The organism is Rhodococcus sp. 3258 (assembly GCF_031456475.1).
Classification (GTDB): domain Bacteria; phylum Actinomycetota; class Actinomycetes; order Mycobacteriales; family Mycobacteriaceae; genus Rhodococcoides; species Rhodococcoides fascians.
The window spans coordinates 1-57,487 of sequence record NZ_JAVDUT010000004.1; the positions used below are offsets into that span (position 1 = coordinate 1).

At 63.0% G+C, this 57,487-nt stretch carries 54 protein-coding genes, 1 tRNA gene and 1 rRNA gene (1 of these 56 cut by a window edge); 34 read left to right on the forward strand and 22 right to left on the reverse strand.

The features are described 5' to 3' along the window. The 22 genes from rrf to J2X62_RS13900 form a co-directional block, all read left to right on the forward strand. Positions 1–93 (forward strand): 5S ribosomal RNA (rrf, locus tag J2X62_RS13795); the annotation flags it as partial. Between the two features lie 74 nt (positions 94–167). Further along, on the forward strand, positions 168–1,049 hold the full coding sequence (locus tag J2X62_RS13800) for a M48 family metallopeptidase (protein ID WP_080729252.1): 882 nt from the start codon (positions 168–170) through the stop codon (positions 1,047–1,049). Further along, positions 1,046–2,035, forward strand: a complete 990-nt coding sequence (locus tag J2X62_RS13805) for an HAD-IIA family hydrolase (protein WP_094622214.1) — start codon at positions 1,046–1,048, stop codon at positions 2,033–2,035. The genes J2X62_RS13800 and J2X62_RS13805 overlap by 4 nt, the downstream gene beginning before the upstream one ends. 64 nt (positions 2,036–2,099) lie before the next feature. After that, entirely contained in the window at positions 2,100–2,342 is a 243-nt protein-coding gene (locus J2X62_RS13810; protein WP_027497221.1) for a hypothetical protein, read from the forward strand. Position 2,343: 1 nt separating this feature from the next. Then, complete coding sequence (locus J2X62_RS13815) at positions 2,344–3,171, forward strand: TlyA family RNA methyltransferase (protein ID WP_032372367.1); 828 nt, start codon at positions 2,344–2,346, stop codon at positions 3,169–3,171. After that, the gene (locus J2X62_RS13820; protein WP_027497219.1) at positions 3,168–4,133 is read left to right on the forward strand and encodes an NAD kinase; all 966 of its coding nucleotides are present in this window, start codon (positions 3,168–3,170) and stop codon (positions 4,131–4,133) included. Before J2X62_RS13815 ends, J2X62_RS13820 begins: the two co-directional genes overlap by 4 nt. 2 nt (positions 4,134–4,135) lie before the next feature. Beyond that, on the forward strand, positions 4,136–5,905 hold the full coding sequence (gene recN, locus J2X62_RS13825; protein ID WP_032366202.1) for a DNA repair protein RecN: 1,770 nt from the start codon (positions 4,136–4,138) through the stop codon (positions 5,903–5,905). Between the two features lie 84 nt (positions 5,906–5,989). Beyond that, the gene (gene steA, locus J2X62_RS13830; protein WP_032366203.1) at positions 5,990–7,174 is read left to right on the forward strand and encodes a putative cytokinetic ring protein SteA; all 1,185 of its coding nucleotides are present in this window, start codon (positions 5,990–5,992) and stop codon (positions 7,172–7,174) included. Then, positions 7,171–8,118, forward strand: a complete 948-nt coding sequence (locus J2X62_RS13835) for a copper transporter (protein ID WP_032370606.1) — start codon at positions 7,171–7,173, stop codon at positions 8,116–8,118. The genes steA and J2X62_RS13835 overlap by 4 nt, the downstream gene beginning before the upstream one ends. Before the next feature lie 155 nt (positions 8,119–8,273). Beyond that, positions 8,274–10,007 (forward strand): CTP synthase, encoded by a 1,734-nt coding sequence (locus tag J2X62_RS13840; RefSeq protein WP_027497215.1) that lies wholly within the window; start codon positions 8,274–8,276, stop codon positions 10,005–10,007. Further along, positions 10,004–10,639 (forward strand): NUDIX hydrolase, encoded by a 636-nt coding sequence (locus tag J2X62_RS13845; protein WP_310181297.1) that lies wholly within the window; start codon positions 10,004–10,006, stop codon positions 10,637–10,639. The genes J2X62_RS13840 and J2X62_RS13845 overlap by 4 nt, the downstream gene beginning before the upstream one ends. A gap of 5 nt (positions 10,640–10,644) precedes the next feature. Next, complete coding sequence (xerD, locus tag J2X62_RS13850; protein WP_310181299.1) at positions 10,645–11,559, forward strand: site-specific tyrosine recombinase XerD; 915 nt, start codon at positions 10,645–10,647, stop codon at positions 11,557–11,559. Between the two features lie 164 nt (positions 11,560–11,723). Beyond that, complete coding sequence (locus J2X62_RS13855; RefSeq protein ID WP_048320374.1) at positions 11,724–12,689, forward strand: ParA family protein; 966 nt, start codon at positions 11,724–11,726, stop codon at positions 12,687–12,689. After that, a complete protein-coding gene (locus J2X62_RS13860; RefSeq protein ID WP_310181301.1) occupies positions 12,686–13,522 on the forward strand; it encodes a segregation/condensation protein A in 837 nt (278 codons plus the stop codon). The genes J2X62_RS13855 and J2X62_RS13860 overlap by 4 nt, the downstream gene beginning before the upstream one ends. Next, positions 13,519–14,202: an SMC-Scp complex subunit ScpB gene (gene scpB / locus J2X62_RS13865; protein ID WP_032384283.1), complete on the forward strand. Its 684-nt coding sequence runs from the start codon at positions 13,519–13,521 to the stop codon at positions 14,200–14,202. The genes J2X62_RS13860 and scpB overlap by 4 nt, the downstream gene beginning before the upstream one ends. Positions 14,203–14,214: 12 nt before the next feature. Further along, positions 14,215–15,396: a pseudouridine synthase gene (locus tag J2X62_RS13870; RefSeq protein WP_080729250.1), complete on the forward strand. Its 1,182-nt coding sequence runs from the start codon at positions 14,215–14,217 to the stop codon at positions 15,394–15,396. Further along, positions 15,396–16,079, forward strand: a complete 684-nt coding sequence (cmk, locus tag J2X62_RS13875) for a (d)CMP kinase (RefSeq protein ID WP_310181305.1) — start codon at positions 15,396–15,398, stop codon at positions 16,077–16,079. Before J2X62_RS13870 ends, cmk begins: the two co-directional genes overlap by 1 nt. Continuing rightward, positions 16,076–17,524: a ribosome biogenesis GTPase Der gene (gene der / locus J2X62_RS13880; protein WP_027497207.1), complete on the forward strand. Its 1,449-nt coding sequence runs from the start codon at positions 16,076–16,078 to the stop codon at positions 17,522–17,524. Before cmk ends, der begins: the two co-directional genes overlap by 4 nt. A gap of 85 nt (positions 17,525–17,609) precedes the next feature. After that, positions 17,610–17,683: transfer RNA gene (locus J2X62_RS13885), tRNA-Pro, on the forward strand. 1,872 nt (positions 17,684–19,555) lie between these two features. Next, a complete protein-coding gene (locus J2X62_RS13890) occupies positions 19,556–21,550 on the forward strand; it encodes a hypothetical protein (protein WP_310181308.1) in 1,995 nt (664 codons plus the stop codon). A 570-nt stretch (positions 21,551–22,120) separates the two neighbouring features. Then, positions 22,121–22,288, forward strand: coding sequence for a hypothetical protein (locus J2X62_RS13895; protein WP_310181310.1), 168 nt, complete (start codon positions 22,121–22,123; stop codon positions 22,286–22,288). Positions 22,289–22,474: 186 nt separating this feature from the next. After that, positions 22,475–22,891 (forward strand): phosphate acetyltransferase, encoded by a 417-nt coding sequence (locus J2X62_RS13900; RefSeq protein ID WP_094717513.1) that lies wholly within the window; start codon positions 22,475–22,477, stop codon positions 22,889–22,891. A gap of 56 nt (positions 22,892–22,947) precedes the next feature. On the opposite strand, the gene hydA is transcribed toward J2X62_RS13900, so the two are convergent. Genes hydA through J2X62_RS13920 form a run of 4 tightly spaced genes read right to left on the reverse strand, consistent with a single transcriptional unit; the run spans position 22,948 to position 26,833 of the window. After that, positions 22,948–24,363, reverse strand: a complete 1,416-nt coding sequence (hydA, locus tag J2X62_RS13905; protein ID WP_310181314.1) for a dihydropyrimidinase — start codon at positions 24,361–24,363, stop codon at positions 22,948–22,950. After that, on the reverse strand, positions 24,333–24,719 hold the full coding sequence (locus J2X62_RS13910; protein WP_032366135.1) for a gamma-glutamylcyclotransferase: 387 nt from the start codon (positions 24,717–24,719) through the stop codon (positions 24,333–24,335). Before J2X62_RS13910 ends, hydA begins: the two co-directional genes overlap by 31 nt. Before the next feature lie 13 nt (positions 24,720–24,732). Further along, positions 24,733–25,881, reverse strand: a complete 1,149-nt coding sequence (locus J2X62_RS13915; RefSeq protein ID WP_032366136.1) for an FAD-binding oxidoreductase — start codon at positions 25,879–25,881, stop codon at positions 24,733–24,735. Then, entirely contained in the window at positions 25,871–26,833 is a 963-nt protein-coding gene (locus J2X62_RS13920) for a dihydrodipicolinate synthase family protein (RefSeq protein WP_310181318.1), read from the reverse strand. Before J2X62_RS13920 ends, J2X62_RS13915 begins: the two co-directional genes overlap by 11 nt. Positions 26,834–27,004: 171 nt before the next feature. On the opposite strand from J2X62_RS13920, the gene J2X62_RS13925 reads away from it, so the two are divergent. The 4 genes from J2X62_RS13925 to J2X62_RS13940 all read left to right on the forward strand — a co-directional run bounded on the left by J2X62_RS13925 (position 27,005) and on the right by J2X62_RS13940 (position 30,654). After that, entirely contained in the window at positions 27,005–28,009 is a 1,005-nt protein-coding gene (locus J2X62_RS13925) for a LacI family DNA-binding transcriptional regulator (RefSeq protein WP_032366138.1), read from the forward strand. Between the two features lie 228 nt (positions 28,010–28,237). Then, positions 28,238–29,098, forward strand: coding sequence for an ABC transporter substrate-binding protein (locus J2X62_RS13930; protein ID WP_032366139.1), 861 nt, complete (start codon positions 28,238–28,240; stop codon positions 29,096–29,098). 30 nt (positions 29,099–29,128) lie between these two features. Further along, the gene (locus tag J2X62_RS13935; protein WP_032366140.1) at positions 29,129–29,869 is read left to right on the forward strand and encodes an amino acid ABC transporter permease; all 741 of its coding nucleotides are present in this window, start codon (positions 29,129–29,131) and stop codon (positions 29,867–29,869) included. A gap of 53 nt (positions 29,870–29,922) precedes the next feature. Continuing rightward, positions 29,923–30,654 (forward strand): amino acid ABC transporter ATP-binding protein, encoded by a 732-nt coding sequence (locus J2X62_RS13940; protein ID WP_277345186.1) that lies wholly within the window; start codon positions 29,923–29,925, stop codon positions 30,652–30,654. A 360-nt stretch (positions 30,655–31,014) separates the two neighbouring features. Here J2X62_RS13940 and J2X62_RS13945 read toward each other — a convergent pair whose 3' ends face one another. Next, the gene (locus tag J2X62_RS13945; RefSeq protein WP_310181322.1) at positions 31,015–31,941 is read right to left on the reverse strand and encodes an SMP-30/gluconolactonase/LRE family protein; all 927 of its coding nucleotides are present in this window, start codon (positions 31,939–31,941) and stop codon (positions 31,015–31,017) included. A gap of 218 nt (positions 31,942–32,159) precedes the next feature. On the opposite strand from J2X62_RS13945, the gene J2X62_RS13950 reads away from it, so the two are divergent. Further along, entirely contained in the window at positions 32,160–34,148 is a 1,989-nt protein-coding gene (locus J2X62_RS13950; protein WP_032366142.1) for a TerD family protein, read from the forward strand. A 27-nt stretch (positions 34,149–34,175) separates the two neighbouring features. Here J2X62_RS13950 and J2X62_RS13955 read toward each other — a convergent pair whose 3' ends face one another. Next, positions 34,176–34,583: a hypothetical protein gene (locus J2X62_RS13955; RefSeq protein ID WP_032366143.1), complete on the reverse strand. Its 408-nt coding sequence runs from the start codon at positions 34,581–34,583 to the stop codon at positions 34,176–34,178. A 478-nt stretch (positions 34,584–35,061) separates the two neighbouring features. Between J2X62_RS13955 and J2X62_RS13960 the strand changes: the two genes are divergently transcribed. Continuing rightward, positions 35,062–35,526, forward strand: coding sequence for an SRPBCC family protein (locus J2X62_RS13960; RefSeq protein ID WP_027497200.1), 465 nt, complete (start codon positions 35,062–35,064; stop codon positions 35,524–35,526). 16 nt (positions 35,527–35,542) lie between these two features. Here the strand turns inward: J2X62_RS13960 and J2X62_RS13965 are convergent, their stop codons facing one another. The 8 genes from J2X62_RS13965 to J2X62_RS14000 all read right to left on the reverse strand — a co-directional run bounded on the left by J2X62_RS13965 (position 35,543) and on the right by J2X62_RS14000 (position 44,615). Then, positions 35,543–36,115, reverse strand: coding sequence for a hypothetical protein (locus tag J2X62_RS13965; RefSeq protein ID WP_310181326.1), 573 nt, complete (start codon positions 36,113–36,115; stop codon positions 35,543–35,545). Continuing rightward, complete coding sequence (locus tag J2X62_RS13970; protein ID WP_310181328.1) at positions 36,115–37,968, reverse strand: DEAD/DEAH box helicase; 1,854 nt, start codon at positions 37,966–37,968, stop codon at positions 36,115–36,117. The genes J2X62_RS13965 and J2X62_RS13970 overlap by 1 nt, the downstream gene beginning before the upstream one ends. Before the next feature lie 153 nt (positions 37,969–38,121). Continuing rightward, positions 38,122–38,940, reverse strand: a complete 819-nt coding sequence (locus J2X62_RS13975) for a DNA-formamidopyrimidine glycosylase family protein (RefSeq protein ID WP_310181329.1) — start codon at positions 38,938–38,940, stop codon at positions 38,122–38,124. 45 nt (positions 38,941–38,985) lie between these two features. Beyond that, positions 38,986–39,366 (reverse strand): VOC family protein, encoded by a 381-nt coding sequence (locus tag J2X62_RS13980; protein ID WP_310181330.1) that lies wholly within the window; start codon positions 39,364–39,366, stop codon positions 38,986–38,988. Beyond that, the gene (locus J2X62_RS13985; RefSeq protein WP_310181332.1) at positions 39,366–40,985 is read right to left on the reverse strand and encodes an MFS transporter; all 1,620 of its coding nucleotides are present in this window, start codon (positions 40,983–40,985) and stop codon (positions 39,366–39,368) included. The genes J2X62_RS13980 and J2X62_RS13985 overlap by 1 nt, the downstream gene beginning before the upstream one ends. Next, positions 40,982–41,815, reverse strand: a complete 834-nt coding sequence (locus J2X62_RS13990) for an NmrA family NAD(P)-binding protein (protein ID WP_094694538.1) — start codon at positions 41,813–41,815, stop codon at positions 40,982–40,984. The genes J2X62_RS13985 and J2X62_RS13990 overlap by 4 nt, the downstream gene beginning before the upstream one ends. 40 nt (positions 41,816–41,855) lie before the next feature. Further along, positions 41,856–42,677 (reverse strand): alpha/beta fold hydrolase, encoded by an 822-nt coding sequence (locus tag J2X62_RS13995; RefSeq protein ID WP_032366147.1) that lies wholly within the window; start codon positions 42,675–42,677, stop codon positions 41,856–41,858. 117 nt (positions 42,678–42,794) lie between these two features. Continuing rightward, the gene (locus J2X62_RS14000; protein WP_310181337.1) at positions 42,795–44,615 is read right to left on the reverse strand and encodes an ATP-binding protein; all 1,821 of its coding nucleotides are present in this window, start codon (positions 44,613–44,615) and stop codon (positions 42,795–42,797) included. 72 nt (positions 44,616–44,687) lie between these two features. Here J2X62_RS14000 and J2X62_RS14005 point away from each other — a divergent pair, with 72 nt between their 5' ends. Then, positions 44,688–45,059 carry a LytTR family DNA-binding domain-containing protein gene (locus J2X62_RS14005; protein ID WP_155291198.1) on the forward strand — a complete coding sequence of 124 codons (372 nt, stop codon included), beginning with the start codon at positions 44,688–44,690 and terminating at the stop codon, positions 45,057–45,059. A gap of 7 nt (positions 45,060–45,066) precedes the next feature. Here the strand turns inward: J2X62_RS14005 and J2X62_RS14010 are convergent, their stop codons facing one another. The 4 genes from J2X62_RS14010 to J2X62_RS14025 form a co-directional block, all read right to left on the reverse strand. Then, positions 45,067–45,735, reverse strand: a complete 669-nt coding sequence (locus tag J2X62_RS14010) for a response regulator transcription factor (RefSeq protein WP_032370592.1) — start codon at positions 45,733–45,735, stop codon at positions 45,067–45,069. Positions 45,736–46,150: 415 nt separating this feature from the next. Next, on the reverse strand, positions 46,151–48,214 hold the full coding sequence (locus J2X62_RS14015) for an AMP-binding protein (RefSeq protein ID WP_032387390.1): 2,064 nt from the start codon (positions 48,212–48,214) through the stop codon (positions 46,151–46,153). A 157-nt stretch (positions 48,215–48,371) separates the two neighbouring features. Further along, positions 48,372–49,715, reverse strand: coding sequence for an NAD(P)/FAD-dependent oxidoreductase (locus J2X62_RS14020; RefSeq protein ID WP_310181338.1), 1,344 nt, complete (start codon positions 49,713–49,715; stop codon positions 48,372–48,374). 31 nt (positions 49,716–49,746) lie between these two features. Next, the gene (locus J2X62_RS14025) at positions 49,747–51,072 is read right to left on the reverse strand and encodes a serine/threonine-protein kinase (RefSeq protein ID WP_310181339.1); all 1,326 of its coding nucleotides are present in this window, start codon (positions 51,070–51,072) and stop codon (positions 49,747–49,749) included. 96 nt (positions 51,073–51,168) lie between these two features. Here J2X62_RS14025 and J2X62_RS14030 point away from each other — a divergent pair, with 96 nt between their 5' ends. From J2X62_RS14030 to J2X62_RS14045, 4 genes are all read left to right on the forward strand, one after another. Next, entirely contained in the window at positions 51,169–51,891 is a 723-nt protein-coding gene (locus J2X62_RS14030; protein WP_204856589.1) for a bifunctional 2-polyprenyl-6-hydroxyphenol methylase/3-demethylubiquinol 3-O-methyltransferase UbiG, read from the forward strand. Between the two features lie 122 nt (positions 51,892–52,013). Next, a complete protein-coding gene (locus J2X62_RS14035; protein WP_052053342.1) occupies positions 52,014–53,231 on the forward strand; it encodes an EAL domain-containing protein in 1,218 nt (405 codons plus the stop codon). Between the two features lie 119 nt (positions 53,232–53,350). After that, entirely contained in the window at positions 53,351–53,983 is a 633-nt protein-coding gene (locus J2X62_RS14040; RefSeq protein ID WP_032391386.1) for a GyrI-like domain-containing protein, read from the forward strand. Between the two features lie 13 nt (positions 53,984–53,996). Then, entirely contained in the window at positions 53,997–55,268 is a 1,272-nt protein-coding gene (locus J2X62_RS14045) for an MFS transporter (protein ID WP_310181340.1), read from the forward strand. Positions 55,269–55,292: 24 nt separating this feature from the next. Here the strand turns inward: J2X62_RS14045 and J2X62_RS14050 are convergent, their stop codons facing one another. The 4 genes from J2X62_RS14050 to J2X62_RS14065 form a co-directional block, all read right to left on the reverse strand. Then, on the reverse strand, positions 55,293–55,712 hold the full coding sequence (locus J2X62_RS14050; RefSeq protein ID WP_032391387.1) for a VOC family protein: 420 nt from the start codon (positions 55,710–55,712) through the stop codon (positions 55,293–55,295). An 87-nt stretch (positions 55,713–55,799) separates the two neighbouring features. Continuing rightward, positions 55,800–56,111 carry a transcriptional regulator gene (locus tag J2X62_RS14055; RefSeq protein WP_094694530.1) on the reverse strand — a complete coding sequence of 104 codons (312 nt, stop codon included), beginning with the start codon at positions 56,109–56,111 and terminating at the stop codon, positions 55,800–55,802. After that, the gene (locus J2X62_RS14060) at positions 56,108–56,536 is read right to left on the reverse strand and encodes a hypothetical protein (protein WP_032408239.1); all 429 of its coding nucleotides are present in this window, start codon (positions 56,534–56,536) and stop codon (positions 56,108–56,110) included. Before J2X62_RS14060 ends, J2X62_RS14055 begins: the two co-directional genes overlap by 4 nt. A 48-nt stretch (positions 56,537–56,584) precedes the next feature. Continuing rightward, positions 56,585–56,887 carry a hypothetical protein gene (locus tag J2X62_RS14065; RefSeq protein WP_032370584.1) on the reverse strand — a complete coding sequence of 101 codons (303 nt, stop codon included), beginning with the start codon at positions 56,885–56,887 and terminating at the stop codon, positions 56,585–56,587. A 103-nt stretch (positions 56,888–56,990) separates the two neighbouring features. On the opposite strand from J2X62_RS14065, the gene J2X62_RS14070 reads away from it, so the two are divergent. Further along, positions 56,991–57,487, forward strand: the 5' portion of a protein-coding gene (locus J2X62_RS14070) for a dihydrofolate reductase family protein (protein WP_204856586.1). It continues 67 nt past the right edge of the window; only the first 497 of its 564 coding nucleotides appear in the window; its start codon is at positions 56,991–56,993; the stop codon falls past the right edge of the window.

Genomic DNA, 57,487 nt, shown 5'->3' on the forward strand with positions numbered 1-57,487 from the left:
ACGCCCGGTCCCATTCCGAACCCGGAAGCTAAGCCCTCCAGCGCCGATGGTACTGCACTCGACAGGGTGTGGGAGAGTAGGACACCGCCGAACACCCGTTGTAAGAAGGGGACCCACTTGGTGGGTCCCCTTTTTGCGTTTGTACCCGAAAATCCGAAAGGACGCCCGTGTCGGAAGACAACAACGATCGTCGCCCCTCCCGAGCAGACGGTGGCAATCGCCCCAACGAGTCCCGAGATCGCAACCCCCGCGCTCAGGACCGTCGCGCCGACCCGCGTCGTTCGGACGGTCCTCCCCGCAGGCGTGGTGGGGAAGGTGGGTTCTCCGGCGATCGCCGCGGAAACAGCGCATCGTCCGACCGTCGACCCCCGCGGCCAGACGAGCCGGATCTGCCCGACGAGGTCGAAGCCGGCCAGCTCGAGCCGGCAGTGCGCCGGGATCTGCTGAGCTTGGACAAGAACAATGCCACTGCTGTGGCGCGTCACCTCGTGATGACCAGCCGCCTGCTCGACGACGACCCGCAGTTGGCGCTGCTGCACGCGCGCGCTGCTCGTCAGCGGGCCGGCCGCATTGCCGTCGTACGCGAGACGGCCGGTATCGCGGCATATCACGCGGGTGAATGGGCGGAGGCTCTGTCGGAACTGCGGGCGGCACGTCGAATGGCCGGCGGCCCCGGCCTCATCGCGGTCATGGCCGACTGCGAACGCGGACTCGGGCGCCCCGAGCGGGCCATCGAACTCGGTCGCAGCGACGAAGCGCGGGAACTGACCGGTGAAGAGGCGTCGGAACTCCGGATCGTCGTCGCCGGCGCTCGTATGGATCTCAATCAGTACGACCAGGCCGTCGTCACCCTCCAGACTCCCGATCTCGACGCGTCCCGGTCGGGTACGGCTGCGGCTCGTCTGTTCTACGTCTACGCCGATGCGCTCGTTGCTGCCGGTCGCGTCGACGAAGGTGTGAAGTGGTTCCTCAACGCTGCCGCGGCGGATGTCGATGGAGAAACCGACGCAGAAGAGCGGGTCGAGGAGTTGTCCGGGGGCAGTCGGTGACATTACTGCGCGACGCCCACGACGTTCTGCTGCTCGACCTCGACGGCACCGTCTACGCCGGCAAGGAACCCATTCCGGGTGCAGTGGAGGCGCTTTCGGGTGGTTCCGAGAAGCAGTTCTTCGTCACCAACAATGCCAGTCGCGCACCGAGCGATGTCGCCGAACACCTCCGCGAACTCGGTTTCGACACCACAGCGGAATTTGTCGTCACCAGTTCCGAAGCAGCAGCCCGAGTACTCGCGGACAGACTCGATCCTGGCTCACGCGTCCTCGTCGTCGGTACCGACGCCTTGGCGACCGAGATCGAGAAGGTGGGATTGACGCCGGTGCGCTCTGCTGACGACCAGCCGGTTGCGGTGGTTCAGGGACATTCGGTCGATACAGGGTGGCCCATGTTGGCCGAGGCGGTACTGGCTGTGCGTGCGGGCGCGCTGTGGGTCGCGACCAACGTCGATGCGACTCTTCCGACCGAGCGCGGCCTCGTTCTCGGCAACGGTTCGATGGTGGCAGCAGTGCGCAATGCCACCGACGTCGAGCCCATCGTTGCAGGCAAGCCCGCGGCTCCCATCATGCGTGACGCCGTCGAGCGAAGTGGTGCCAAGTCGGCGCTCGTGGTCGGGGACCGGCTCGATACCGATATAGCAGGCGCGAACGAAGCTGCCCTCCCGTCGCTGTTGGTCCTGACGGGTGTCAGTACCGCTGCAGAGTTGCTTCGTGCTCCGAAGCACCTGCGTCCCACTCACATCGGTAGTGATCTCGGGGTTCTGAACAAGGACGAGTCGGCGTCGAGGGTAGCCGGTAAGGATGGCTGGACGGTCGGCATCGACGACGAGGTCCTGTCCGTGCGGTTCGAGGGTGCTGCCGAGATGGATGCCTTCGAGGGTCTGCTCGCCGTCCTCGATATTGCGTGGTCGGGTTCGGAATTCTCGGACGTTCGCTTCGACGGGGATGGACTCGCCGATCTGCGCTCGTTGTTGGGTTGTTGACACGGGTTCGTGCAGTCGGCCGCGAGCGGGCGTTGGTCGGACCCATCCGATAGCGTGAGAGGTGATGAGCGCGTCGATTCCACTTCCAGGACAACACCGGCCGAACGCGGCCGGCGAACAGTCGTCCGCAGATCCGGACAGCATCAGGGCCGAGGTGTCGTCGCTGCTCGCGCAGCTCACCATCGGGTCGGAGGCAGGCCTCGACTCGGAGGCCGTCGATTCCGACGCCCTGGCGCGTGATGCGAGTGTGCTGGACCGGGCCCACGAAGTGCTGGTTCGGGCCTTGACGACCGTCGACAAGACCTGACGTGGCCCGTCGCGCACGTGTCGACGCAGAACTGGTCCGTCGTGGATTGGCCAGATCTCGTGAACACGCCTCCGAACTCATCGAAGCAGGCCGGGTGAAGATTGCCGGAACCGTGGCTTCGAAGCCCGCTACCGCCGTCGAGCCGGGCACTCCGCTGTTGGTGGCCGAGGAAGACAACGAAATCAGCTGGGCGTCTCGCGGCGCGCACAAACTGCTCGGTGCCCTCGACGCGTTCGAGCCACTGGGTCTGACCGTCGAGAACGCGCGGTGTCTCGACGCCGGTGCCTCCACGGGAGGTTTCACCGACGTTCTGCTCAGTCGCGGTGTGCGCGAGGTCGTTGCGGTCGACGTGGGTTACGGCCAGCTCGTGTGGCGGCTGCAATCCGACGAACGCGTGCACGTCATCGATCGCACCAATGTGCGTTCGATAGATGCCGACACGATCGGGGGCCCGGTCGACGTCATCGTGGCAGACCTGTCGTTCATCTCTCTGAAACTCGTTCTTCCCGCTTTCGTCGCGTGCTCCACGTCGGGTACGGACATGGTGTTGATGGTCAAGCCTCAATTCGAGGTCGGCAAGGATCGTGTCGGTTCCGGCGGCGTCGTGCGAGACCCGGCGCTGCGGGCGGAGGCCGTCGAGGACGTCGCGAATGCCGCGCTTGCGTCGAACCTGCGAGTCGAGGCGGTCGCCGCAAGCCCACTGCCGGGACCTTCGGGCAACGTCGAGTACTTTTTGTGGCTGAAGGCGGGCGCAGGTGACGGTTCGCCGCGTACCGACGTGGACGTCACCGAGTTGGTCCGTCACGCGATCGAGGAAGGACCACAGTGACTCCGTCCCATGCAGCACCGACACAGGAGTCCGTTCGGGAGATTCTTCTCGTCGCACACCCCGGCCGGCCGGACATCGCCGAGACGGCGCGCCGAGTGGGCAAAGTGTTCGACGAAGCGGGTATCTGTCTGCGGGTTCTCGTCGACGAAGTGGAACCGTCCAAGATCGAGGCATCGGACACCGAGGAACACGACCATGTGTTCGTGGCGGACATGAGGCTCAACGTCGTCGAGTTCGGTCCCGATGCGGCCGCCGGGTGCGAGATGGTTCTGGTTCTCGGCGGTGACGGAACGTTCCTGCGAGCGGCCGAGCTCGCACAGGCGGCCGACATCCCGGTTCTCGGTATCAACCTCGGCCACGTGGGGTTTCTCGCCGAGGCCGAGGCCGACCATCTCGAGGACGCGCTGGCGCGGGTCATGGCCGGCGACTACCGAATCGAACAGCGGATGACGTTGGACATTGCCATCCGAGTGGGCGACCAGGTCGTCGAGCGTGGGTGGGCCCTGAACGAGGCGAGCATCGAGAACGGTTCCAGGCTCGGGGTCCTCGAGGTCGTTCTCGAAGTGGACGGGCGTCCGGTCTCCGCGTTCGGCTGCGACGGAGTGCTCGTGTCGACACCCACGGGGTCGACGGCATATGCGTTCTCTGCAGGCGGGCCGGTGGTGTGGCCGGAACTCGAAGCCATACTGGTCATTCCGAGCAACGCCCATGCCCTCTTCGCGCGTCCGCTCGTCACCAGCCCCGAGTCGATCATCGCCGTCGAGATCGATGCCGGCGGACACGATGGTTTCGTGTTCTGCGACGGCCGCCGCACATTGGGGTTGCCGGCGGGAGCACGCGTCGAGGTCGTGCGGGGAGCATCGCCCATCAAGTGGGTTCGCCTCGATTCGGCACCGTTCGCCGATCGCATGGTCAAGAAATTCGAACTGCCCGTGACCGGGTGGCGGGGGAGAGCGAGGTAGGGATGCTCGAAGAGATTCGGATCGACAGCCTCGGAGTCATCTCCGGTGCGAGCGCACAATTTCACGAGGGGTTGACGGTTCTCACCGGCGAGACCGGTGCGGGCAAGACGATGGTGGTCACCAGCTTGCATCTGCTGTCGGGTGCACGCGCCGATGCAGGTCGGGTGCGGCTCGGTGCCCAAAGGGCCGTGGTCGAGGGGCGATTCAGCACCGACACCGCCTCGGAACAGGTGATCGAGGATGTCGAGAAGGTGCTCGAATCCTCGGGAGGTCAACGCGACGAAGACAATTCGATCATCGCCGTGCGAACGGTCAACTCGGACGGCCGCTCACGTGCACATCTGGGTGGACGAAGCGTCCCCGCATCGGTGCTGTCGAACTTCACCGATTCGCTGCTGACAGTGCACGGCCAGAACGATCAGTTGCGGCTGCTGCGCCCCGATCAGCAACTCGGTGCACTCGACCGATTCGCCGGTGATTCGGTTGCCTCTCTGGTGGCGAAGTATCGCGCCGCCCGTAAGACGTGGCTCGACGCACGCAACGAATTGATCGACCGCACCGAACGCAGCCGTGAATTGGCTCAGGAAGCGGACCGGCTGCAGTTCGGCCTGCAGGAGATCGACTCCCTGGCACCGGAGCCGGGTGAGGATCGCTCCGTGGCCGAGGATGTGCGCAGGCTCGGCGACCTCGATTCGCTGCGAGAAACCGCCGAGGGTGCCGCCGCGGCTCTCGTCGGGAGTACCGAGGAGGCGTCGGACACCACGTCTGCGCTGTATCTGTTGGGCGAGGCACGATCGCGTCTCGAACACGCCGACGACGCTGCTCTCACAGAACTGCTGCCCCGGTTGAACGACGCGATGGCCGTCGTCGGCGACATCGGTGCCGACCTGACCACGTATCTGTCGGATCTCCCGTCGGATCCAGGAGCTCTCGATACGATCCTGAACCGGCAGGCCGAGCTGAAGTCTCTGACGCGCAAGTACGCCGCCGACGTCGACGGTGTCATCGCGTGGGCCGAGGACGCTCGCGAACGTTTGTCTCGGATCGATACCTCTGCCGACGCGCTCGCGGAGCTGAGTGCGCGTGTCGAGTCGGCTGCGGTCGATGTCGCGGCCGCCGCGTCCAAGCTGAGCGCTGCCCGGTCGAAAGCGGCGACGAAGCTGTCCAAAGCCGTCAGCGTCGAGCTGGCCGGACTGGCGATGGGAAAAGCCAAGCTGCAGATAGATGTTCGATCGCTGCCGGCCGGACCGTCGGACACGGCACCGATCGTCGTCGACGGTACCGAGTTGCATGCGGGTAGTACCGGCGTCGACGAGGTCGAGTTCCGGTTGTCCGCGCACGACGGCGCCCAGGCGTTGCCGATCAGCAAGAGCGCGTCGGGCGGCGAGCTCTCGCGGGTGATGTTGGCGCTCGAGGTGGTGCTGGCGGGCTCCGACAAGGGCGCGACGATGGTGTTCGACGAGGTCGACGCCGGAGTCGGTGGTCGGGCAGCGGTCGAGGTCGGTCGTCGGCTCGGTCGGCTGGCTCGTACCCATCAGGTCATCGTCGTCACCCACCTGCCGCAGGTGGCTGCGTTCGCGGACACGCATCTGGTGGTGGACAAGACCGACGCCAAGAAGGGGGCGGCGAACAGCGGAGTCCGGACGCTGTCGTCCTCGGAACGCGTCGTCGAACTCGCCCGGATGCTCGCCGGGCTCGACGACACCGAGACCGGTCGCGCACACGCAGAGGAGCTGTTGGCCACCGCAAACGCGGATCGAGCTGCCCTGTAACTTTTGGTGCTGATGTGATCAGTGTGGTAGTTGTTTCGGCGCGCCTCCATGGCCGGGCGTGTCGATCGGGTCATCATGGTGGGCATGAAGATGCCGGCACTGCTGTCACGTAGTCAGGATTCGCTGCCCGGAATCACCGGGATCGCGCGAGTCGATCGCAACACGGCCAAGCTGCTCAAGCGGGTAGGCCCCGGCGACATCGTCGTTCTGGACGAGCTCGATCTGGACCGGTTGACCGCAGATGCGCTCGTCGAGGCCGGGGTGCTCGCGGTCGTCAACGCGTCGCCGTCGATCTCCGGCCGCTATCCCAACCTCGGCCCCGAGGTCATCGTCGCCAACGGGATCACCTTGATCGACTCGGCCGGCACCGAGATCTTCAAGAAGATCAAGGACGGCACCAAGATCCGGCTCAACGACGGTGGCGTCTACACCGGCGATCGCCGCCTCGCCAAGGGTGAGGAGCAGAGCGAAGCCGAGATCTCGGACAAGATGATCGAGGCCAAGACCGGGCTGGTCGACCATCTGGAAGCGTTCTCGGGCAACACGATCGAGTTCATTCGGACCGAGAGTCCGTTGCTGATCGACGGCGTCGGGGTTCCGGACATCGACATCGACCTCAAGGGTCGTCACGTCGTGATCGTTGCCGACGGGCCGGGGCACGCGGAGGACCTGAAGAATCTGAAGCCGTTCATCAAGGAGTACTCGCCCGTCATCATCGGCGTCGGTGCGGGCGCGGACACAGCGATGAAAGCGGGACACCGCCCGGATCTGATCGTCGGCGATCCGGAGGACGTCACTGCGCAGACACTCAAATGTGGTGCAGAAGTGGTACTTCCGGCCGATTCGGACGGACACGCGCAAGGTCTCGAACGCATCCAGGATCTCGGTATCGGGGCCATGACCTTTCCGGCGACCGGTGCTGCTGCGGACCTCGCACTACTGTTGGCCGACCACCACGGTGCGTCGCTGATCGTGTCGGTCGGTAGCCCGGCAAGCCTGGACGAATTCTTCGATCGCGGACGACGCAACACCAACCCGGCCGCGTTCATGACGCGTCTGAAGGTCGGTGCCAAGCTGGTCGACGCCAAGGCGGTGGCCACGCTGTACCGAAGCCGCGTGTCGGGCGGTGCAATTGCCCTGCTCATTCTCGCTGCGCTCGTGGCGGTGATCGTGGCGTTGGCAGTCTCCAACATCGGCGGCGAATCCTTGGATTGGGCGATCGATCTGTGGAACCGATTCGCACTGTGGTTCCAGGGGTTGCTTTCGTGATTTCGCTTCGCCAACATGCCATTTCGCTGGCTGCCGTGTTCGTTGCGTTGGCCATCGGCATCGTCCTCGGCTCGGGCCTGCTGTCCAGCGGACTGGTCTCGGGTCTGCGAGACGACAAGACGGGTCTCGAGAATCAGGTCGACGATCTGCAGTCGACCAACAATCAGCTCGGCGAGCAGCTGAACTCGGCCGACGGTTTCGATGCGGCGGTCTCGGGTCGAGTACTCCGAGACACCCTCGTCGATCGCAGTGTCGTGGTCATCACCACGCCCGATGCAGATCCCGGCGATGTCGACGGAGTCACGCGTTCGATCGGGGCGTCCGGTGCCACGGTCACGGGTCGGGTGTCGCTGACGGATTCGTTCGTGTCCGCGGCGAACGGCGACGATCTGCGCACGCGACTGACCAACGTCATCCCGGCCGGTGTGCAGTTGCGTACCGGGGCGGTCGACCAAGGAAGTCTGGCGGGCGACCTGCTGGGCTCGGTGTTGCTGCTCAATGCGCAGACGGCGCAGCCGCAATCGACGCCCGAGGAGCTGTCCCTCGCCCTCGAGACGTTGCGTAGCGGCGGATTCATCGCCTATGACAACGGGGCGGTCGCACCGGCGCAGTTGGCCGTGGTGGTCACCGGTTCGGGTGCCTCGGATGTCGAAGACGGCAACCGCGGTGCCATCGTCGCTCGCTTCGCAGGAGCTCTCGATTCACGCGGAGCAGGTGCGGTACTGGCAGGTCGTTCCGGTGCGGCCGAGGGCAACGGCTCGATCGCGGTAGTGCGAGCCGACTCGGCGTTGTCGTCTGCGCTCAGCACGGTGGACAACGTGGATCGTGAAGCAGGCCGAATCACCACAGTTCTCGCCCTGGCGGAGCAACTGGACGGTGCGTCGGGCCGCTACGGCACCGGAGCGAACGCGAACGCCGTCACCGTGGGAGCGCCGGTGAGCTGATCGGCTCTCGCGTCGAATACGCGTGTCGTTGGCGGTGAGGTACGTACTGGTGTTACCGTGAAGTCCCGTGGGTAGCAGGCCCAATTTCCACGCTTTACCTCTCTTATCAGCCCCCTGATAGGAGCAAGCCCTGCAGACTCGTCACGGGAGCCTCATTGTCACGCCTTCAGTCGCGTTCCGACACCAAGCACATCTTCGTCAGCGGAGGCGTCGCGTCTTCGCTCGGAAAAGGTCTGACGGCGTCCAGCCTCGGCCAGCTACTGACCGCACGCGGCTTGCGCGTGACCATGCAGAAGCTCGATCCGTATCTCAACGTCGATCCCGGCACGATGAACCCGTTCCAGCACGGTGAAGTCTTCGTCACCGAGGACGGCTCGGAGACGGACCTCGACGTCGGCCATTACGAGCGCTTCCTCGACCGTGATCTGTCCGGATTCGCCAATGTGACCACCGGCCAGGTCTATTCGACGGTCATCGCCAAGGAGCGTCGCGGCGAATACCTCGGCGACACCGTTCAGGTCATTCCGCACATCACCGACGAGATCAAACGTCGCATCCTGGCCATGAACGGTCCCGACCTCCAGGGCCATCAGCCGGACGTCGTCATCACCGAAATCGGCGGCACCGTCGGCGATATCGAATCGCAGCCGTTCCTCGAAGCGGCGCGGCAGGTCCGTCACGACGTCGGCCGCAACAACGTGTTCTTCCTGCATGTGTCCCTGGTCCCGTTCCTGGCACCGTCCGGTGAACTCAAGACCAAGCCCACCCAGCACTCCGTCGCAGCACTGCGCAGCATCGGCATTCAGCCCGACGCGTTGATCCTGCGGTGCGACCGCGACGTGCCGCCGGGGCTCAAGAACAAGATTGCGCTGATGTGCGACGTCGACGTCGACGGCTGCATCTCCACACCCGACGCCCCGTCGATCTACGACATCCCCAAGGTGCTGCACAAGGAAGGCCTCGACGCCTACGTCGTCCGGCAGCTCGGTCTGCCGTTCCGTGACGTCGACTGGACCATCTGGGGCGGACTGCTCGAGCGCGTCCACCAGCCCCGCGAAACCGTGCGCGTCGGCCTCGTCGGCAAGTACGTCGACCTGCCCGACGCCTACCTCTCGGTCACCGAGGCGTTGCGTGCCGGTGGATTCGCTCATCGCGCCAAGGTCGAGATCAAGTGGGTTCCGTCCGACGAGTGCTCGACGCCTGCGGGGGCTCAGGCTGCGTTGGGCGATGTCGATGCCGTGCTCATTCCCGGCGGATTCGGCATTCGCGGTATCGAGGGCAAGCTCGGTGCCATCGAGTTCGCTCGTACCCGCAAGATTCCACTGTTGGGGTTGTGCCTCGGTTTGCAGTGCGTCGTCATCGAGGCGGCTCGTTCGGTCGGCCTGACCGATGCCAATTCGGCCGAGTTCGATCCGGATACCAAGGATCCGGTGATCTCCACGATGGCCGACCAGGAGGACGCTGTTGCCGGCGATGCAGACCTCGGAGGCACCATGCGTCTCGGTGCCTACCCCGCGACGCTGCAGAAGGGTTCGGTCGTCGCGGCGTCGTACGGCACCGAGAACGTCTCGGAGCGGCATCGTCACCGTTACGAGGTCAACAATGTCTACCGTGATCGAATTGCGAAGAGTGGCTTGGTCTTCAGCGGTACGTCCCCGGACGGTCATCTGGTCGAGTTCGTGGAGTTGCCGGCATCGGTGCACCCGTTCTTCGTTGCTACCCAGGCGCATCCCGAGCTCAAGAGCCGGCCGACCCGTCCGCATCCGCTGTTCGCATCGCTGATCAACGCGGCACTGAAGTACAAGGCTGCCGAGCGGCTGCCGGTCGACATTCACGGTGACACCGCTGCGGCGGAGAAGTCGGACGCCGAGGCCGAGACCGTCGGATGAGCGGAAACGCGAGACACGAATTCACGACGCTCGGTTCGACGGTTCCGTACTCCGGCGCAATCCTCGCGCTGCGGCTCGATCAGGTGGCGATGCCGAACGGGCGTCGCGCCGAGCGAGAAGTGATCGAGCATCACGGCGCAGTCGGCATTCTTGCCGTCGACGATCAGGACCGCGTGGCGATGATCGAGCAGTACCGGCACCCCATCGGGCGTCGTCTCTGGGAGCTGCCCGCGGGCCTGCTCGACGAGCCGGGGGAGGAGCCCGTGCTGGCGGCGCAGCGCGAACTGGCCGAGGAGACTGGTCTCGCGGCCGGGAAGTGGTCGGTGTTGGTGGACGTATTGGCCTCGCCCGGATTCACCGACGAAGCGGTACGCATTTTCCTCGCCGAGGATCTGAGTGAGGTCGATCGCCCGGAGGCACACGACGAGGAGGCAGACATCGAGCTGTCCTTCGTGCCGATGGACGAGGCCGTCCGTCGTGCGTTGGCAGGGGAGATCGTCAACGCCTCCGCCGTGTCGGGAGTGCTCGCGTTGGCGGCAGCTCGTGCCACCGGCACCGAGTTGCGTCCGGCCGACGCCCCGTGGGCGGATCGACCCACGGCATTCGAGTCTCGGAAGAGTTCACGAAAGTAGCCACCGTGATCGGCGATCAGATTGCGACGTATCTCGATCATCTGGTGGTCGAGCGCGGGTCGGCACCGAACACGGTGTCGTCGTACCGTCGCGATCTGGTGCGGTACGAGCGGTTTCTGAGTGGGTACGGAATCACCGATCTGGCCAAGGTGACCGAGAACGACATCACCGAGTTCGTGCTCTACCTCCGGCGCGGCGACGACGAATTCCCGGCTCTCGCAGCCAGTTCGGCGGCCCGGACGCTGATCGCCGCGCGTGGTCTGCACCGCTTCGCCCTGGCCGAGGGCATGGTGGAGCGCAACGTCGCGAGCGAGGTGAAGCCGCCGCAGCCGGCCAAACGACTGCCGAAGTCGCTGCCCGTCGACCAGGTCGTGGCGCTGCTCGAATCGGCGTCCATCGCCGGTCCCGACGCACCGCGTGGCCTGCGAGACCGGGCACTGCTCGAACTGCTGTACTCCACCGGTGCGCGCATCTCCGAGGCCGTCGGTCTGGATGTGGACGACATCGACACCGAGGCTCGCTCGGTGCTCCTGCGTGGCAAGGGCGGGAAACATCGAGTCGTCCCGGTGGGGAGGCCGGCCATCGAGGCGGTCGACGCATACCTCGTGCGCGGGCGGCCGGGGCTCGTCGCCCGCTCGAATCCGGCGCTGTTTCTCAATGTGCGTGGCGGTCGACTGTCGAGGCAGAGCGCCTGGCAGGTATTGCAGGACTCCGCGCAGCGGGCCGGAATCACGGCCAGGGTCTCGCCGCACGTGCTCCGGCACTCGTTTGCGACGCACCTGCTCGACGGCGGTGCCGACGTCCGTGTCGTACAGGAGTTGCTCGGCCACGCGTCGGTGACCACGACACAGATCTACACCCTCGTCACCGTCACGACGTTGCGTGAAGTGTGGGCGGGTGCGCACCCGCGAGCGCGCTAGCACGCGGTCGGCAATCGTGTGTCAGCGTGTCCGATGACAATGCCGTCGCGTCAAGCGGTAGCGTTTGCGTGAACTACTCGAAGACGAACGGGACAGGGGAGCGCTGGAACGTGTCGACACCGCAGCCGCCAGCGGCGGAGTCAGCCTCGGAACCGTCGTGGGGCGTGCAGCCCGCCGTCACCCCCGATACCGGCGAAACGCATCCGTCTCATCCGCACAGCGATGGCGCTCTTTTCCATACACGTCAACCGGAATCCAGTCGGGAGACACGCGACATCATTCCTGCTCCGAACGAGCTCGGGCCCACCGGTCGCAAGACGAGGCCGGTTCCCGATCCGCAGCCGCTGGCCAGTCACGGCCCGGCCAAGATCATTGCGATGTGCAACCAGAAGGGCGGCGTCGGCAAGACGACGTCGACCATCAATCTCGGTGCCTCGCTGGCCGGTTACGGCCGTCGCGTGCTGCTCGTCGACCTCGACCCGCAGGGCGCACTGTCCGCGGGCTTGGGCGTCGCACATCACGAACTCGATCTGACGGTCTACAACCTCCTCGTGGAGGCGAAGGTGTCGGCCGACGACATCATCATGCGGACTCGCGTCGACAATCTCGATCTGATGCCGAGCAACATCGATCTTTCTGCCGCCGAGATCCAGCTGGTCACCGAGGTGGGGCGTGAGCAAACGCTCGGACGGGTACTGCACCCCATTCTCGACCGCTACGACTACGTGCTCATCGACTGCCAGCCCTCGCTCGGCCTGTTGACGGTCAATGCGCTGACCTGTGCCGACGAGGTCCTCATTCCGATGGAGTGCGAGTACTTCAGTCTTCGCGGCCTGGCTCTCCTCAACGACACCGTCGAGAAGGTGCGCGATCGGCTGAACCCGCGACTGAAGTTGGCCGGCATCGTGGTGACTATGTTCGACGCCCGCACGCTGCACTCGCGCGAGGTGATGACGCGGGTGGTCGAGGTGTTCGGCGACGTCGTCTACGACACCGTGATCACTCGCACGGTCCGGTTCCCCGAGACCAGCGTTGCCGGTGAGCCGATCACCACCTGGGCTCCCAAATCCGGCGGCGCGCAGGCGTACCGCGCTCTTGCGCGCGAGGTGATCTACCGGTCGGGTCCGTGACGGTCGACGCTGCCAACGAGGCGCCGATCGAGGTTCCCGCCGACGCGGATCCGTCGAAATTTCGGGTTCGGTTGCTCAACTTCGAGGGCCCGTTCGATCTGCTGCTGTCGCTGATCAGTCAGCACCGCATGGATGTCACCGAGGTGGCGCTGCACACCGTCACCGACGATTTCATCTCGTTCACCAAATCGCTCGGTGCCGATGTCGGACTCGATCAGACAACGGAGTTCCTCGTCGTCGCGGCGACGTTGCTCGATCTGAAGGCGGCTCGTCTGCTGCCGTCGGGTGATGTGGAGGACGCCGAGGATCTCGCGTTGCTCGAGGTGCGCGATCTCCTGTTCGCCCGGTTGCTGCAGTACCGCGCCTACAAGCAGGTGGCCCTGCTGTTCGGTGAGCTGGAAGCCGCTGCGCTACGGCGTTATCCGCGCTCGGTGTCGGTGGAAGATCGATTCGCCGATCTGATTCCCGAGGTGTTGCTGGGGGTCGATCCGGCCAGGTTCGCAGACATCGCAGCCGCAGCGTTTCGGCCCAAGCCGATCCCGCAAGTGGGCCTCGACCACATTCATCAGCATGCGGTCTCGATCCCCGAGCAGGCAGAGTGGTTGCTCGAGAACCTGCAGGGCCGGGGACTCAACGAGTGGGCATCGTTCTCGGAGCTGGTCCAGGACTGCGAAGTGCAGGTCGAAATAATCGCGCGCTTCCTCGCGTTGCTGGAACTGTTCCGGCAACAAGTGATCGCCTTCGAGCAACCCGAACCACTCGGCGATCTTCGAGTGAGCTGGACCGGCAAGGACGAAGGACCCATCGTGGTCACGGAAGAGGACTACGCATGAATGCCGACCCGGAACTCGAGCTCGAGGATGTCGACGAGTCAGGCGAACTCGACGACAACACGCTCGCGTCGGCACTCGAGGCGGTTCTGCTCATCGTCGATACTCCCGCCTCCGACGAACAACTGGCATCGGCTGTGGGCTCGTCGGTGGCCCGCGTACGTGCCGAGCTGAAACGGATGGCCGCGGAACTGACAGAACGCCGCAGCGGAATCGACCTCCGCTACGCCGGCGACGGGTGGCGTTTCTACACCCGAACCGCCTATGCGCCGTACGTCGAACGGCTGCTTCTCGACGGCGCTCGGTCCAAGCTCACACGTGCAGCATTGGAAACCCTGGCCGTGATCGCCTATCGTCAACCGTTGACCCGCGCACGAGTCAGCGCCGTACGTGGAGTCAATGTCGATGGAGTGATGCGTACGTTGCTCGCCCGTGGACTGATCTCCGAAGCAGGAACGGACCCGGAGACGAACGGCACGATGTACTGCACCACCGAGCTGTTCCTCGAACGGCTCGGGCTCGCATCGCTCGGTGATCTACCCGAACTGGCACCGCTGTTGCCGGGAGTGGACCTGATCGACGAGATCAGTGACAGCATGGACACCGACCCCAGAACGACCCGCTCCACCAAGAACCGCGGATCGAAACCCGATCCGGCAGCCGAGCTCGACTCGGACGACTGATAGGTAAGACAAGTGAACAAGCCCGCTCGCCGTGATGGCACACCGGACCGTAACAAGAGACAAGACCCACGCAGGAAGCCCACCGCAGGTCGGTCGGACACCCCGCGTGACGCACGCCGCGGAGATCGCACCCGCGACGCCGCACCCCGGGACGGCGCTCCACGCGCCGGTGCACCCCGAACCGGCGCCCCTCGCACCGGGGGACCACGCGCAGGCGCTCCCCGCACCGGTGGCCGACCGGCCCCGCGCAGAGGCGTCGAGCAGGGGGAATCGTTCGAGAACAAGCCCGTCGAGACGGGCATCAACGATCGCAGCAACGACGCGGTGCCCCGCAAGAAGCCGTCGCGCCCCAAGCCGCCGAAGCCGCAGAAGAAGCAGGCTCCGGCGACCACCATCAGCAACGCCAAGCCGGCGAAGCATCAGTACACCGACTCGTCCCCGCGCAAGCACGTGCCTGCCGGTGAGGGTGTTCGGTTGCAGAAGGTGCTCGCGCAGGCCGGTGTCGCGTCGCGTCGGGCCGCGGAAGAGCTGATCGCCGACGGTCGCGTCGAGGTGGACGGACGCATCGTCACCGAGCAGGGCATCCGCATCGATCCGAACATCGCCGTCGTTCGCGTCGACGGCACTCGTGTCGTCGTGAAGGAAGAACTGGTTCATCTCGCGATGAACAAGCCGCGCGGATGGCAGTGCACCATGTCGGACGATCTGGGTCGTCCGTGCGTCGGCGACATCGTCGCCGAGCGCGTGCAGGCGGGTCAGCGTCTGTTCCACGTCGGTCGGCTCGATGCCGACACCGAGGGACTGTTGTTGTTCACCAACGACGGTGACCTTGCTCACCGGCTGATGCACCCGTCCTACGAGGTGTCCAAGACCTATCTCGCGACGCTGTTCGGCACCATTCCCCGCACGCTCGGCAAGCAGCTGCGCGAAGGCGTCACTCTCGACGACGGCCCGGTGAAGGTCGACGGCTTCCAGCTGCTCGATATCTCGGACGGCAAATCGCTCGTCAAGGTGACGTTGCACGAGGGCCGCAAGCACATCGTGCGTAGGTTGTTCGACAAGGTCGGATTCCCGGTGGGACGCCTCGTGCGTACTGACGTCGGCAACATCGTGCTCGGCGATCAGCGTCCCGGAACACTGCGTGTTCTCGGCCGCGGCGAGATCGGCAAGCTCTACGAATCCGTAGGCCTGTGATGAGTGCGCTCGTCGTGGCGATGGACGGGCCTTCGGGCACCGGTAAGTCGTCGGTATCGCGCCGGCTCGCGTCGGCACTCGAAGCAAGCTACCTCGACACCGGTGCGATGTACCGCGTCGCAACGGTATGGGTGCTGCGTTCGTGCGTCGAGCCCACCGATGCAGACGCAGTCGCGAAAGTTGTTGCAGCCCTTCCCCTCGAGATCGGGAACGATCCACTGTCGGAGACCGTCTTGCTCGACGGAGAGGACGTCAGCGGCGAAATCCGCGGCGACGCAGTGACCAAGGCCGTCTCGGCCGTGTCCGCGGTGCCTGCGGTGCGCGAGCTGCTGGTGCAGATGCAGCGCGACCTCGCCAACTCGTCGACGCGAATTGTGGTGGAGGGTCGCGACATCGGCACCGTCGTGCTTCCCGACGCCGACGTGAAGGTGTTCCTGACAGCCTCACCGGAGGCGCGTGCGGAGCGCCGCAACAAACAGAACATCGAACAGGGTCGCGATGACGACTACGAATCCGTGCTCGCGGATGTGCAGCGCCGCGATCATGCAGATTCGACGAGGGCAGTGTCACCGCTTCGTCCCGCTGAGGATTCGGTGATCGTCGATACCAGCGAGCTGGATCTCGACGGCGTGATCGAGCGTTTGCTGCTCGTGGTGAACGACAGAAGTGGAGCAGTGCAGTGAGTGAAGAATTCTTCTCCGGCGCAGCGGAAACCGCGGGCGACGGAACGTGGAGCGACGAGGGCGAGTGGGAGTACGTCGACCTCAACGAGGGTGAGGACGGCGAAGATGCTGTAGCCGTACCGACTCTCGCCGTGGTGGGCCGACCGAACGTCGGCAAGTCGACGCTCGTCAACCGCATCATCGGCCGCCGCGAAGCAGTGGTCGAGGACGTCCCGGGCGTCACTCGCGACCGCGTGTCGTACGAGGCGAACTGGAGTGGTCGACGCTTCCTGGTGCAGGACACCGGCGGTTGGGAGCCCGACGCCAAGGGGCTGCAACAGTCCGTTGCGCGCCAGGCCGAGTTGGCGATGAACACCGCCGACGCGATCCTGTTGGTCGTCGACGCGCGAGTCGGCTCGACGACGACGGACGAGGCTGTCGCACGAGTGTTGCGTCGGTCGAAGACCCCGGTTCTGTTGGTGGCCAACAAGGTCGACGACGGCCGCACCGAGTCCGAGGTCGCCGCACTGTGGTCGCTGGGTCTGGGGGAGCCGCTGTCGGTCTCGGCCACCCACGGCCGCGGTACCGGTGATCTGCTCGACCGTGTGCTCGAGGCGTTGCCGGAGACTCCGCGCGAAGGTATCCCCGGTGGGGGACCGAGGCGTGTCGCTCTGGTCGGTAAGCCGAATGTCGGCAAGTCGTCGCTGATCAACAAGCTCTCGGGTGACGAGCGTTCGGTGGTGCACGATGTTGCAGGCACCACCGTCGACCCGGTCGACTCGTTGGTCGAATTGGGCGGCAAGACATGGCGATTCGTCGATACGGCAGGACTGCGCAAGCGCGTCAGTCATGCCAGCGGTGCCGAGTTCTACGCGTCGCTGCGCACCAAGTCCGCGATCGAGGCAGCCGAGGTCGCGATTCTGCTTCTCGATGCCTCTCAGGTGATCTCGGAGCAGGATCTGCGTGTGCTGAGCATGGTCTCCGATGCCGGCCGCGCGCTGGTCTTGGCGTTCAACAAGTGGGATCTGGTGGACGACGACCGTCGTCAGCAGCTCGAGAAGGAGATCGACCGCGATCTCGCGCGCGTGCCGTGGGCCCAGCGGGTGAACATCTCGGCGCACACCGGCCGTGCTGTGCAGAAGCTGGTTCCCGCACTGGAGACGGCTCTGGAGTCGTGGGACAAGCGTGTCCCCACCGGACGCCTCAACACGTGGCTCAAAGAGGTCGTGGCAGCCACCCCGCCGCCGATGCGTGGCGGACGCCTGCCTCGCATCATGTTCGCGACGCAGGCCAGCACACGCCCGCCGACGTTCGTGCTGTTCACCACCGGCTTCCTCGAGGCCGGCTACCGCCGATTCATCGAGCGGCGTCTGCGTGAAGAGTTCAACTTCGACGGCAGCCCCGTTCGCGTCTCGGTACGTATCCGCGAGAAGCGGGAACGGCCAGGCAAGGGCAACAACCGCTGACCTCGTCCGACCCGGCCCCTGAGCAGGCGATTTCCTCTCAGGGGTAGGGCTGGGGTAATCTCAGCAAGCGCCTTTCGAGGTGCGGCGGGCTGTGGCGCAGCTTGGTAGCGCACTTGACTGGGGGTCAAGTGGTCGCAGGTTCAAATCCTGTCAGCCCGACACAGAGCAGTTCAAAGACGGTTCCGGAGAAATCCGGACCCGTCTTTTTGCGTTCATTTGTCAGGTGGATTGAGCTTCTCCGCACTACTGGAAGCACTCTGTCAATTCAAGTTTACCCAGCCACAACGACATACTATTGAGTCGACGGCTCAGCACGATGAACGCCTCAGTTCCGTGGCGTAAGTCTGTATCACGGGTCTGGTCGCGGCGGCGGATAGTGGTGAAAGGCTCCGCCCATAGCCGGTGGGTAGTCATCTTCGAATCGGACGATCATGGAGTAACCGGGCAGCAGGGGCAGCAGGTGTCGCGCGCTTTCATTACAACGGAGCTACATGAGGCAAAGACAGAGTAGTAGCAGTGCTCGCAAAGTAGACCAATGCCCCGGCTTGAGCGGATCGTCACGTACGATTCGGTAGCGGCTCGCACTTGGTGCGCAATCGCTCACGAGGTGGAGGGGTACTTCTTTGCGCGAGGTAACGTTGCTTCAGTTGGGAGATGTTCACTTCCCTGACTACGACTCTGAGTTCGATGTAGACGTTAAGGACGACGCTTTCCCAACCCGATTGGTTGGATCGACCTCAAAGACGATGCTCTCCGCATCACTCCGATCAGCGGCCAGGCAACGGGAAGAGCGTGGGGCTATCTTGATGATCGTCGGAGACATCACCACGAACGGCAACTCGGATGGCTACATGGCGTCAGGAACTGGCTTGCTTCGCTACCGCCTTGGTCTTGAATAGGCTGACTGGCTCAATGCCGACGCATTGTCATATGCATCTCCGACCCGTGACCGCGCTCAACGAAATTACCCGCTGGCGCTCACTGAAATTTCCTACCCGTGTAACACTGCCACGGAGAGCGGGTCTCTCCGGAGACTAAAAGTCTCTCACCACAGGCCAGTTACCCGAAGGAGACCCGCTGCTCATGCTTACGCTTGGGTGGGGCGTGGGAATAAACGCCCTGCATCAACGAGTCTGGAAGATCGCTGACATCGTGTGGCATACCGGCCGCGACCGTAGGTCGGGACTGTTCCGATTTCGGTTGACTCGGGATATTGGGTGGTGCGGTGCAGTCTGCCTCAGACGACGCCGCACTACCGTCGTCCCCATGAAACGACCGCCCATGCAAGCAGCAGCGTTTCGGCGTCTTGCTTCGCAGGTGCCAGAACATGCGGCGACCGCAGAGCTGTTCCGGTCCGACGACCGTATCGCGGAGAACTTCGGTGGGTTACGCGTCGGATATCGTGCGGGCGGACAGAGATGCAGACTGACATTCGCGATACGTGTGGGGGGCGACGTACACGCCGCGGTGATCGGACGCGCGGCTGATGGACTCGCCACGGTAGTTCGCGCATGCATGTGGTCGATAGACCTCAGTATCGGTGTCGGCGAGGGAGGAGCTCCCCTCGAGAATAGGATCGATACTTACGTCAGAATCTTGTTGGCTCTTTTGAGATCTCGATTTCCACATCTGCGATCTTCCATGCGTTTGCTGCTGGGAGGTCGTGCGTCTGAGAGTGTTCGCGGGGGCGCGGTGGCAGTTTTAAGATGTCAGTATCTGTGAATACCGCCCGTCACGGGTGCCGCCACGCGGGTAAGTAACTCCGGAGAACGAATCAGCGTCCTTGCTGAGATCTTGTTGGAATACGCATTGGGGTGCCGGGAACTGGACAGCTTGCCTGACGTCGGATCTTTTTACTTTTGGTGTCATTCGACTAGATGAACTTTGGCTCGAAACAGATGCTTTGTGTGGCGGTTTCTTGGCAATGCCTTTAAATTCATATATCTGCAACTTGGCGAGCTAATAACATGGAGGCGCGCACACACCCGATTGCGCAGTTCCCCGGATTGGATTCACTTGAACTCTGAAGTAGTGTCGTTCGACCCGGTAGACTACGTCGGAGAGTCTGCTGAATCAATCCACACATGGCGTACCCCCAGTTGGAAACAGCGGGTGGTAGGTCGGGTGGCGACCCGTGCATTGTCCATCATTACGGTGGTGTTGATGACGTTTGGTCTGGTCGCACTATTGCCCTTCGGTACGAATTCCCGCGCGGTGATTCAGTACGAATCCAGGCTCCACTATGAAGTGGCGGCCTGGCTGATATCGGGGTCGATGGTGGCGTTGCTCTTGCGGATTCTAATAGGACTCCGCGCGGCAAGAAGGTATCGAAAGCGGATATCGCTGTCGTTGCCAACTGTCGTACGGTCGTGTCCTGACGCAATCACCAGAGTCCGTGAGACCGTTGAGGCGGCATTTAATCGCTTTAATGATGTCGAACTGGCTTCGGCAGCTTTGCATCTTACTCAGCCTTCAGTGGCATCCCCCCGTGTTGGGCACCGGATATTGCTTTCTGGAAAGTATGACGAGCACGAGTTAATTCGTAGGGTTGACCAGATTCGGCAAGCAGATTCATACGAGCAACTTGTAGTTGTCCACAGAGTTCGGAAATCTGCTTTGCTGTCAGATTTTCAGATCAAAATTGATGGAAAGGAATGGACAACACTAAGCCAACGCGACTCATCTTTAGTTTTGGTTGGAGCACTCACCGCACTGTATGACCGGTTCGAGTCGAAGACCGTTGATGAGGAGCGATTCACGTCGCTACTCACCGCTGTGCTTGCCGACCACCCGGTTGAAGAGTCTAGCTCTGAAGTTTCTGATGGCGAGGCCGCGGATTTCGGTTCCGTGAGTACTCTTGAGAGGTACTTGGCGACCCTTGAGCTATCTCTGCTGAATCAGAACAGCGAGAGAGGGCTGGAGGTGCATAATTTCATCTCGAACCTACGCGAGTTGTCCAAGTACTACATCATATGGACTGGTATTCCAGTCCCCGCGGTCGACGGCCAAGTCTCTACTTCATCGCCTGCGTGGAATCGTGTTTGGTACCGATATGTGGTCAGAAGTCGTCCAAAGACTAAGGACTGGAGCGAGCTTGTTCGGGTGGCAATCGGCTTGTTTCCGCGAAAGCTTCGATACTTGGCACCTGTGGCTTTGGAGGCTCGTAGCTATCACCTCGATTTGGTGGTGCCGGAGGGATTTTATCTTTACGAGTCCGGCCTAGAATTCATCGAGACGTCACCACTGAGCTGGAGTAACGCCGAATCCTTAAGGCGGCTTCAAATGATCCAGAAGGCAGTAGCCGATCGACTGTCCATGCGAGATCGTTTCGCTTATGTTCTGCATCGGAGGCGAGGGTACGAGCGCAAACTAGCGATGGGTCCGCCGAGTGCACGGGGGTTCTTTAAGTTGTCGGGTGTAGGAAGCATGCATGCTCATGCATACCTCAGAAACATCTCACGCGTCTATTCAACTAACTCTCACGGGCGGTATCCAAGTGGGATCGTTCCCGCGGTGCGTTTCGAATTGAGGGAGCAACCCCCTGGATTCTTGCTGCCCGTAATGCTTATATCGGCATATACTGCCGCGCTTGTATGGGTTGTCGGTGCCCTGTATACATCTGTGTTCATGCCCGGGTTGGCAATACCTACGGTTTGGGCTACGGTGTTGTTTGGTATTCCCGCTATAGTTTCGGCGTGGGTGATTACAAAGTTTTCAGCGAGTGCAATTGGGAAAGTGTCTCTGGCCGTATTTGTTGTATCAATGTGGACGATTGCCAACTCTATACTTGCTGTAGCAATTTCTGCGATCACCGCTAGCCGGCCTAAACCCTGGGCTTGGGGTGGTGAACCAATTAAATTTTACACTTCGGGGCCATCGATTGATTTTATTGATCTCAAAAATGAGCTGAATGTTTTAGATGTTCTTTGGTACTTGTTGTTGCTCTCGACAGTCGCGAACCTAGGTGTAATTTTGTTAATGTTAATTACGAGGTATTGTCGTTATATGCTTCGGTCGCGATCGTAATCCCGGCTGATATGTTAGAGGAGTGAAGATGTCGAATGATATGTATGGGCAGTCAGAAATTGGTACTCGGTCAAGGGTTGTGTTGGTGTCGGAGGGATTCCAATCTCGAACATTGTCTTCGAATGATCGTGTGTTGAACTCTGCCGTCGATGAGTCCAGCGCTAGGTACTCCCTTCGTGGGACGGAATCGGCGGTGATGTCTGTCGTAACTGATCAGAAAAAGTTGGACGCGGGGGCAACGCTCGAATATCATCGAGGCGCTGTCGCGGCCTCGCGCGCGAAGCGCTCAGTTCCGTAGAATTCCAGGGTAATCATCCGAAACGATGACACGACTTCGATACCCAGTTTGCTTCCCTACAACTAGGAGAGATCCTGACCCGACACGACGACGCCCTGGTCGTCGTTGTCCCTCCCTCACGAATCGCCAGCCTCGACCTTGACTTGAAGGGCTTTTACTGTCTCGGGCCTGACTGCCATCGGTGCCGTCACCGTGGCCGCAGGCAGAGCGCCTGACCTTCGGCCCTCGCCCGAATCGCCGGCTCCCACGCCTTTGCAGATGTACCTGCGCCCATGACCGGTGATCTGGTGGTGGTAGGCCTGGGCGGCACGCTCGTCGACCGGGTTGGGGCGTTTCGGCTGACGACCGAACTGTTCGCGTGCGAACACGGCCTCGGCAGACACGCCGTGAAGCAGATCGTCTCGATCGACGGCGCGGGGTGCATCCGGGTGGGCAGGTAACAGATGCGATGTCGGCGGAGTTGCAATGGACCGTTCGGACAGCTCCGAGTCGTGGACGGCCGATGGCTCTGTCGGCCAACATCTTGCTCTGCGGTCGGCCAGGTCGACCCACGAGCGGTACTGGTGTCGATCTCTTCCAGTCGGGTAATGGTTCGAGAGATCACTGCACTAGGGCATCATGGGCCTATGAGTGATCTCGAGTACCTCGCCACTTTGCTCGCTGCGCTGGACGCGGAGATCGCGCGAGTTTCGGCCTCCGAGTCCGAGGAGCAGGCGTCGGCCATCGACGACGCAGCAGCCGCCGTCTTCCGGTTGCGTGAGAAGGTCAAGGCCGGTTACCCCGGCAAGAAGGCCTACTACCTTGCGGCGTCGACCGATCCCCAGGGGATCAGAGTCGAGGGAATTTCTGCCCTGCACGGCAAACGCGCCCACGAACTGGTCCAAGACGGTGGCTGGATGCACTCAGATTCCAGCACTGTTCTCGATGCTCTCGATGACGACCAAATCAGTCGGTACCACGCGATCGCTGGACGCGGTGTAGCGCAGACGTTCCGGGACTCACGCAAATACTTGGCAGAGGCAACAGGTCTCGCCGATAAATAGACCTGAGTGGCAGCACGGTCGGGTAGCTGAACCCGCCGACGGTAAAGGTCTGGGCCTCACATACTGAATGCTCCGCTGAAGTCGAGCGGTGCTGCTTCGAGGTGGCGTCCGCGGGGAGTGGCGTCGACGAGTTCTCCATTCTGGACAACAATCTCGCCGCCCACAATCACGGTGACCGGCTTTCCTCGAAGTCGATGCCCCTCGTAGGGTGTGTAGTCGGTCGCCATGTGCAGTGTTTCGGTGGTCACCGTCCATTCCAGTTTGGGATCCCAGATCGCGATGTCGGCGTCGGACCCCGGCATCAGCGATCCCTTGCGTGGATACAGGCCATTGGTGCGCGCTGGATTCGCCGAGGTCAATTCCACGAATCTGCTGGCAGTCAGACCCAATCCGTCTACGTAGTGCGAGTAGATCACCGGTAGACGCGTCTCGACACCGGGCAGTCCGTTGGGCATGTGCCGCACGTCGTGGCTGTGCACCTGCTTCTGTGCGGTGTCGTAGCAGCAATGGTCGGAACCGATGGTGGTGATGTGCCCGGTGAACAGGTGACGCCCGAGTTCCTCGACCACCTCGGCCGAACGCAGCGGTGGGCAGCAGACAAAACGTTCGGGTTGCTCACCCTCGTAAGCCGAGTCGTCGAGGATCAGATGGTGAGCGACCGATTCGGTGAAGGCGACGAGCCCTCGCTTACGCGCGTCCGCGACCAGTTCGACTGCAGCCGGAGTCGACTGATGAACGAAATAGACCGGCGCGCTCTGTGACTCGGCGATCGCGAGAATGGCGGCGACCGAGGCAGTTTCGGCAAGCTCGGGCCGGGTCTGCGACATGTGTGCTGCATCGACTCCGTCCGACGCGGCTGCGAGGTTCTGCGCGTCGGTCACAATTGCGTCGGACTCGCAGTGGATGATGACCATTCCGCCGAGATCGCGAGTGGCCTGCATCGTGTTCAGAATGGTGTGTTCGTTCGCCATCGTTTCACCGGCGTAGGTGGTGAACATCTTGACCGTCCGGATGCCTGCGTCCGCCAGAGTCTGCAGCTGGTCCGCGGTGGTGTCGGTCCACTCGACGACGCAGGCGTGCAGAGCCGAATCGCACAGTCCGCTCGACGCTTTCGCACGCTGTACCTCGGCGGCGTCCAGCGGCTGTTGACCGGGACGGGGGATGGCGAAGTCGATGATCGTCGTGGTGCCGCCGAACACGGCCGCCGTCGTGCACTCGAAATACGAATCGAGCGAGGTGAATTCGCCGGAGGTGAACCCGACGTGGCAGTGTGGATCGACTCCACCCGGCATCACCAGTTTCCCGGTTGCATCGATGACCTCTGCTGCCGCGTCGACCTCGCTCCCTGGGGTGAGCACCGCAACGACTCTGCCGTCGTCGATGAGCAGGTCTGCCGGAGCGGCCCAATGGGATTCGACGACCGTCCCACCGCGCACGACCTTCATCGTGTGCTCGCGAGGTAGGTCAGCCATCCGCCGCGGTCGCTGATGTCGGTGACGCCCGTGTCCGTCAGATAGCTCTCGCGCATTCGCATCGACAGGGAGCCCGAGCCATCCGCCAACTCGATGACCCCGAGTTCGAGTTCCTTCGGTTCCCTGGGCAGGAGCTCGTCGCGCAATACGTCGTACTCGACCTCGTAGAGCTCGCCCGGTACCACGAATCCATCGGTTGAGACCGGGTGCAAACCGGGGAATTCGTCACGCACGGAGAAGAATCGGTATTTCGGTGCGGTATCGACTTTCCCCACGAATCGCGCCTTGTGCAACGCGTCGTTCAGGGTGCCGCCGGACATCGCCTGTCCGTTGACGAACATCGTGACCAGTGCCATGCGAAGCCTTCTTTCAGTGAGCTTGGAGTCGGACGAGACGGTTCGGAGAGAACGCTGTTACGTCGAGTTCTGGTTTTCTACCGTGCACCTGCTCGGTAAGGATGTGCCCCCACAGCGGTGCGAAAGTGAAGGAGTAGGTGCCGCCTGCCACGAAGAGTCCCGGGGCTCCGGCCAGTTCGCCGATGACCGGCATTTCGTCGGGCGTGGTGACCACAGGCCCGGTCCAGGTATCGAGGAGCGCATTGTGGCTCAGCGCAGGCAGAAGCCGTCGAACCTGCTCCAGGTTTCCTGTGGTGCTGTCGGATCTGCTCGGCGCCGGCTCGCTGTCGTGGAACGCACCTGCAGGCCAGCCGCCGCCGAGGACGAGGCGTCCCGATCGATTCTGCTTGATCGACATTCCCTCCCCGACGTGCTGAACCAGCACGTCGAGTGTCCGAGGTACGGCATCGAGCGAGTGCATCTGCAACGAGGTCGGGACGAGATCGAGCGATACCCCTGCCATAGCCGCGATCGGGGCCATCCACGGACCTGCAACGTCTATCACCGCGGGTGCAATCCACGTTCCACCGTCGGTGCCGACGGTCCAACCGTCACCGTCGTGGATTAATCCGGTAACCGGTGTCGACGGATGAACCGACGCTCCTTCGGCCGCGGCCTGCCGCAACAGGGCAGGACCTGCGAGGTCGGGTTCCGCGAATCCGTCCCACGGACACCAGGTTGCGGCCTGAATGCTCGGGCCGAGCAGCGGTAGCGCCTGACGAGCTTCATCGCCGGTCATTACCTCGGTCGGGATCCCCGCAGCTCGTTCCCATCGGTGCTTCGTGAGGAGGGCGTGGACCTGCTCCTCGGTTTCGGCCACCATGAACCCGCCACACCGGTTCAGCCCGAGACCGGGCACCGTCTCGTCGAGAGTGTTCCACAGCGTGCTCGTCGACTTCTGCATCGGAAGTAGCTGTTCGACGTCGACGGCTGTGCCCTGCCCGGGCCTGCGCGTATGAATGGTCTGAATGTGCAGGTTGCCCGCAGTCGTACCGGAGCCGGCGGTGTTGGGCAGGGTGCGATCGAGCACAGCAACGCGGGATCCCGCGCGGGTGAGGGCGAGAGCCGTTGCTGCACCTACGATTCCGGCTCCGATTACAACGACGTCGACCTCAGACCGCATGAACAGCTCCTACGGTCGCGTAGGCATCGTCGATACCCGATTCGACGATGACCGATTGCAGCGCGGCAAGCGTGTCGGCGTCGGTGACCGGCAGTAATGGTTCGCGCACGGTGCCTCCCGGTTGGCCGAGAAGGTTCATCACGGCCTTCAGCTGGGGAATGGGGGAGGCGTACACGCCGCTGTAGTCCGAGGCGATGAGCCGGCCCGAGAACGCGCGATAGCGATCGACCCACATGCGTGCGGTGTCGGCGTCACGTGCAGCGACGGCCTCGTAGAACGGAACCGCGAAGGGCGCGCCCACCCCACCGCCGTCGATGTTGCCGTCCCCGCCCAGTTCGAGCAGCGTGGCAAGGCCGCGTCGATGCAGGAAACTCCCGAATACACGAACGCGGTCGGACACGGCCTCGACGGTGTCGAGCATGGCGAGCCAATTACCGGTGCTGTCTTTGATCGCGACGACGTTCTCCAGGTCGGCCAGTCGAGAGAACAGGTCGGGTGCGGTGCCCATGTCGACCGCAACGCCACGTGGCCAGTTGTAGGCCATGAACGGCAATGATGTTGCGGTGCTGACGCTTCGGTAGTAGTGATAAGTCTCTTCTGCCGAGGTGTGTACATACGGCGGAGGCGTCGCCAGTATGCCGTCCGCGCCGACGGAAGCCGCATGCTTCGCGAGCGCGGAGGACTGCGCAGCTGTGTACGCGCTGACACCGATCACGACAGGGAAGCGGCCTGCAACTGCATCGATCGATGCTTCCGCGACGGTCTTTCGTTCGTTGTCGTTCTGGCTGAACCATTCGCCCGTGCTGCCGTTCACGAGTACACCGTGAACACCCGTCTGCGCGTAAAGATTCATCAAGTCGAAAATTGCCTCGGTGTCGACGTCACCCGACTGCGTGAACGGTGTAGGAGCAGCGGGCCAGTAACCGGACCACGCGACATCATCGCGATTCATGGGAGTGCCTTTCGGGCTCGGGACTATCGACGACGCGTCGTACCCGCATTTGTGGGATCGATTGCATAGACTGCCTTCGGGGTGGTCGAGTCGTCAAGCCGGAAACGTACTTGTAACGCGACCACGGTCGAATATGTCTGTCCGAGGCGTGAAGCAAGAGAAGGAGAACCGATGGCGGTCACCTTGATCGACGTTGCGAGCGCTGCTGGGGTTTCGCGCAGCACGGCATCACGCGCATTGAGTGGATCGTCGCTGATCTCGGCGGAGACGCGGGCAGCGGTGGAGGATGCGGCCCGTGTTCTCGGTTATCGGCCGAACAGGGCTGCGAGTGCGCTGCGCTCCAACAGGTCGCACTTGGTCGGTCTGGTCATGAACAACCTGCTCAATGCGACCTTTCACACGGTCGCCGAGGTCGTTCAGAAGAGAGCGGCGGCCAGCGGATTTCAGGTCCTGCTCTGCATCACCGATGCCGATCCGGCGCGCGAGGACGACGTACTCGCCATGCTGGGCGAGCATGGCGTCGACGGAACCATCGTGATCGGCAGTGGTCGAAGTGCGGCGGCGTCGAATGCGCTCCTGGAGCAGGGCCGCGCGGTGGTCAACCTGATCCGTTCGGTCAAGGGGAGCTCGGCGTCGACGGTTCTGGCAGACGACGTCACGGGTGCTCGCGACGCCACAGCGCATCTGATCGAGCTCGGGCACAGTCGTATCGGCTATATCGGTGGAAACGAGGATGCGACGTCCGGACGTGAGCGCTTCGAGGGCTATCGACTTGCGCTGGCGGACGCAGGTATCCCGGTCGACGAGACGATCGTCCGGAAAGGCCCGTTCACCACCGAATTCGGTGCCGACGCGATCAACTCACTTCTGGATGCGCCCCAGGCAATGACTGCTCTGTATGCGGCCAACCACGAGGCTGTCTTCGGCATCCTGCCCACGCTCGTCGGCAGGGGTGTGTCGGTGCCGGACGAGTTGTCGCTGATCTGCCACGAGGATATGCCGTGGCTCGCGATGTGGCAGCCGGCAATCACAGTGGTCGACAACGGCGCGGCCCAATTGGCCAACGTGGCCATGGACCTGTTGTTTCAGCAGATCAAGGATTCGCTCGAACCCGATGGGCGTACATATCGAATCGGTGCTCGTCTGGTGGAGCGAGCGTCGTGTGCCGCATTGTGATCGGAGTTTTCGGATTGCAGGAATCGGGACCGCGATCACATGTGAACGGTTAACAGTTGATGTACCGCGTGTCGGCAGTGTTAACCACGTTGACGCCTCCGAATTCGTCTGCGACGCTTGATGCAATCGATCCCAAAGGATCAACTCTGCTCGAATCACTCCGTCATTGTCGCTGCCGCCCCGTCCTCGAACGTGTAGTGCTGCAGTCGATATCGAAAGGCTCGATCAATGCGCAAGTTAACAGGACTCGCCGCTATCGCTGTCGTGGTGGCCGGCCTCACTGCCTGTAGTTCCTCGGACGATTCCGCAGCCGCGCCGACGGACTGCACACCCACGCTCGGTGCTTCGGACCTCGCCGAAGAAGGCACTCTGACGATGGCCACCAATGCAACGCTTCCGCCCATGCAGTACGTCGATCCGAACGGGGACGTGATCGGCATGCGCGTCGACCTCGGCAAGGAGATCGCCAAGCGCCTGTGTCTGACGCCGAAGTTCGTCAACATCGAGTTCGAGGCGCAGATTCCCGGTGTGCAGGCCGGTCGATGGGACATGATCGACACCGGCATGTTCTACACGCCCGCACGCGCCGAAACCATCGATCTTGTTCCGTACGAGGTGCAGGCAGTATCGATCTCGGTGCCGTCGGGCAATCCCGAATCGATCTCCAGTGTGGACGATCTGGCGGGCAAGACCATCGGCGTCGAAGCGCCCGGATACGAATTCGACACGTTGACCGCGTTGGCCGAGCAGTTCGCGACCGAGGGTAAGCCCGCGTTGACGGTGCAGACGTTCAAGACCAATGCCGATGCCTATCAGGCACTTTCGGCGGGCCAGCTCGACGGCACCTCCATCGTGGAGTCGGTCACGTCGTTCTACCAGGAAGACGGACGCTTCGAGACAGCCGTCGGTGGAATCAACGAGGCACCCCTGGCAATGGGATTCGCCAAGGGCAGCAAATCCTCCGCTGAGGTGGCGCGTGTGCTGTCGGAGATGAGGAGCGATGGATATCTTCCCGATCTGTTCGAGCAGTACGACGTCACCGGATACGACGGCGATATTGCCGTGAGCACCGGTCCTCTCGACAGCTGATCCGACCAACGCAAGTCGAAAGGCACCCACATGTGGTCCTGGGACGCATTCTTTTCCATCCTGACGAGCGCCCAGCTGCTCGAAGGCGCGTGGGTCACGATCTGGCTCACCGTAGTCAGCATGATCCTCGGACTCGCTCTCGCAGTGGTGGTGGCCTCCGCGCGATCATCCAAGCTCGTACCCCTGCGGATAGTCGCCGGGTTCTACGTGTGGCTGATGCGCGGCACCCCACTACTGGTGCAGCTGGTGATCATCTACACCGGGCTGCCTCAGGTCGGCATCAAGCTGGGCGTGATCGAGGCGGCACTAGTGGGTCTGGTTCTCAACGAAGCTGCATACCTGTCAGAAATAGTCCGTTCCGGATTGCTCTCGGTTCCAACCGGACAGACCGAAGCGGCACGAGCACTCGGCATGTCGCCCACGAAGGTCTTCCGCGTGGTGGTTCTTCCGCAGGCTCTGCGGGTGATGATTCCTCCACTCGGCAACAGCTTCAACGGATTGCTCAAGACCACAACTCTGGTGTCGGTCATCTCCGTACAGGAATTGCTGCGACGGACCCAGTTCTTGGTGCAGGTGAATTTCCGTGTGCTGGAGGGGCTCTGCGCGGCGGCGTTGTACTTCTTGGTGCTGACGACTCTGTGGGGGTTGATTCAGAAGATGATCGAAGTACGAGTAGGGCGTGGATACGACCGCAATTACCGCCGTAAGGGCGGACCGTCGAGTCCGAAACTCGACGACAGCGCAATGAAAGCCGAGGCTGTGAACCGATGACGAGTGCGACGTCTGCGACCACGAACGCGATGACGATGGTCGAGGTCAGGAATATGACAAAGGCCTACAACGATCTCGTCGTCCTCGACGACATCGATTTCACGGTGGACAAAGGGGAAGTGGTTCTGCTTCTCGGGCCGTCAGGAAGTGGAAAGAGCACCTTGCTGCGCACGCTCAACTGTCTCGAGACGATCGAATCCGGGACCGTCCGAGTCTGTGGCGAGATGATGGGCTTCTCGGAGGGGGCCAAGCGAATGCCGCTGTCGGAGGCGCAGATCGCAAAGCAGCGGCATCACACCGGAATGGTGTTTCAAAGCTTCAATCTGTTCCCCATGATGACCGCGCTCGACAACGTTGCATCGGGTCCACGCCATGTCCTGGGCACTCAGAAGGACAAGGCGCGCAGGCAAGCTCAGGAGTTACTCGATCTCGTCGGCCTGGCGGACAAAGGGGAGAACTACCCGTCACAACTGTCCGGTGGCCAGCAACAGCGCGTTGCGATCGCCCGTGCACTGGCGATGAAGCCCGAAGTGATGCTGTTCGACGAGCCCACGTCGGCACTCGATCCCGAGATGGTCAACGAGGTTCTCGACGTCATGCTCCGACTGCGCGACGAGGGAATGACGATGGTGGTGGTCAGCCACGAAATGGGCTTCGCGAAAGCGGCCGCAGACAGGGTCGTCTTCATGAGCGACGGAAAGATCGTCGAAGAGGCACCTCCTGGTGAGTTCTTCGACAAACCCAAAAATGCTCGTACACAACAATTTCTGAGTCGCATACTCTGATTCGACCGACTGATGGTCCCAACTCAGGAGCGCACGTTCTTCTGAGAGGGGGTTGGGTCGAACGAATAGATGTCGAGCGATGAGGACTCATCCGTTCCAGTGTGTATAGGCTCGACCGTGGGAGTCGGTTTTGTCCACAAGGGCGGACGGATGGGCGAATACTCATGGCACTGGCAGATCTCGACACTGGCAACCCGCATTGGCTCAACGCCGTCATGTTTGCCATCGCGGCGGTCATAGCAATAGTTCTCACCTGGTGGTTCTTCGGCAACGACAGATAGCCGAGACGAACACGTGGCTGTCCAGGCTGAGTCGATGTCCAGAATCGCACCGGCGTTCAGGTTGTGCAGGGCTACCGGGTCAGGATCTCACCGGTGCAAGATCCACGCCGGGCGGGGGAGTGAGGCGTCGGAGTGTGCCGTCGAACACGGTTGCATACAGTGACCAACCGTTGGCTGACGGTCCGATGCGTACCGAACTCGGTCCCGTCCGTCCTGGCGAAATGCCTGCTGCGATAACGCATGTTGTCCCTGTCCTGGGGTCGATGCTGTACACGGAACCTTCTACGTGTGCGGCGGCGTACAGCGTGCCGGCGTCGGACATGGTCAGGTCGTCGAGTCCCGGAAAGAATCCCGGCACTGTAGCCACCACAGACCAGTCGTCGGGTGCTTCGAGGGGTACTTCGATGACCTGGCCCGTGAACAGATCGTCGGTGTACACCCGGCTGTGGTCCGGGCTGAGCGCCAACCCTTCTGATCGAGGAACGGGCGACCAGTTCTGTTCGACGTCGTCGGCGGTCGGGTCGTAACGGGTCAGACCTCGGGAAGGCGAGCCGATGTCCGTGCCCACGTCGGTGGTGAGGAAGTCTCCGTTCGGCAGCCGGAGAAGTCCGTGAGCCGCCATGTCGGTCACCGCGCTGACCTTGCCGGTACGGGTGTCGAATTGCGAAAGACCTGGACCGGCAACAAAGTAGAGGATGCCGTCGTGCAACTGCATCCCTCGCGGAGCAGCGAGGTTGTCGAGTACTGGATCGACATGGCCGCCTGCATCCACGTGCACGATGCTGGAGGCTCCGGATATGTAGAACCCGCCGGCTCCGTCGGGTTCGAGATTCTCCGGTTCGTCGAGTCCGCTCGTCACGGTATCGACCGACCAGCCTGCACAGGTCATGGGCGGCGGGCCCGGCTCGGGTGTTCCGGCGTGAGCAGGTGCAGACGTGAGAGCGGCAAGCATAACCACTGCACCGACGAGTAGACGTGAACGAAGTCTGTTCGAGGCCAGAGACATGGTGCGAACGATAATGGAGACCGTGCGGTCGGAAAAGCTGAGTCCATTCGAGGGACAGGCAGTCAGACCACAGCAAGGTGTATGGATCGCTGATCTCACGGACCGAATCGGCCCAGCCGTAGGTCGAACGAATGAATGTCGAGCGAGGGCGACTGACACCGGTGCGTTGTGAATAGGGTGAGCAACGCAAGTCCGTTTGCCGACAGGAGCGTGTCAGCGTGAGTTCACCCATTCTCGTCAAGGGCCAGAATATTTCCTTACCGGACGACGCGACACAGCTGGATGTCATCGTGTCGTGGGTCGACCCGGAGCGCGACCTCGATGCATCCGCGCTGTTGGTGACATCGACCGGACACGTTCGGTCGGACTCGGACTTCGTGTTCTACAACCAATCGGAGTCTGCCGACGCATCAGTGCGTTATCTCGGCAGCAGTAGCACCGATGAAGGCAAACAGGAACGGCTGTCGATCCATCTCGACTCTCTCCCAGCAGATATCGAGAAAGTAGTCATAGCGGGTAGCTCGGACAATGCTCCGTTGGGCGACTTCGGAAAGTTGTCGCTCCAAGTACGGGATCAAACCGGATCGGTGCTGGGGGAGTTCCTCACCGCCGACGCCACCGCCGAGCGTGCGCTGGTGTTCGGGGAGGTGTATCGAAGGGCCGGTGTCTGGAAACTGCGCGCGGTCGGGCAGGGTTGGGAATCCGGGCTTGCAGGGCTCGCAACGGATTTCGGCGTGGACGTCGACGACGGCGAACCGGAAGGCGGTGCCGACGATGTGGTCGTCGTCGAGGTCGCGGATTCGCACGTACAGGCTACGGACCAGAACGGTGAGCTCGTCGATGTGTCGCTTGTCGACGTCGAACCCACCAAGCGCGGCGTGCGAACGAAGAAGCCGTCCGTGAAGAAGGCCAGTCCGCCGCAATTCACGCTTGCTGGGGGAGAGGGCTGGCAGACGGCTCGGCTGTTCTCCATTTCCGGCGTCGGGTCCGGTGAAGAGCAGGAGAAGAGGGCCACGTCGGCGCTGATCGCAACGATGCAAGCGGTTCGTCCCTTCGCCCGAGCGATCTGCGCGCACGCTGGCGCACCGTCAGGTCCATTCGAGGGTTACCTCGAGGTGCAATTCGTGAAAGGCGAAGGCAAGGTCATTCCGGACGGGGTTTTCCGGGTGTCGCGTGCGGGGCAGGTATGGACGGCATTGCTCGAAGTGAAGACAGGCACAGGCAAGCTGCAGAAGGAGCAGCTCGAGAACTACCTCGATGTCGCCAAACGGCACAGATACGAAACGGTTCTCAGCCTGTCCAACGACATCCCGGCCTCTGCAGGCGAGCTTCCGGTGCAGGTCAACAAGACCAAGCTCAACAAGGTTTCACTGCGACACATCTCATGGTCCGAGGTAATTCACGAAGCCCGAATGTTGCTGTCGCACGGGGACCTCGCCGACTCGTTACAGGTGTGGATCCTCAGTGAGCTCGTGCGCTACCTGACGCACCCGAAATCCGGTGCGACAGAGTTCGTCGACATGGGTCGCCACTGGGTAGCGGTCCGGGATTCCGTCACCGCGGGAACCCTTCGCTCCAGTGATGTCAAAGCTCTATCGGTTGCGAACACGTGGGCGTCGCTGTCGAGGCACCTGGCGTTGAGGATGACGGCCGATCTCGGCGTCACCGTCAAGCATCACCTTCCGAGGAAGTTCAACGGAGATCCTCAGGCACGCAACGAGTACATCGTCGACCAGCTCGTGGCCTCCGGATGCCTTACTGCCACTCTGCGCATCCCCGACGCTGCCGGAGACGTCACCGTCGAAGCCGATATGCGTACGAACAAGATTCAGTGCAGTACCGCTATCGACGCGCCGACCGACGGGACCGCGCTCAGACGAGCATCATGGCTACTGAGACAACTGAAGAACGCTCCCGCAGACATCCTGGTCGAAGCCGTGTTCGCAGACGCGAGCGAAGTATCGTGCGAGAACCTGGCAACTGTACGAGCAGACACGAAATCACTCACATCAGGCCGGACCAGCGAGCTGCAGTATTTCACGCTGACGTCCCCGACGAAGATGGGCAGCAAGCGCTCGGGGTCGGCGGCCAGCTTCATCGGTAGCGTGACCGACGGTCTCGACGCGTTCTACCGGGATGTCGTGCAGCCGCTGAAGCCGTGGACGCCTTCTGCACCGGAAGCGACCACTCACACATCTCATGAATGACTCCGCTGCTTGACTGGACCCGGGGCGCTACGCAAGGGCCAGACGGCGGCGTTGAACGACAGCGGCGACTATCCCCGCCGACGCCAGGATTTGCCCGCACGCCAACGACATGGGAAGCGTGATCAACTCCCAACCGGTGGAACCGAATCCGACTGCCCACACGACGATTGCGACAGCGATCGCAATGGTGAGAATGTGTCCGATGGTCATCAACACGAACGCGGCGAGTCTCGATCGCCGACACAGGGTCGACAGTCCGGTCACCATGCCGATCAATGACATCGGTAGACCGACGAGTGTCGGCAGAAGAACCATGGTCTCGAAAAGTGGGCCGGTCTCGACGACTCCCGTTGTCATCAGTTGCGGTGCAACGTAGACCCAGATGAGAGTCGCGCACATCGAAGTGACGACAGATGTCGTGAAGAGTGTTCGCACGTAGAAAACTATCGTGGATTCGTTCTCGAATGTGTTGTGCTGTCTCCAAGAATTCGCTAAGAGTGTCCGCAGGGCACAGCAGCCAAACGTTCGAACAGCGATCGGTCAATGGTGCAGCTCTTCGGAGCACGCAAGTAGGCGTTGCGTCCTTGACCCGGCCCGACTTCAAACCGAGGCGCAGTCGATGGTTGGACGAACCGCTCTGGAACACTCATCAAGGTCGGACCATCGACGGCGAGGATGCCTCCGGTCATCGAGTCCACGGCCGTCACACGTTCGCCGGGTTCGAGGTGTTCGAGAACCCAGGTGGCAGTGGAATGAGCAAGATCGGTGGACATAACGGTCATGCCTCCGTCCCGCTGCGCTGGGTGCCGCAATCCCGGTGTCGGCCGAGCATCTCACCAGGCAGCCTTCGCGGTCCACCTGTTTTCGGCTGTATCCATGATTGAGGATCCGGCGTATTGGGCATCGTGCAGATATGACAGAGAACGCAAAGCTGACAGTGGAACGCACCATCGAAGCGCCCGTCGACGCAATTTTCGACGTCCTGTCCAACCCCGAGCGGCATCAGGCACTCGACGGCTCGGGATTCGTACGCGGCGTGGACCACGCAGACCGAATTCAGAAGGTCGGCGAGAAGTTCACGATGAACATGCAGGGCGATCACATGGGTGGGGAATACCAGACCGACAATGTCGTTACCGGGTACGCCAAGGACAAGCTACTGGCATGGAAGACCGCGCCGGCCGGCAACGAGCCTCCCGGATGGGAATGGTTGTGGGAACTGGAGTCTCAGGGACCCAACGAGACATTGGTGCGGCACACCTACGACTGGTCGAAGGTCACGGACAAGAAGCTTCTCCAGCAGATCGGGTTTCCCCTGGTCACCGAGGATCAGCTGAATGACACACTTGCACGCCTCGCTGTCGAGGCAACGTCCTGATCTTTCGAGCATACGTTCAGCCGTAGAACGCCGCTGCGTCGACGCTCTCGATGGGCATCCATCGAGCTGGAAAGTCCGTCGACGCAGCGGCTTCGGCGAGGTCCAGGCCACGTATAGCCAACGCCGTCGTGGGTGACTGGTCCACGATCAGACTGATCGCGTACGTTGCTGCGGTGACGTGAATGCAAGGATCAGTTCTGTTGGAACAGGTGCATGCCGTGTCGACGTCCATGGGAACCGGTGCCAGACCCCCCGATACCAGCTCCGCGTGAAGCGCGTCGGGCAGATCCCCGCTCCCTCTGCCGTGAGTCGGATGACTGGTGACGATGCGCAGAGCCGCCCTTTTGTGAGCCGCCGAATAGCGCGGCACCGTGAATGTCGCGGTCTCCATTTTCTTTCCTGCCGAGACCATGCAGCGAAGAGAACCGATCGTGTTGGTATCCACGATGGCCGACTCGCTACGAGCCAGGCTCCGCGCTCGAGGAAGCATGGGATTGGGTCGGGTAGCGGTGATTGGCTCGACTCGACGCAACCATTCCTTGCCCCATGGAGTCGCACCGAACGGCGGGGGCTGGGGAGTGGATGCCATCACCGTGCCACCGACAGCGACAACGTCTGTCTGAGTGTCGAATCATCCAGTGCGGCAAGCGCTGCCTCGTTGTTCCCCTCGGTCAACCCTGCAATTGCTTTCTTCCGGGCGTGCAGCGACGCAATGTACTCCTCCAATGTTCCTTCGGTGGTGAGCGCCATGACTGTCACAGGCGAGGTCTGTCCGATTCGATGTACCCGGTCGGTTGCCTGCGATTCCACCGCCGGATTCCACCACCGGTCGTAATGGATGACGGTGCTGGCCCGGGTGAGGTTCAACCCATAGCCGGCCGCTTTCAGGCTCAGCACCATCACGGGACAGCTACCGCCCTGAAACTCGTCCACCATTCTCTCGCGCTGGTCCACGTCGAGTCCGCCGTGGAAGAACGGTATGGCGGCTCCAGTGACACGCGCGAGATGGCCGGCGAGAAGCTCACCGGTCTTGCGGTACTGGGTGAAAACCAATGCTGTCTGCGACGATTCGGCGAGCTCCTCGATGATGTCGGTGAGCCTGTCGAGTTTCCCGGAACGGTCGGGCGACGAAGACATGTTGCCGTTCACGAGACCCGGGTGGTTGCAGATCAGTTTCAGAGAGGTCAGCAAAGCGAGCACCGCAGTCCCTCGGCGTTGTGTAGAACCGAAACCGGTGTCGAATGCAGCCTCGACCGTCGAGTTGTACAGCATCGCTTGCTCGTTCGTGATCGGGCACAGTACGTCTATCTGCTGTTTGGGTGGAAGGTCGTTCGCCACTTCGTCTTTCGTCCGTCGGAGGACGACCGGAGCTATGGAATGGGACAAGTGCGCAAGCGCAGCCGCCGAACCTGCGTTCTCGATGGGTGCGGAAAATCGCCGAGTGAAGCGTGCTCTGGTCCCGAGCAGACCTGGGTTGGTGAGGTCGATCAGGGCCCACAGTTCGTCCATGCGGTTCTCGACCGGGGTGCCGGTCAGTGCGATGCGAGTTGTCGAGCTCAGTCGTCGCGCGGCACGGGAAACCTGCGTGCGCGAGTTCTTCATGACGTGCGCTTCGTCGAAGAAGACCGTGTTCCAACTGATCTCGGCCAGACGGTCGGTGTCGGAGCGCAATGTCGGATATCCGGTCACGGTCACGCAGCCGACCTCGCCACATCCACCGAGCGAGCGGTTCGGTCCCCGGTAGACATTGACCGTCAGGTCGCCGGCGGAGAACTTCTCGATCTCACGTCGCCAATTGCTGATCAGGGATGTCGGGCACACCACCAGAAAATTGCCTTCACCGCGCGAGGCTCCCACAATCATGTGGGAAATGGCCTGCAGAGTCTTGCCCAACCCCATCTCGTCGGCGAGAATTCCTCCACCCCCGGCTTCTCCGACGGTCGGAATCCAGGACGCACCGTGCACCTGATACGGCCGCGGGGTGAAAGTGGACGCACTGTCGCCAAGACTGCCCTGCATGTGCAGGCTGGTGCGTAGGGCATCGACGGCACCGTGCGCGGTCGACACGCTGGACCCGCCCGTGTTGGGCACCGCGTACGCCGCCGGGGGGAGTGACTCCAGCAGCGATGCAGGAATCTCGGCGTAGTGGGGCCGGTGTTCCAGGTGGTCCAGAACCGCCAGCCACCCCCGGGCCGACGCGCTTTCCGGGAGGCCTGCCGATGGTGCCAGTGCCGCTTCGAGGTCGACGCGACGCGGCTCGACGAGCTGCGCTTCGACGGTCCGTACGGTCACGGTGCCGCCCTTATCGGGTAGCGCAAGGTCGATCGGCGTCGTCGCTGTGGTAGCCGTCCTTGTGGAATCACGTTGCCAGACAGCGAAACAGTGCCGACGGGGCAGGTAGGTGACCTGCGGAGCGAGACCCGTGTCGGTCGTCGAGAGCATGCAACCTCCAGCCGAGTGAGCGCTTCGGTCGACCCGAAGCTGCCCACACGGTACGTGCCCGAACGGGATTTCGCCGCATTCAACAGCGTTTGACAATTCCGAAAAATGCTGTCCTACAGCGCTATCGAGCAGCACGCAGCGGCGCGGAACCGATCAGGATTGCTCGCGCGAACACCACCACGTGGTGCGGCCGCCCACCGTTCCGCGAGTCATCGGAGCACCGCATCGTGGGCACGCCGCGTCCGCCTTGCGGAACGGGATGATCTCACCGGTGTGCACGCCACCCTTCTTGATCGCTGACCTGATGGCGCGACGCAGAACAACGCGGAGCTCGTCGAGTTCCTCGGTGGTGAGGGTCTTTGCCCGTCTGGACGGAGATTGCTCGCTCTGCCACAGCACCTCGTCGGCCAACAGATTGCCGACGCCTGCGATTGCTGCTTGGTCCAGCAACCGTGCTTTCAGAGGTGCTCCGCTGGAACCGATTCGGTGCCGGAAGTCGTCGCGCGTGATCTCCGCAGCATCCGGCCCCAACGCATCGATATCGGGTTCGAGCCGCACTCGGCCGAGCCGGCGTTTGTCGAAAAGTCGGAGCTGACCCCCGTCTTCGAATGTCATGGCAAAGCGTGTCCACTCGGGCTTGTCGGTGTCGCGCTCGCCCACGTGTGGATCGCCGCCTCCGTACTGCGACGTGCGATCGCCGTCGGGAGCGGTGACGATGACGCGACCGCCCATACCGAGATGGATTCCCAGCGTCGGACCACTGGACCCGTCGGCGGTGACGGTTTCGCACCACATCGCCTTGCCACGTCGACATGCCTCGGTGAGCTTGCCACCCTTCAAGGCGTGGGCGATATCGCCCGGCGTGTGTGGGCGGCACTCGAACGAGTCGGTGTCATCGATATCGACGATGACGCGTCCGAGGGCTTTCTCGACGACCTGTCGAGCGTTTTCGACTTCGGGTAGTTCGGGCATGGAGCGGGTGTACCCAATTCGCCGGCTCTATGCGCGTCTGTGTCGTCAGGCGCGCGTACTACCGGCGTCGAACTGTCTGAAGCCGATCAGGTTGCCGAACGGATCGAGAATCTGGCACAGACGTTCACCGGTGAACACCGATTTCGGACCTCGATGCACGACGCCTCCGCGATCGACGCAGCCGGCGACCACTGCGTCCACGTCGTCAACGTTCCAGTACGAGACCGACCCTGCGGTTCCCGCGGGGCGGTTGTACGAATCGGTGACGTGGACGGTGAGTCGCGTACCGGAGACGTCGAACGCGGCGAGTTGCTCGTGTACGTCGACGGGGTCGGTGCCCAGGAGCGTTCGGTACCAGTCGACGGCGGCGGCGAGGTCGTCTGCGAAGTAGAAGACGTTCCCCACGCCCGAGAGTGCGTTGTCCATCATTGTCCGTTCGGGTTCGTTCGCGCAGACAGCGCGATGTCGTGGGTTTCGGTTCGGGTAGTGCCGTCGACGGTGTGGGTCAGGGCTTTCTGCACCACGTCGTGGTCGGAGCCGGTCCACCTTTCTTCTCGCTGACGTCGATACTGGCTCCACGACGGCACAGTGAACTGCTCGACCACGGTGTCCTCGACGTCCAGACTCCGGTACAGGTTCCAGGCGTACGCCCCCGTTCGCTTCCGCGCGATCCCGACCGGAGCCATCGACGTCAGAAACTGCTCCAGAGCGTCGTCGACCACTCGGTACGTAACGGTGATCCGCACCGGCCCGTCGTCCGGATCGGGTTCGAACATCACGGTCGGGGTCGGCCACGCCATGGACACCGCACGGTCGAGCACGCCGGTCTCGGGTCGCAGGGGGAGGACTGCGACACTCGCAGCGACGAATGCCAAGGCGGCAACCGCGACCGCGAGTGCGTCGACGATGCCGATCTTCGACGCCAACCATCCCCACACGAGCGAGCCGATGGCCTGAGAACCCATGAAGACCAGAAGGTAGACCGACATCCCGCGCGCTCGAACCCAGGTGGCGAGCGAAAGCTGGATAGACGCATTCAGTGCGGTCAACGTCGTGATCCAGGCAATGCCGGACAACAACAGCGCCGGGACCACCGCCCACAGCGGAAGCCACGCGAGCGCTGCCATTCCCACGCCGTACCCGACAGCAGAGCCGACGAGCAAGGTGTTTGCGCCGCAATGTTTTCGGAGCATCGGTGTGGCGGCAACGCCGATCACGGCTCCGACCCCGAGTACGCCCAACAACACGCCGTATCCCACCGAGCCCAGTTTCAGTACCGACGACGAAGCCGATGGCAGTAGCGCCCACAATGCAGAGGCGGGGAAGGCGAACAACGCCGAGCGCAGAATGATTCGTCGAACGATCGGGCCGGACCGGATGTAGCGGACCCCGGACAGGATCGACTCGGCAAGGCCTTCTCGATCCGTTTGTGGATGTTTCGGGCGTTTCCATGCAATCAGCACGCTCAACGTTGCGAGAAAGGAGGCGGCGTTGATGGCGAACACGAAGGTCGGCCCGGCCAACGCCACCAGTACCCCGGCAAGCGCCGGTCCGACGGCCCGCGCCCCGTTGACGGTCACGCTGCCCAGCGCCGAGGCGGCCGGGATTTCTTCACGGCTCACCAGCTCGGGCTGAATGGCCTGCCAGGCGGGAGCGGACAGTGATGTCCAGCAACCCAATACGAATGTGCAGGCGAGCAATCCCCACGGAGACAAGGTGTCGGTCCATGCCAGTGCGGTCAACACAATTCCGGTCAGCATCGAACCGGCACCGACCGCGATGAGCAGAACGCGGCGATCGAGCGCGTCGGCGAGCGCGCCTGCCAGCAGGGCCAGCAACAGGGTGGGTAACAGACTTGCTGTCTGCACGGCGGCGATGATGGTGGTCGACGCCTCACGTTCGACCAGGAACCACTGCGCACCGACGGTCTGCATCCAGCCGCCGATGTTCGAGACCAGCTGTGCGATGAAGAGGCTGCGGTAGACGGTATTCCGTAGCGGTGACCACGCGGACGGTGCTGCCGGCGTGGTGTCGGTGGCGCTCACGCCAGTCCCGCCGACCATTGCGCGAATGTCTGCCATTCGACCTCGGGATATCGGGTGCGCAAGCCGTCGATGTCCGCGTCGTATCCGACGTCGGTCAAGAATTGGAACATCGCTCTCATGTCCTCGGAACCTATGTCCCGTGCCCGGCTCGAATACGGCTGCACCGAGGTTCCGAGAACGTCGCCGAGAGTGTTCGCCATGGCCTCCAAGCTCGGATCGTCCGACGCGAGATCGATTCGCATCTCGCGAAAGTGCGCGGGTTCGGTCAACACGAGGGTGACGAACCGCCCCAGATCCCGCCGCGACAGCTGCTGTAATGGAGTGTGGAGCGGCAAGGGCAGATCGAGGCGGCCGGCCCTGACGTCGTCCAGTCCGCCGAGAAGGTTGTCGTAGAAGTAGGTGGGGCCGACGATCGTGTACGACAGCCCAGCTCGACGCAGCAGTGCCTCGGTTTCGGCCTTCGTCTCGAAATGCGGTATGCCGGTGCGGCGGTCAGCGCTCGCAACCGAGGAGAACACCACGTGCGGAACCTCCGCGGCGATCGCCGCATCGACGAGGGCTGCGCCCTGAGCCAATTCGGCCGCGGGACCGTCCTCGAACGGCGTCGTCATCACGAACGCACCGGCACTGTCTCTCAGTGCAGCCGCGGACGATTCCCGATCGGTGATGTCCGCGACGACGATCTCGGCACCTCGCTCACGTAGCCGATCCGCGCGGGCCGAATGACGCCGCACCACTGCGCGCACCGGTAGCCCCCGCGCCAGCAGGGCATCCACCACCGCGCCGCCCTGCCCTCCGGTTGCTCCGACGACTGCGTACGGTCTGATCATCGTGTTGTCACCTTTGTTCCGGAGGGCGAGAGCGGGGCTGCTACTGGGCGATGAAGGCGAGAATGTCTGCGTCCAAGGCCTTCTGGTAATCGCCGTAGATTCCGTGCGGTGCACCGGGGTAGACCTTGAGGGTGCCGTGCTGGACGAGTTCTGCGGTTTTCAGTGCCGCCGCGGCGATCGGCACGATCTGGTCGTCGTCACCGTGGGCGATGAAGATCGGGACGGTCAGCGCTTTGAGATCCTCGGTGAAGTCGGTCTCGGAAAACGCCTTCACGCAGTCGTATGCAGCAGTCAGATTGACCAGCATCCCCTGTCGCCAGAAGTCGTCCTTGGCGCCCTGGGAGATGGCGGAGCCCTCACGGTTGGCACCGAAGAACGGCTCGGACAAGTCCTTGTAGAACTGCGATCGATCGTAGAGAACGCCGTTGCGGATGTCGTCGAGTGCTTCGATCGGCGTGCCCTCGGGGTTGGCCTCGGACTTCAGCATGACCGGGGGAACGGCACCGGCAGTGATCACCCGAGCGACGCGGCTGCCACCGTGCTGCGCGGCGTACCGCACGACCTCGCCGCCACCGGTCGAGTGTCCGATGAGGGTGAGTTCCTGCAAGTCGAGGGCCTCGACCAGTTCGGCCAGATCCTTGGCGTAGGTGTCCATGTCGTGGCCGACGGCAGTCTGCGAGGACCGGCCGTGGCCGCGGCGATCATGTGCGATGGCGCGGTAGCCGGCGTCTGCGAGAAGCTTCAGTTCGAGCTGCCAGGCATCCGAGGACAGTGGCCAGCCATGACTGAGCAGAACTGGCTTTCCGGTGCCCTGCTCGGTGTAGTAGATCTCGGTTCCGTCGGTGGTGGTGATGTACGGCATGGCCTGCTCCTTGGTTCGGTTCGATTGGGTACCGACAACATTCGTCCGTTCCCGGGTCGAAAGCGTCGCCGCTGCCATCCAACGCGGGGGAGGAGATTCCGGTGGCGCCGCTACCTGCTAGCCGGTAGACAGACCGATGTGGACCGACAGTGTCGTGCCACCCCCGGGTGGGCTGGCGATGGTCAGTTCGCCGCCGACTGCGGCCACCCGATCCTGTAATCCGATCAAACCCGACCCTGTGCTCGGATCGGCACCTCCGCGGCCGTTGTCGGTCACGGTCAGTTCCAAGCTGTCCTCGGTCAGGTGCGCGGTGATGTCGACTTCGGTGGCCTCGGCATATTTGGCCGTGTTCGTCAGCGCCTCGGCGACCACGTAGTACGCAGCCACTTCCACCGATTCGTCCATCCGGGAGGAAATGTCGGCGGTGAGGGCAACGGGAATCGGACTGCGTCTGGCCAACGTCTTGAGTGCCGGTGCGAGTCCTCCGCGCGAGAGGATTGCGGGATGGATGCCGCGACTGAGTTCGCGGAGGTCGGTGTGCACCTGCGACAGCGTCTCGACGCTGCGGTCCAACATCGCGCGGAGCTCGGTCAGATTCTCCGGGGCAGCGGCTTGGGCGCCGCGCAATTCCATTCCGAGAGAGACGATTCGCTGTTGGGCACCGTCGTGCAGGTCACGCTCGATACCTCGGCGGGCTTGGTCGGCTGCGGCGACCACGCGGGACCGGGACCGCGTCAGCTGAACTCGTGTGTCGTGGTTGTAGACCGCAGTGGCAACGAGGTCGGCGAAGTCGGCCAGTCGATCTCGGGTCTCACCGCCGGCCGCATACTGCGTAGCTGTCGTGCCGATGATGACGGCACCCCAGGTATTGCCGTCGACAGTGATCGGTACACCTTCGACCCAGCGAATACCCCTGCCCTCCAGTCGCTCAGCGATACCGCCGGTCGCTTCGGTGAAGTCGACGGCAGCGGCGCGGCCGGTGTCGGCGACGATCGTGGCCACGTTCTGCCCACCGATCGGCAGTCGGTCACCGGCTTGCACGCGCTCACCGGCGGAGTCGTCGCGGATCGCCAGAATCGTGTAATACCCGTCGCCGTAGCGGATCACCGAAACATGTTCGTTGTCCAACCCGACGGTGAGTTCGTGTGCGACTGCGAGGTACACGTCATCCGGATCGGCCCGCAGCGCCACCAATGTTGCGACCTTCCGAAGTGACGCTTGCTGGCGTGCCAGCGCGACGGTGCGGAGGTGCATGTCCTGACGGTCGCGGGCGGCGGCAAGAAGAGCCTCCAACGAAGGCACGACACGGCGGATACGGCGGGCATCGACGCTATCGAGATCGGCGGGAACCAGCAGCGACGCGGTGACGACGTCCCCGTCCCGAAGCAGGATTTTCTCCTGCCCCACGGACGCGTCGGCATCCCCTTGCTTCAACACCGCGAAGGGCAGGTCGAGGACCGCAGCCAGGCGGGTGCTGGCAACATCGAGCATCGTCGGGGTGTGGTCCGAGCGCAAGATGGTCTTGGCGAACGCCGCCAACATATCTGCTTCTCGTCGACGTTGATCGGATTCGGTTGCGCGCAAACGTGATTGGCCAACCAGCACGTTGGTCAGAAGCGCCAGTGCCAGAAACACGATCAGTGCAGGGACGAGGCTCTCACTGCTTTCGAGTACATGGATGTAGGCGTACGCGCCGGCACTGGCCACCGATGTCGCGATCGACAGACGAAAGCCCCACCCCGCAGACACGATCAGCACTCCGAACAGGAATATCGCACCGAAAGCATTCTCGGGTGACACCCGTTTGAGCGTCAGCACAACGAGTATCTCGACGGCGATGGCGGCTGCGGCCACTGCGATTCCGCAGGCCATCGGCGGCGCACTCGGCCGGAGTATCACAGTGACGAGCCGGTCGCGGAGGGCGGTGTCCGACGTCATCGGCACATCCGACTGCTCGAATTACCGCTAGCGGTAATGCCGACCCGAGCCGTCTCTGACACTCTCGACAGAATGATGCCCTCCCGCCTGCAGTGCCTGATCGTCGACGACAGCGACGCTTTCTGTGTCGCTGCACGCCGACTGTTGGAATCGGCAGGGATGTCGGTGGTCGGCACGGCGACCTCACTCGCCTCGGCGATCGATGCAGTGCTGTCCACCCACCCCGATCTCGTGCTGGTCGATATCGACTTGGGTGCCGACAGTGGGTTCGACGTGGTCGAAGCGATCGACGCCCAGGATCTGACGCCTCCGCCTGCCGTCATTCTCGTGTCGACACACGACGAGGAGGACTTCGCAGACCTGGTGAACAACAGTTCTGCCCTGGGTTTCCTGTCGAAATTCGAGCTGTCGGCGAACGCGATCGAAGCCCTGCTGGGCACCTGACGGCGGGTCACCCGATGGTGTCCAGATACAGGATCACCGCTCGCACACGACGGTGATCGTCGGCCGTTTCCGACAGGTCCAACTTGGTCAGGATGCTTCGGACGTGCTTCTCGACGGTTCCTTCGGTGATCCACAGCCGTCTGCCTATGCCCGCGTTGGAGAGCCCTTCGGCCATCAAGGTCAAGACGTCCCGTTCGCGAGAACTCAACGCGCCGAGGGGATCACCTCGGCGCTTGGCCGCAACCAGTTCGTAGACAAGCGCAGGATCGATGACCGACGATCCTGCCGCGATCCGATCTATCGTCGAGACGAAGTCGGAGATGTCGGTCACACGGCTCTTGAGCAGGTAACCCATACCCTTGGCGGTGTTGTTCGCGCTGTCGAGCAGTTCGAGTGCGTGATCGACTTCGACGTGAGCAGACAGGAGCAGCAGAGAGACGTCGGGGAAACGGTCGCGGATCTTCACGGCCGCGTCGAGCCCCTCGGCGGTGTAGGTCGGCGGCATCCTGATGTCGATGATCGCCAGGTCCGGTGGATCTTTCTCGAGCAACGCCAGTAACTCCTCGGCGTCACCGGCCCGGCCCACGACATCGAGGCCCGCCTGGGTGAGCAGACTGGCCAGGCCTTCTCGCAGCAACACGTCGTCATCGGCGATGACTACTCGTATCTGGGACATCACGCTCCTCGAACCCGTCGGGTTCGAAGTATCGGCTGCGGCGTCGTGAGCTGTCATCAGTCATTCGACTCTATTGCGCGCTTCGATTGTCGACTCGGTTTCTGGATTCTTCAGTCGCTCGATCGGTCGTCGTGGATTCCACGGTTCGGACTCGGCCCGGGGGAGAGATCGTTCTGACGGGTTGCCTCGAAAAACAACTGCAGAAAGGACGACGACGCATCCCCGGGCTGGGCGGCGCGAGCCTGACGGGGTTCATCCGATGACCTCGACATCGCCATTCCGTCCCTTCCGTCCCTCACCCGCGGAACGGGTGTCGCTTCCTCCCCAAATAGTCTCAGATTCTGAACAGTCAAACAACTGAGAGTTCTCAGGGGGGAAGCAGGAGGCGGGGTGGTGAGGAGGTCGACGTACCGGCTTACATACCGGCGGCCGTGGGAGGTTCGATCAGCATCCTCTTAATCACTTTGCCGGTCGCGGTTCGGGGGAGTTCTTCGAGGAACGTGATGTCTCGCGGCACTGAGAACCGGCTCAGTCGATTTCGGATGTAGGCCCGCACCATATCTGCGTCGAGGCCTGCAGCACCCCGACCGACGACGAACGCCGCGAGGCGCTGACCGTACTCGTTGTCCGGTACACCGACCACCGCTACCTCGCCGACCTGAGGAAGGTTGGCGATGGCGTCCTCCACCGGCCCGGGAAACACGTTCTCGCCGCCGGAGATGATCATCTCGTCGTCCCGCCCGCACACGAAGAGCCGCCCGTTGCAATCGATGTACCCGAGGTCGCCGGTATCCATGAGTGCTGCACCGCGAGCCGAAGCAGTCGACGGAGGCTCGGCGTTGGTGTAGCCGTCGAAGAGCATGTCGTTACCTACGAATATCCGGCCCAGAGTGCCGGTCGGAACCACTGCGCCGTCGGCGTCGAGTACGGCGATGGTCGTGCCGAGCGGCGGCCGACCCGCGGTAGTGGGAGCTGCACGCAGATCCTGCGGTGTGGCGATGGTCGCCCACGAGACCTCGGTGGAACCGTAGAAGTTGTACAGAACATCTCCGAACGCATCCATGAACCGCGAGACGGTCGACCCCGTCAACGCCGAACCGCTGCACGCGACGACTTTCAAGCTGGACGTGTCGTAGCGTGATCGCACGGACTCGGGTAGATCGAGTATGCGCTGCAACATGATCGGGACGGCGATCAGCGACGTGCACCGATGAGTCTGGATTGCCCGCAAGCACTCTTCCGGATCGAATCGATCCTGCAGAACCACTGTTGCCCGCAGCGGTGTACTGATCTGCAACGCCGCCAGCCCCCAACTGTGGAACATCGGCGCAGCGATCAGCATGCGCTCGTTCATACGAAGTGGCATGCGGGACAACATGGCCGCGACGGTCCCGAAGCCGCGTGGGGTCGGGCGAAGTGCACCTTTGGGAGACCCGCTGGTGCCCGAGGTCAGCACGACAACGGATCCGGGCCGTTGCGGTCTGTCGAACGTGGCGGACGGAGCCGCGACGAAATGCTCCAGAGTGCGACGGCCCGCGACGACGGTATGAGCCGACAGGCTGACGCGGAGGACGTCGTTGGGGAGGTAGCGAACCATCTTGTCGAATTCGTCGTCGACGAACAACGCTTGCAGCTGGTGACGACTCGAGATGGTCTCGATCTGGCGGGCCGCGAGGCCGGTGTTGAGAAGTACGACCTCGACACCGAGCATGCCGCAGGCGACGACGCATTCGATCATGGCAGTGTGATTGCGGGCCAGAACTCCTACCGTGCTTCCCGGGCGAATTCCGGATGCGGCGAACCCTGCTGCTATCCGATGCGATCGCAGGTGGATCTCTGCGAACGTGCGAGTACCGCGATCGTCGATCACGGCAATTTCGTCCGGTGACTTGGCGGCGGCGGCCGCGAAGCCACCGCCGAGGGTGAAGCCCCATTTCGCCAGCGAGTTCAGCTGCCGGTATGCGCGATCAGGACGCGCGGCACGAACGACGCCGGTACCGATCATCGTTTTGAGGACCGCAAGCTGTAGCGACCGGGAATCGCCGGCGTTGGACACGATCGATGTCGTTGCGCCGGAGAGGGACTCGGCCAACCTGTTCAGGCCACCCATGACCCAGTCGACCACTGCCCGATTGTGTTCGGGTTGCGGCGAGTAGGTTCCGGCCAGGCCGGCTCTGAAGATCGTCACATCGATTTTGGTCTCGCTCGGTGAACGCGCGCTGAGGGTGAATCTGATGAAACCGCCGGATTCGACGTGCTCGACGGTGATGATCGGCCGGTTACGTCTGTTCACCACGACTTCGAGTGCGTGTTCGACCCCACCGACGCCGCACGTGTAGCGGTTCGCCGACTCGCTGAGAAGGCAGTACCCGAGCCCGGGGAAATATCGCGGGTACAGTTCGACCGCACTGAGCACCCCGCACACTTGCTCGACGTCGTGTGCGAAGACCGTGCTGCAGTCGATGACGTCGGAAACCATGGTCCACCCCTGTGCCTTGCCGTGTCGAACAGCGCCGCTGCCACATCGGCACCGACCAGAAGAATGGCAGCGCACATCGGTAACGGGTCATCCGCCTGGATGAAGTCGTCATAGTAATCCCGGTGCGCGGTTTCGGGAAGGAAACGCGAATCTCCGTCTAATTGGGACGAAGTTCGCCGCCGCCCCAGATCTCGTCGAACGGAACCGTGCGGGCCAGGATTCGCTCCGCCGCTCGGTGTCCCGACAGGAATGCCGCGGTCACCGTCGACGGATCGTCCGTCCACGTTGCCTCGCCGGCCAGGTGTAGAACTCCGCCGACCGGGGTCGACAGATCGTCGTGGTCGCTCGGTCGCGAGCCGACCGCCGGGTAAGAGTAAGCACCGCGGGAGAACGGGTCGTCCTGCCATCGCGTGACATGCACCCGCTGCGGAGAGATCACGCGTTTGCCGTAGAGGCCACGAAGCGCGTCGAGCACCGACTCGGCAATACGTGCGTCGGACCACTGCCGGATCGTCTGCGCACACGGCCCCGCCGCAAACGTGAGCAGCGTGGGCAACCCCTGCGGCACGGTCACGTCGTACCACGAGTGCCACCAACGCCCGGCCTCCCCCTGCTGCCGAATCGCGTAGACGTCCTCGTCCCAGAATGCATGCGGGAACTGTAGGAACACCTTCTCGAACGCGTTCATCTCGAGTCCGTCCAGCGCAGTCGACACCGGATGGGGAAGAGGCGGTTCGATAAGCAAGGTCGGTGACTTCAGGACGCCGATCGGAACCGTCACCACGATGTGGTCGGCCGAGAACGTGTCGGTGAGAGTCTCGACGGAGGAGCTGTTCGATCCCCACGCGATGCGTGTCACTTCATGGCCGAGTCGTACATCCAGCCCGTCGGCCAGACAGACCGCGAGCCGGTCGTACCCCTCGGGGAACACGACCTCGTCACCCTCGATCGCGTCGTCGTCCAACCCGTGCGCATCGAGCATCCCCTGGTCGACACCCAGCTGTTCCTCGGCCCGGTGACCCAGGAACTCCCGGACCCGTTCGATTCGATCAGGATCCCATGCGAGCCGTTTCACGGTGCTGTTCACGGCATCCCCGTACGACGTGCCCAGGGTCGATGTCGCTATGGTCGCCGCCAGCAGCTCGTCGACGACGTGTACGTCCGACGCGAAGCTCGCAACCTCGTCCTCGCTCAGACGCCGTCCGTTCGGTGAGTAGTACGCGATGGGTCGTCCGTCCGGCTGAAAACTCCCCACCGTGAACTCACTGGTCGGAATGCCGAAAGCCTGTACTGCGTCGGCCAGCGGATTGTTGTCGATTCCATGAACCCAGGACGCACCGGCATCGAGAATCTGTCCGTCTGTCCGCAGGGTGTGCACGCGTCCGCCGATGCGGTCGCGGGCTTCGAGAACGACCACACGGTGACCCGCACGGTGCAGAATGCGTGCTGCGGTGAGGCCGGAAATGCCGGCTCCCACCACCACGGTGTCGACGTGCGTCATGCTCTGTCCGTTCCCTTGGTTGCCGACATGCTCAGTTCCCACGGCCGGGGTTGCCGTTGCCGGAGTTCCCGTTGCCTGAATTGCCGTTGCCGTTGCTGTTGCCAGGACTCCCGTTGCCGGAGTTGCCGTTGCCCGCATTACCGTTGCCGTTGTTCCCGTTTCGCGGTGGAGCCGCAGGTTGTGGCGGCTCGGCGGGCACCTGTTCGACGGCGGGGGCGGGCACGTCCTGGGGGAGGTTCGAGACAACCGGCATCGAGGACTCGGATGCCGTCGTCACGGGTGCCGGACTGGTCGGAGCGGTGACCGATGTGGACGGCGATGTCTCGATCGGCTCGTCGCCTGTTCCGGTTGCCATCCAGGCAATTGCCGACGCGACGGCGACGAACAGTGCGGCCGCAGCCACAGGGACAAGACCGCGACGCCGTGAACCCTCCGTTGGTCGACGGGCCGAATCCTGCTCGGCGACAACCGCTGTTGAATTCGCGACGGGCAGGACCGCAGTGGCCGGCGGTGGTGGCGGTTCGCTGGAGAGACTGTGTAAGGCGTCGGCCACGGTGTCCGCCGTCGGCCTGTTTTCGGGATGTCTGGCCGTCATCGTCGTCAGCAGCGAATGCCACTGGGGCCCGAGTTGCTCGGGTACCTCGGGGTCGCGGTGCAAGCGCGCCACGGCTGCGGCTACCGCGCTGCCGTCGAACACCATTGCGCCGGTGAGACATTCGATGAGAATTAATCCGAGGCTGTAGATGTCGGTTGCAGGCCCCGCAGAGGTGCCCGTCGCCTGTTCCGGGCTGAGATAGTGAGCGGTGCCGACGGTGGTGCCGTGCTCGGTGAGGCGGTCGGCGTCGACGATGCGAGCGATACCGAAATCGGTGAGCTTCACGCAGTGTCCCGTGCCCGACGCCGGCTCTCGGGCGACCAGGATGTTGGCCGGTTTGATGTCGCGGTGGATGACGCCGCGGTGGTGGATATAGGCAAGGGCTCGAGCGATCTCGTGTCCCATCCGGGCGACGAGATCGCCCGGTAGTGCGCGGCCTGCGCGGTAGCCGTTCAGAGTGGGGCCGTCGACGAACTCCATCACCAGAAACGGCACTCGGATACCGCCGGTGTCGGGGGCGGTACCCGCGTCGTACAGCGTCACCAGACCAGGATGCGACAGCGACGCGAGCGTCCTGATCTCGGCATCGATTCGTGCATCGGTATGTGCGGGTTCACCCTGACGGAATATCTTCACGGCAACGGGCCTACCGAGGACGTCGTCGTCGGCTCGAACGACATCTGCCATTCCGCCGCGCCCCACGACGTTGCCCAGACGATATCTGCCCGCGAACAGGTGATCGTCGGAGTTCGCACCCACCATTGTCCACCGCCGATCCGAAGTCTTCCGAGCACCATATAGCCCGTCGGCGAGAGGGAAGAAGGCGCGGCCCCGGGACGAGGATTAGCGTGTGGCTCTGTGCCGGACGCAATCTACGAGGACCCACGATTGGCAGCTTTCTACGACGTCCTCGAGGCAGAGCGCACCGATCTGGATGTGTACTGCGCCGCCGCTCGGCGGCTGGGCGCGAACACTGTTCTCGATCTGGGTTGTGGCACAGGCGCATTGGCGATCCGCCTGGCAGAACAGGGAATCGAGGTGACTGCCGTCGATCCGGCAGCAGCATCGTTGGACGTGGCCCGCCGCAAACCCGGGTCCGAGTCGGTGCGCTGGGTGCACGGTGACTCGAGGGCGATACCGACGATGCATTTCGACCTTGCGACCATGACGGCGAACGTCGCTCAGGCGATCACCGACGACCGCGAGTGGGCGTTCACCCTGCAGCGTCTGCATCGCGTACTGAGCCCGAGCGGGTTTCTGGTGTTCGAGACACGCAGACCCGACTATCGGGCATGGCTCGAGTGGAACGAACGAGACTCCCGGACAGTGCACGACATTCCGGGAACGGGCCGAGTCGAGAGCTGGGTCGAGACCACGGATGTGAGCGGGTCTTCGGTCAGTTTCCGCTGGACCTACGTCTTTGCTGCTGACAGCGAGGTGCTGACGTCGGACTCCACGCTCCGCTTCCGCGAGCTCGAGGAGGTGGCGAGCGATCTGTCGCGAGCGGGGTTCACGGTTCGGGAGGTCGCAGATGCCCCGGACCGGCCGGGTCGAGAGATGATCTTCCACGCGCAGGCCTGACTGCCCGGGCCGGAACGGCCGGCGACCATCGGGCATGATGGTTCCCCGGGTGGGGACCGTCGAGGGGTACCGAGGGAGGTCCGCCTGTGCATCGTGACGCCTCGCACGCGCAATTTTCGCCGATGACGATCGATATCACGTCGACTTACCAGCCGATCGTCGCGTTGGACGGCCGAGCTGTAGTGGGTTACGAAGCCCTGGTACGGACCTGCGGCGACGCGCAGGCCATCTCGCCGCCGCAGCTGCTGCGCGAGGCGGCCGATCGAGGCCTGTCGGCCGAGTTCGACTGGCGGTGCAGAATCAGCGCCCTGAGCGGGGCCGTCGAGGCCGGTTACCCCGAAGGGCTCGCGCTGTTCGTCAACGCGGAACCCACCGCCCTGGACGCGCCACCTCCGAGAGAGTGCCTGCCACTGGTGGCCCAGGCATCTCGGTTGTCGATCATCGTCGAGATCACCGAGCGAGATCTGATGGGTGACCCCGCCGGGCTGCTGCGTGCGGTAGAGCACGCCCGCGACCTGGGATGGCGGGTCGCGCTCGACGATGTGGGTGCAGACTCGTCGAGTCTGGCTCTGATTCCGCTGCTCCGGCCCGACGTCATCAAGCTGGATATGTCTCTCGTGCAGGGCCGTTCTAGCTATGCCACGGCGTCCGTGGTGTCCGCGGTCGCCGCAGAGGCCGAACGTAGCGGTGCGCTGGTACTCGCCGAGGGAATCGAAACCGAGCAGCACGAAGCGACTGCGCACGACATGGGTGCGGTTCTCGGCCAGGGCTACCTGTACGGCGCTCCGACTCGTCTACCCACCTTCGGAGCCACAGGCGGTACGGCCAACACCCTCGAGTTGGAGCCGGCGATAACCGTGCGGGCCCCTGTTGCCGTGACGCCATACGGTCTGGTCCATCGATTCGGAACACGTCGACGTGCTGACGCACGGCTTCTCGACGACATCGAGAACGGTCTGCTTCGCAGTGTCTACGGCACCGGTGCGTCGACAGTCGTGTTGGCGACGACGAACGCGTCGGCCGGGACGAACTCCGAGCGTGTCGCATTGTTCGACGACCTCGCTGTGCGCACGGCTCTCGTGGCGGTCTTCGACTCGCGGCCGATGCCGGGCGAACATCGGTTTCGGACCGTTGCGGTCGGCGAGGACGAACCACTGGCGTCGGAGCGCTCGGTTGTCATCGTGGCACCGATGTCCAACGTTGCTCTCATAGCGGTGGAGAGCGGAACTGCCCATGACGGAAGCGTGTTGTACGACTACTGCCTTACCTACGACAGACATATGGTCCTCGATGCGGCGACGCTTCTGTTGAGACGCATTCCGGCCAGGAGTTCTAAGTGAGTGTGCCGGTCGTACTCGGGCTCTGCTGAGCCATCTGCCTCCGAACGGGCAGCGTTCACCACGGCACCCCAGCCCGGTTTGGTCGGTACACTAATCCGCACTCGGCAGGAGGTGAGGGCATGAAGACGGATTTCAAGAAGACCCTCGACTCGTATTCGGCACGGCGCAACGTGTTTCGAGTTCTGACCGTGCCACCGCTGAAATACTTGATGATCGACGGCCAGGGGGATCCGAACACCGCGCCGGCATATGCCGATGCTGTATCTACGCTGTTCCCCGTTGCGTACCGGCTGAAATTCTTCAGTAAGAACGACCTGGAGCGCGACTACGTCGTCCCACCGCTCGAAGCCTTGTGGTGGGCGCCGGACATGGCGGCCTTCACCACGCGCCGGGACAAGTCGAACTGGCTCTGGACTGTGATGATCATGGCGCCCGACTGGATCGACCACACGATGTTCGAGCACGCCGTACGGGTCGACGCATCCGAGAACCGTTCGGACCGACGTGCCGGAATGCGCCTCGACACCCTCGACGAGGGCCTGTGCGTGCAAACTCTGCACATCGGTTCCTACGACGACGAGGCCGCTGTGCTCGACGAGATGCACCACCACTACATCCCGCAGGCCGGGCTGACGATGACCGGCCGTCATCACGAGATCTACCTCGGTGATCCACGACGGGTCGAACCGGCGAAGCTGCGCACCATTCTCCGGCAACCGGTGCGGTACTCGGCGGACGAGGCCTCGCTCTGACACGATGACCGGCATGACCAATGCGGTGCGTCCGGCGTCGTTCACCGTCGGCACCCTCACGTTGCTCGGGGCCCTGTACTTCGCACAGGGTCTGCCGTTCGGCTTCTTCACGCAGGCCCTGCCCGTCGTGCTTCGAGAGTCGGGTTTCTCGTTGGTGAAAATCAGTGCAACCGGGGTGTTGTTTCTGCCGTGGGCGCTGAAATTTCTGTGGGCACCGTACGTCGATCGTTACGGTTCCAGACGGCGGTGGCTTCTGACGTTGCAGGTGTCCGCCGCGCTGGTGGCGCTCGCACTGTCGTTGCTCGATCTGTCGTCGACGCTGCGCTGGCTCTTCGTCGGGATTTTCGTCATCAACGCGCTGTCGGCCACCCAGGACATCGCAACGGATGGGATAGCGGTCCGCACGTTGACGGTGTCGCAACGCGGCCTGGGCAACGGTCTGCAGGTGGGCGCGTACAGGATAGGTATGGTGTGCGGCGGGGGAGTGCTGTTGTGGCTGTTCAGCTTTGCCGGATGGCAAGTGCTCTTCGTTGCGATGGCATTGCTGATCCTGTTGGCGACGGCCCCGGTCTGGTTCATGAACAAGCAACTGGCCGCGGCAGACGTGGACACCAACCGGCAGCCCGAGTCCGAGGGTCCGGCGCGACTTGCTGTGGCCTGGTGGTCCCGATTGCGCAGGCCTGGCATGGTCGCGTTCATCCTTCTCATCGTCGGCTTCAAATTCGGAAACTCGATGGGCTCGGCGCTGGTCGGCCCGTTCCTTTCGGACAACGGACTGACCTTGACTCAGATCGCCCTGGTCGAGGGCGGCCTGTCGTCGGTGGCAGCACTCGGAGGTGCTGCGCTCGGCGCGTGGTTGTCATTTCGCTTCGGACGTCGCCAGGCTCTGCTGGTCGGCGGAATCGCCCAAACCCTCAGTCTTGCGTTGTATGTAGTGGCATCGTTCGGCATCGGCGGGTTTCCGCTCCTGGGCGCGGCCAACGTCACCGAACACGTGCTGGGCGGCGCGGCAACCGTTGCCGTTTTCGCGCTGATGATGGACGCATCGGAAAAACGTTATGCAGGAAGCGATTACACACTGATGGCCTGTGCAATCGTCTTTGCGCAGGGTGCGTCCGGACTTACGGCGGGCGTGATCGGCGACGTGTTCGGTTACACCGCGTTGTTCGGTTCCGCACTGGTGCTGTCCGCGGTCGGTTGCGCGGTGCTGATCGTGGCGCTCGACAGGGGTTGGGGGCCGACAGGGCTGCACGAGGTCGTCTCTGTCGAATCGCGCACCCACTAGTGGCGCTCACGGCTCCTCCGTCGCTCAGCTTTCGGCGACCGAGCCGGAAATGTTCACCATCCACTGCACACCGAACTTGTCGGTGAGCATGCCGAATATGTCACCCCACGGTGCTGCGTCGAGACCCATCGTGAACTGTGCGTCGACGGCCAGCGCGTTCCAGTAGCCCGTCAATTCCTCGTGCTCGGTACCGAAGAGCGAGACGCTCATCGTGTTTCCGGGTGTGTGTTCCATCGACGACGGGGTGTCGGCCCCCATCAGTGTGAAGCCGCTGGGGGTTGTCAACTGGCCGTGCATGATCAGGTTCTTCTCGGATGGATCGTCGGTGGCCAGGCCCTCGCCGAACGTGGTCAGCGTGAGCTCTCCACCGAAGACCGTGCTGTAGAACTCCATAGCGGTGCGCGCATTGTCACGGAACGACAGGTACGGACTGAGTGTGGGCATGGCGGGACTCCTTGTCGAATCGAACGACCGGTGGCGGCTGCATCGACTACATCCGTCGAAAAAGTAGACACGGAGCTGGGGGAGAACTCACCGCCCGGGCTCGGATGGGCTCGCCTCGGCCTCGGCGAGAATGGCGCGGAGGGCAGCCACATGGCGGCGGTAGGCGGTTTTACCCTCCCTCGTCAGCGACAGCCACATCCGCCGCGAGTCGGTGCGTGACCTCTGCTGGTCCACGTAGCCGGCGTCGACCAGGGCTGCCACCTGCTTGCTCAGCGCCGATGCGCTCAATCCACTGTGTTCCTTCACGACGGCGAGCTCGAGCGTCGTACCTGCCGCCAGCAGCGCGCAGATCCGCAGCCGGTTCGCCGGATGAATGACCGGATCCAGATCGTCCGTCATCGGTGTGTGCTCCGGTAGTGAGCGATCGAACCGAACGAGTAGGTCGCCGTCGCTGCTGTAGCGAGGAGCACCAGCGTCCAGCTCGGCAGGGATGGCTGCGCGAATGCCAGTGCCACCACCACGAAAGCAACGGACAGTGCGACCGACGCCAGAAATCCACGGCTGGTAGGCAGCGCCCACGGTGTGCCCATTCGGTACCCGGTAATCACGTTCGTTGCCACAATGGCCGCGGCCAGAATCAGCAGGGCGACAGTGCGGTGGGAGTCGGTGAGCAGCGGCGTGAGTGCCAACGCCCCGATGAGCACTGCGTTGACGGCGTACAACCAGACCGGCCACGGAGTGTCGCGCACGGCGCGTTGCACTCGGTCGATGTCGTCGAGGGTCGTTCGAGCTTCGGACGAGGTGGGCTTATCGATGCTTTCCATATCGGAAACCATATTGGATAGTTTCCGATATGGCAACGAATTGTGTGGTCAGTTCTCGAGATCGGTATCGGTCGGCCGTGGCACCTCGGCCTCCCAGCGGGCCCGTCGCTCGTCCGGGGACTGTTCCCACCACGGCGTACCGCGTTCTCCCAGAGCGACTTTGGCGGCCTGAACGCCCGCGCGAGACTCCGTGGCACCGGAGGTGCGTTTGACGTCTCTGCGCCACGCCATGAGGATCGAGCGCAATTCGGCGTTGCGATCCTCGGGAATATCGGGATCGGTAGCGCGCCACCGTCGACCCTTGATGACGACATAGTGACCGTCTTCGGTGCGTTCCACTTGCTCGGCCATGAGACCACCTTGCCACCCAGCAACGTCTGTGGTCGGTTCGACGCGTGGTTTACGATTCCGGCACCTGCTCCGCTTTCTCCTTGAACCGAACTGAGGATTGCCCATGCGCACCGTGATCGTGACCGCGTTCGTTTCGCTCGACGGCGTCATGGAGGGACCGGGTGGGGAAGTCGGCTACCGCAACGCAGGGTGGACGTTCAAGGACATCGAATTCGATCCTGCGGCGTACGAAATCAAGGGCCGTGAGCAGGACGAGGCCACGGCCATGCTGCTGGGCCGAACCTCCTACGAGGCATTTGCCCCGATCTGGCCCACAATGGACGACTTCTCCGGGTACAACTCGATGCCCAGATACGTGGTGTCGACGACGTTGGAGCGCAGCGACGACGGTTGGCCGGCAACCATTCTGCGCAGCATCGACGACGTCGCCGAACTCCGGGAGACCGAAGGCGGGCCGATCTCGGTGCACGGCAGCGCGACGCTGGGTCGCAGCCTCGCCGACGCCGGTCTCGTCGACCGCTACCACCTGTTGGTCTTCCCGATGCTGCTCGGCGCGGGCAAGCGGCTGTTCAGCTCCAGTGACAAGGCCACGACCCACCT

Excerpts from the sequence above, each read along its gene's own strand:
- J2X62_RS13925 (WP_032366138.1), top strand. The coding sequence starts at position 27,005 with ATGGCGGTCACCTTGATCGACGTTGCGAGCGCTGCTGGGGTTTCGCGC.
- J2X62_RS13960 (WP_027497200.1), top strand. The coding sequence starts at position 35,062 with ATGACAGAGAACGCAAAGCTGACAGTGGAACGCACCATCGAAGCGCCC.
- steA (WP_032366203.1), top strand. The coding sequence starts at position 5,990 with ATGAAGATGCCGGCACTGCTGTCACGTAGTCAGGATTCGCTGCCCGGA.
- J2X62_RS14050 (WP_032391387.1), bottom strand. The coding sequence starts at position 55,712 with ATGCCCACACTCAGTCCGTACCTGTCGTTCCGTGACAATGCGCGCACC.
- J2X62_RS13810 (WP_027497221.1), top strand. The coding sequence starts at position 2,100 with ATGAGCGCGTCGATTCCACTTCCAGGACAACACCGGCCGAACGCGGCC.
- J2X62_RS13920 (WP_310181318.1), bottom strand. The coding sequence starts at position 26,833 with ATGAATCGCGATGATGTCGCGTGGTCCGGTTACTGGCCCGCTGCTCCT.
- J2X62_RS13990 (WP_094694538.1), bottom strand. The coding sequence starts at position 41,815 with ATGATCAGACCGTACGCAGTCGTCGGAGCAACCGGAGGGCAGGGCGGC.
- J2X62_RS14040 (WP_032391386.1), top strand. The coding sequence starts at position 53,351 with ATGAAGACGGATTTCAAGAAGACCCTCGACTCGTATTCGGCACGGCGC.
- scpB (WP_032384283.1), top strand. The coding sequence starts at position 13,519 with ATGAATGCCGACCCGGAACTCGAGCTCGAGGATGTCGACGAGTCAGGC.
- J2X62_RS13970 (WP_310181328.1), bottom strand. The coding sequence starts at position 37,968 with ATGCTCTCGACGACCGACACGGGTCTCGCTCCGCAGGTCACCTACCTG.
- J2X62_RS13915 (WP_032366136.1), bottom strand. The coding sequence starts at position 25,881 with ATGCGGTCTGAGGTCGACGTCGTTGTAATCGGAGCCGGAATCGTAGGT.
- J2X62_RS13975 (WP_310181329.1), bottom strand. The coding sequence starts at position 38,940 with ATGCCCGAACTACCCGAAGTCGAAAACGCTCGACAGGTCGTCGAGAAA.
- J2X62_RS13900 (WP_094717513.1), top strand. The coding sequence starts at position 22,475 with ATGAGTGATCTCGAGTACCTCGCCACTTTGCTCGCTGCGCTGGACGCG.
- J2X62_RS13980 (WP_310181330.1), bottom strand. The coding sequence starts at position 39,366 with ATGGACAACGCACTCTCGGGCGTGGGGAACGTCTTCTACTTCGCAGAC.
- J2X62_RS14025 (WP_310181339.1), bottom strand. The coding sequence starts at position 51,072 with ATGGTGGGTGCGAACTCCGACGATCACCTGTTCGCGGGCAGATATCGT.
- J2X62_RS13965 (WP_310181326.1), bottom strand. The coding sequence starts at position 36,115 with ATGGCATCCACTCCCCAGCCCCCGCCGTTCGGTGCGACTCCATGGGGC.
- hydA (WP_310181314.1), bottom strand. The coding sequence starts at position 24,363 with ATGGCTGACCTACCTCGCGAGCACACGATGAAGGTCGTGCGCGGTGGG.
- J2X62_RS14010 (WP_032370592.1), bottom strand. The coding sequence starts at position 45,735 with ATGTCCCAGATACGAGTAGTCATCGCCGATGACGACGTGTTGCTGCGA.
- J2X62_RS13845 (WP_310181297.1), top strand. The coding sequence starts at position 10,004 with ATGAGCGGAAACGCGAGACACGAATTCACGACGCTCGGTTCGACGGTT.
- J2X62_RS13945 (WP_310181322.1), bottom strand. The coding sequence starts at position 31,941 with ATGTCTCTGGCCTCGAACAGACTTCGTTCACGTCTACTCGTCGGTGCA.
- J2X62_RS14000 (WP_310181337.1), bottom strand. The coding sequence starts at position 44,615 with ATGACGTCGGACACCGCCCTCCGCGACCGGCTCGTCACTGTGATACTC.
- recN (WP_032366202.1), top strand. The coding sequence starts at position 4,136 with ATGCTCGAAGAGATTCGGATCGACAGCCTCGGAGTCATCTCCGGTGCG.
- J2X62_RS14015 (WP_032387390.1), bottom strand. The coding sequence starts at position 48,214 with ATGGTTTCCGACGTCATCGACTGCAGCACGGTCTTCGCACACGACGTC.
- cmk (WP_310181305.1), top strand. The coding sequence starts at position 15,396 with ATGAGTGCGCTCGTCGTGGCGATGGACGGGCCTTCGGGCACCGGTAAG.
- J2X62_RS13895 (WP_310181310.1), top strand. The coding sequence starts at position 22,121 with ATGACCGGTGATCTGGTGGTGGTAGGCCTGGGCGGCACGCTCGTCGAC.
- J2X62_RS14055 (WP_094694530.1), bottom strand. The coding sequence starts at position 56,111 with ATGACGGACGATCTGGATCCGGTCATTCATCCGGCGAACCGGCTGCGG.
- J2X62_RS13930 (WP_032366139.1), top strand. The coding sequence starts at position 28,238 with ATGCGCAAGTTAACAGGACTCGCCGCTATCGCTGTCGTGGTGGCCGGC.
- J2X62_RS14060 (WP_032408239.1), bottom strand. The coding sequence starts at position 56,536 with ATGGAAAGCATCGATAAGCCCACCTCGTCCGAAGCTCGAACGACCCTC.
- J2X62_RS14035 (WP_052053342.1), top strand. The coding sequence starts at position 52,014 with ATGACGATCGATATCACGTCGACTTACCAGCCGATCGTCGCGTTGGAC.
- J2X62_RS14065 (WP_032370584.1), bottom strand. The coding sequence starts at position 56,887 with ATGGCCGAGCAAGTGGAACGCACCGAAGACGGTCACTATGTCGTCATC.
- J2X62_RS13995 (WP_032366147.1), bottom strand. The coding sequence starts at position 42,677 with ATGCCGTACATCACCACCACCGACGGAACCGAGATCTACTACACCGAG.
- J2X62_RS13910 (WP_032366135.1), bottom strand. The coding sequence starts at position 24,719 with ATGGCACTGGTCACGATGTTCGTCAACGGACAGGCGATGTCCGGCGGC.
- J2X62_RS13935 (WP_032366140.1), top strand. The coding sequence starts at position 29,129 with ATGTGGTCCTGGGACGCATTCTTTTCCATCCTGACGAGCGCCCAGCTG.
- J2X62_RS14005 (WP_155291198.1), top strand. The coding sequence starts at position 44,688 with ATGATGCCCTCCCGCCTGCAGTGCCTGATCGTCGACGACAGCGACGCT.
- J2X62_RS13940 (WP_277345186.1), top strand. The coding sequence starts at position 29,923 with ATGACAAAGGCCTACAACGATCTCGTCGTCCTCGACGACATCGATTTC.
- J2X62_RS14045 (WP_310181340.1), top strand. The coding sequence starts at position 53,997 with ATGACCAATGCGGTGCGTCCGGCGTCGTTCACCGTCGGCACCCTCACG.
- J2X62_RS14020 (WP_310181338.1), bottom strand. The coding sequence starts at position 49,715 with ATGACGCACGTCGACACCGTGGTGGTGGGAGCCGGCATTTCCGGCCTC.